The organism is Maritimibacter sp. HL-12 (genome assembly GCF_900177545.1).
In the GTDB taxonomy this organism is placed as follows: Bacteria; Pseudomonadota; Alphaproteobacteria; order Rhodobacterales; family Rhodobacteraceae; genus Sinisalibacter.
In genome coordinates, this window is the sequence record NZ_FXBQ01000001.1 from 3,046,394 (window position 1) to 3,102,697 (window position 56,304).

The window sequence follows — 56,304 nt, forward strand, 5'->3', positions numbered from 1 at the left end:
GCGAGTCGAGGTCGGTCTCTTGCGGAATGCGTTGAATGGCGCGCGTGAAGTCTGCAACTTTCTTGTCCTTGTCTTCACGCAGGCCGGCCAGAAAAAGGTCGCGCGTCAGCACGAAGCCTTTCACGTCATCGATGTTCTTGCCGATGACGATGAATCGAGACACCGGATAGGTTTTTCTGGCCGTCACGACAGCCCCAACGGTTTCATCGGCACCCAGATGTTCGATCACCGTGCGCGGCGTCATGATCTCGGCGGCGGCGATTTCCGACAAGCGAAACAGGTTTTTCACAACCCGCGATTCATCCTCCGCGACCACCCCGAGACGCTGGCCCGCGGTCGTCAACGCCGTGATCTCCTGGCGCGATACTTCTGCGTGACGCTTCCCGCCCGTCAGCATCCGCGTGATCGCCTGGCTCATCCAGACCAGCGGCAACTGGATGACGATCAACCAGGGCAGCACCCGAACCGCGAAGGGGGCCAGCCCGCGCCAGTAGGTGGCCCCGAGGGTTTTGGGAATGATTTCGGAGAAAACGAGGATGCCGAACGTCAAGACGGCGGAGAATATGCCGACGCCGGTATCGTTGAAAACCACCGCCGCCTGCGCGCCTGCGCCGGTGGCCCCGACGGTGTGCGCGATCGTGTTGAGCGACAGGATCGCCGCGAGCGGGCGTTCGACGTCAGCCCGCAACGCCCGCAACTTCGCCGCAATGCGCGGCTGCTTGTCCTCGACGGCTTCCACGTAGGATGGCGTGACGGAGAGCAGCACCGCTTCGAGGATCGAGCAAAGAAACGACACGGCGATTGCAGCCAGTACGAAGATAATCAGTAACGTCATCGAAGTGTTTTCCATCCTCTCGATCAATCAGGGAACTCAGTAGCGCATCTTGCCCGCGGTTCCAAGGACCGCAAAGGGCGGGCTACGGCCGATCACACCTGTGAAATCCGAGCTTGGCTTGTGTCCGGCCCGCCGCCGTCCGCACGGACCGAGGTGACATTGCCCACCACGCAAGGCGAGCCTGCGTCACTCCATCGGTTCCAGCCGCGTGACCCCCACCGCGGCGGCCCGCGCCAGGGCCGGGTCGAGGCTCATCGGGACGTATTCGCCGCGCCGCCAGAGTGCGCCGAGGTCGTCGTAATGGCGTGACAGGAAGTGGCCCGACTGGCCGGTGGAGGTGACGAACAGCGAGGAATCCGGGTCGGCAAAATCGTAGACGCCGCGGTAGCCCGGCCCGTGGATGTTGAGGAACGGGTTGGCGCCGCGCCCCGAGGTGAGGCCGCGGTTGAGGGTATTGTCGCCGCCGGAGGTGGATTGGCGGATGTTCACGAACCAGCGCAGCACCGGCACCTCGCCGAGCACCGCGTGGTCGTGCGTGGCCTGGTGCAGATCGCCCCAGCGCAGCGCCTCGATCTCGCCGCCCACCGCCTCGCCGATCCAGATCAGCGCCTCGTCGAGCGCCTGCCGCGAGATCTCGGTGCAGGTTTCGACCGGCGCCGATTGCACCACGTCGCACCAGCGCGACGCGCCGTCGATGTCGCGGAACACCCGCTCGATGAACACCGGGTCAACATGGGTGAAGGCGCTGGCGAGGGGGCCCAGTTCATCGCGGATCAGCCGGTCCTGAAGCGCGCGCATCCATGCCATGTAGATCAGCGGCTCGGGCAGGTGCTCGTTCATCTCGCCGTTCCAGTCGGCGAGCAGATCGAGCGCGCGTTGCCGCCGGCGTTCCGGAGTGCCGTCCGGGGCGGGCTCGCCGGTGAACCACAGATCGGCCCCGACCAGCGGCAGCAGATTGCGCGCGGTGATCGACACCGGGTCGAGCTGGGCCTCGATGAAGCTCTCGCGGGTATGCACCTCGCGCGCCTGCATCAGCCTTTGCCAGCGTTGCACCCGCTGGGTATCGCCCCAGTCGCGGCTGACGTGCAGCGGGAAGGGCCGTTCAAGCAGCTTGTTGTTGGTGTTGCCGACGATGCCGCCCGAGGGGGCGACGAACTCGGGGTTGGCGGCATAGGATTCGGTGCCGCGCCAGCGGTTCTGCGTCTCCCAGCCGGGGCTGGGCATCCGCCCCTCGGTGGCGTGATCGGCATCGCGCCGCGGCATTCGGCCGAAGGTTTTCATCGCGATCCGCTCGGCGTCGACCATGGTGACGTTCTGCGACGGCGCGACGAAGTCCGCCCCCGCCGCCAGTCCCTCCTCCACCGAGCGCGCGCGCATCAGCTTCAGCCCCGCGCCCATCGACCGGTCGCGCGCGGTGAGCAGCGTCCAGCCGAGGCTGGTCACGTGCCCCGGCGGGGTGATCGTCGACAGCGCGTAGTGCTGGCCGGGCAGCACCGGGCCGTTTTCCGTCCATTGCATGTTGATCGTGACCGGGGGCTGGTCTTTCACCCGGATGATCGAGGCGCGGCTCTCCATCGGCTTGAAGCCCTCGGGGGTGAGCACCTCGCCGGGATCGTCGGGGTTGAGCTTCTCGATGAACACGTCCTGATCGTCGAGATAGGACGAGGTCAGGCCCCAGCCGAAACCCGCACCGCGCCCCACCAGCATCACCGGCATGCCGGGGATGGTGCCGCCGATCACCCCGCCGGTCTGCAGCTCGAGCCGGGCGAGATACCAGACCGAGGGCGCGGAGAAGCCGAGGTGCGGGTCGTTGGCGAGGAGCGCACCCCCCGCCGCCGCGCGCGAGGCGGCGGCGGCCCAGGCATTGGAGGCCCCGCCGAAGCCGACGGGTGCGACCGGTGAGAACGGATCGGGCTCGGGCAGCGCGGCGAGCCTGGCAAACCGGTCGGCGGGGTGATCGAACAACCCGGCGTAATCCGGCAGCGCCGCGGTGCCCGAGCCCGGCGCATCGGGCAGGATATCGGCCAGCCGCTCCGGGCCGACTTCGAGGGCCACCCGTGCGCGCAGCACCTCCGATTGCAGATGGCTGCCCATCTGCACCCCCATCAGCTTCATCACCGCGATGCTGTCGGCCGCCACCCAGGGGCTGACCTCGTTGGAAAACATGAACAATTCCGGCGCGCCGCGGCCAAGCGCCTCGGCGTTCACCTGGTCGAGCCAGGCGTTCACGCCGCGCGCGTAGGCGCGCAGCATCGCGGTTGTCTCGGCGTCCTGCATCGTCGCGGCCTGCTGTGCCAGCGGGTAGATATCGAGCCTCCGCATCAACTCGTCGGTGCGCAGCGTGCGTTCGCCGAACACCTCCGAAAGCCGCCCCTGCGCGGTGCGTCTCAGCATGATCATCTGCCACAGCCGGTCCTGCGCATGGGCGTAGCCAAGGCCGAAGAACACGTCGTCGTCACTCTCGCCAAACACATGCGGCACGTTGGCGTGATCGCGCACGATCTCGACCGGGGCGGAAATGCCGCGCGCGGCCCGGGTGGCGTCATACTCGGGCAGCGACCGCGAGGCGAGGTAGTAGACGAAGGCGAGCGCCAGCGCCGCGAGGATCAGCACCGCCGCGACAACCCGAACCGTCCACCTAAAAAGCGCCGCCATGGTCGCCCCTTGTTGACCCGCCCCAAGGCCCCGTCAATAAAGGCAAGCGAGAAGGCATGCAATCGACGGAGCGGCGATATGGCGAAATGCGCATTTCTGGGCCTCGGGGTAATGGGATACCCGATGGCGGGGCACCTCGCGGCCAAGGGCCACGAGGTGGTTGTCTACAACCGGACCGCCGCGAAGGCCGTGGCCTGGGTGGCCGAGCATGGCGGGGCGATGGCCGAAACCCCGCGCGCGGCGGCGGCGGGCGCGGAGTTCGTGATGGCATGTGTCGGCAACGACGAGGATCTGCGCAGCATCTGTCTCGGGGATGCCGGCGCTTTCGCAGGGATGGCGAAGGGCGCGGTTTTTGTCGATCACACCACGGTGTCGGCGCAGGTCACGCGCGCGTTGCACGCGCTCGCCGCCCAGGCCGGGGCGCAGTTTGTCGATGCGCCGGTCTCGGGCGGGCAGGCGGGGGCCGAGAACGGCGTGCTCTCGATCATGTGCGGCGGCGAGGCCTCGGCCTACGGTGCAGCGGAGCCGGTGATGGCGGCTTACGGGCGCACGATCCGGCGGCTTGGCGAGAGCGGCGCGGGGCAACTGGCCAAGATGGTCAACCAGATCTGCATCGCGGGGCTCGTGCAGGGGCTTTCCGAGGGGCTGCATTTTGCCGAGAAGGCCGGGCTCGACATCCGCGAGGTGGTCGAGGTGATCAGCCAGGGCGCGGCGGGAAGCTGGCAGATGGCGAACCGCGCCGAAACCATGGCCGACGACCGCTTCGATTTCGGTTTTGCGGTCGACTGGATGCGCAAGGATCTGGGGATCTGCCTCGCCGCCGCCGACGAGACCGGGGCGAGCCTGCCGGTGACGGCGCTGGTCGATCAGTTCTACAAGGATGTGCAGGCGATGGGGGGCGGGCGTTGGGACACCTCGTCGCTGATCAAACGGTTGCGCGCGCTCGGCTGAAAGCGGTTCGGCGGCCGCTTGCCGGTCGCCCCCTGCGCGCTGCATGCCGGGACGCAAAACGCTGGACGACCGCGCCCGCGTTGCGCAAGATCGCACCATGTTGAAGCGTCTCGCCTTGCTGATCGCCCTCGTCGCCGCACCGCCCGCGCTGGCGCAGGGCATGGCGTTTCCGGTGCATGGCAACTGGTGCGGGCCGAACCATGGCGCGGGCCCGGTGCTCGACCTGCTCGATGCTGCCTGCATGCGCCACGACATGTGCGTCGTGCAGGCCGGCCCGCTCGATTGCGGGTGCGACCTGGCTTTCATGGGCGAGTTGCGCGCCCAGGGCTGGCCAAACCTGGTGCTCGCGGCCAAGGCCCGCGCGGTTTACGAGATCATCGCGCTGGCGCCCTGCACCGACCCCGACGGGCACCGTCTCAAGGTCAACCTCGCCGCTTCGGACTGGGCGCGCGACGTGGCACTCGGGGTCGAACCGCCCTGGGCGGTGCTCGACCGGCTCGGAGGATTGTTCGTCGAAGGCATGGCGCGGGGCCACTGACGCGCGGCCCCGGGCGTCGCGCTCAGGGAATGATCCGGGTGTATTTCGAGCCTTCGAGGCTCGCGCCGAGGATCAGCCCGGCCTGTCCGAACACCAGCGCCACGACGGGGCTCGTGGTGGTGATCGAATCGGCCGAGATCCGGCCGCCCTCGTTGGCGACGGCATATTTGAGATCGGCCCCCGCGACCCAGCCCGAGGCGGTGCGGAAATCGGCCAGCGCGTCGTCGGTCATGAAGAACAGGACGTGGGCATATTGCTGCGCGCCGATCTGAAGGCCGAAGCTGGCCTTGGTGTGGGCGTAGTAATCCACCGCCGCCCCGCCGACCATCAGCGCGCCGCGCCCGTAGGAGCCGCCAACGCCAAACCCGGCCTCGGTGACCAGCGGCATGACCAGCATGCCCACCGCGTTCTCTTCGAGCCGCCGACTGTCGGGCAGATCGCTGTACATCTGTTGGAGAGTCGCCTCCACCCGGGCGTCGATCCGGGCCGGGCCTTCCGAACCCATGCCGTTGCCGCACCCCGCGAGCGCAAGCCCGCCGCCGCCGATGGCGACCATGAAACCGCGTCGGGAATATCTGCTCATGTTGCCCAGCCTTATCCATGCCATGTGCCACGCCCGGATCTCGTCGCCCGGGTTGCCGCGCATGATACGCGAGGCGGGCACGGCTGTCACGTGCAACGGCGCGATGGGCGAAAAGCTGCGCGTGGGCGATGATGCCATGATTTCTGTGCAGCCGCGCACCATGGCCCTTCGATTACACCGAATTCCGCGCCGCCGCGCATAACGCTAGGGTTTGCCGCGTCTTGATAGGAGAAACCGAATGACCAACATCTATCCGCTCGCCGCCCCGCTTGGCCGGGTGCTGCTCGCGCTCATCTTCATCGTCTCGGGGCTGCAAAAGCTGGGCGACCCGGCCGGAACCGCGGCCCATATCGCCTCGGGCGGGTTGCCCGGGATACTGGTCTGGCCGACCATCCTCGTTGAGGTCGTCGGCGGGGTCTTGCTCGCCGTGGGCTACCAGACCCGGCTCGCCGCACTGGCCCTTGCGGGGTTCACCTTGCTGGCGGGCGTGCTCTATCACCTTGTTCCGGCCGGTGCTGCCGAGGGCATGGCAGCCCAGATGCAGATCATCAGTTTCATGAAGAACCTCTCGATCACCGGCGGGCTGCTCTTCGTCTTCGCACTGGGGGCGGGGGCTTGGTCTGTCGATGCCAAGGGGCAGGCAGCACCCGCTGCGGCCTGAGCATCCGCCAATCGTTGCCGATGGGCCCTGCCAGATGGCGGGGCCCTTTGCCTCAGCGGTTCAGCAGCCGGGCGGCGCGCGGGGCGAAATAGGTCAGAATCCCGTCCAGCCCGGCGCGCTTGAAGCCTGCGAGGCTTTCCATCATCACCCGTTCGCCATCGAGCCAGCCATTTTCGCTGGCCGCCATCAGCATCGCGTATTCGCCCGACACCTGGTAGGCGAAGGTGGGCACGCGGAACGTGTCTTTCACCGCGCGCGCGATATCGAGGTAGGGCATCCCCGGCTTGACCATCACCATGTCGGCCCCTTCCATCAGGTCGCGCTCGACCAGCCGGAGCGCCTCGTTGGCGTTGCCCGGATCCATCTGGTAGGTTTTCTTGTCGCCCTTGAGGGCCCCGGAGGCACCCACCGCGTCGCGGAACGGCCCGTAGAAGGCGGAGGCGTATTTCGCGGCGTAGGACATGATCGTGACGTTGGGGTGGCCGTTTTCCTCCAGCGCGGCGCGGATCGCGCCGATCCGGCCGTCCATCATGTCGGAGGGCCCGAGGATATCGGCGCCGGCCTCGGCCTGCGCCAGCGCCATGCGCGCCAGCGCCTCGACGGTTTCATCGTTGACGATCTCTCCGGCGCGCACGATCCCGTCGTGGCCATTGGCGTTGTAGGGGTCGAGCGCCACATCGGTCATCACCGCGATCTCGGGCACCGCGTCCTTGATCGCGCGGGTGGCGCGGTTGGAGAGGTTGTCGCGGTCCCAGGCGTTTTCGCAGGCTTCGGTTTTCAGCGAAGGGTCGACGTAGGGAAACAGGCAGATCGCCGGGATGCCGAGATCGCGCGCCTCGCGGGCGGCGGCCACCACCCGGTCGATGGTCCTCCGCTCGACCCCGGGCATCGAGGGCACCGGGTGTGTCTCGTTGTTGCCTTCCATCACGAACACCGGCCAGATCAGGTCGGTCACCGAGAGCTGGGTTTCACGCACCAGCCCGCGCAACGCCTCGGTGCGGCGGATGCGGCGCAGCCGGGTGGCGGGGAAGGGGGCAAGGGTGCGGCTCATCTCGATCTCCGTGGCAATTGCGTTCCCCATCTGCCACGCCGGGGCCTCCGGCTCAAGGCTTCCCGCTCGGGGCTGGTGCTTGCGGCGGCGGGGCGTTAAGAGGGTCCGATCAAGAGGGGCAGCAGGCAGGCGGCACGGTGGACTGGTATTCGGCGGTCTTCGAACTCATCGACATGCGATCCTTTTCCAACCTGTGGTACTGGATCGCGCTGGCCGTGGTCTGGTCGACAACCTCGCATTGGGTGATCGGTGTTCCGTGGGACATGGTGCAGCGCGCCGCCCGCCACGGCGGCGACGCCGAGCGCGACCTCGAAGACATGGTGCGGATCAACGTCAACCGGCTGTTCTATATCGCCAACATCTCGGGGCTCTGGCTGGTGATGCTGGCCGCGGGCCTGCTCACCTCGCTGGCGCTGCTCGGCTTTTGGTATTGGATCGAGTTCGCCCAGGCGGTGTTTCTTCTCGCCGGGCCGCTGACGATCGTGGGGGCGCTCTCGCTGCGCAGCGCCCGGCTGATCCGGGCGGGCGAGCTCACCGGCGCGCCCTTGCGCAAGCGGATGCACCGCCACCGCGTGCAAACCCAGTTCGTCGGCATGTTCTCGGTTTTCATCACCGCGATGTGGGGCATGTATCAGAACATGTCGCTCGGGGTTCTGGGCGGCTGAAACGCGGCATCCGCGATCACCGGTTGATCCCGCCTCCGCCGCGGAGTAACAGCCCCAAGCCATGACCGATCCACGCCCCCTCACGCTCTCGGGCGCGCCCGAGGGATACGACGCCCGGCTGATTGCCCGCGAACTGGAAAACTCCGGTGGACCGCTCGTGCATGTCGCCCGCGATGCGGGGCGGATGGCCGAGATGGCGGCGGCGCTTGATTTCTTCGCGCCGGATGTGCCGCGCATCACCCTCCCGGCGTGGGATTGCCTGCCCTATGACCGGGTGTCGCCCAACCCCGACGTTTCGGCCACCCGGATGGCCACGCTCGCGGCCCTCGCCCACGGCATGCCGACGCAACGCTTCATCCTGCTCACCACCCTGGCGGCCGCAACCCAGCGTGTGCCGGCGCGCGAGGTGCTGCGCGAGGCGAGCTTCACCGCGCGGGTCGATGCCCGGATCGACGAGGGCGCGCTGAAAGCCTTTCTCGTGCGCATGGGGTTTTCGCAGGCCCCCACGGTGATGGAGCCCGGCGATTTTGCGGTGCGCGGCGGGATCATCGACATCTACCCGCCGGGCGAGGCCGGGCCGGTGCGGCTCGATCTGTTCGGCGATGTGCTCGACGGGGCGCGCCGCTTCGATCCGGTGACCCAGCGGACCACGGAAAACCTCAGCGTGGTCGAGTTGGCCCCGGTTTCGGAGGTGATCCTCGACGAGGCGGCGATCACCCGGTTCCGGCAGAATTACCGCATCGAGTTCGGCGCGGGCACGGCGGACGATCCGCTCTATGAGGCGGTGAGCGCGGGCCGCAAGCATCAGGGCGCGGAGCACTGGCTGCCGTTCTTCCACGAGCGGCTTGAAACCCTGTTCGACTACCTGCCCGACGCCAGCGTGATGCTCGACGACCAGTTCACGCCGGCGCGGCTGGCGCGCTGGGACAGCATCGCCGACCAGTATGACACGCGGCGCGAGGCGATGACCGCCAAGGGCCGGGTAGATACCGTCTACAAGCCCTGTCCGCCGGGGCTGCTCTACCTCGATGACGCAGGCTGGCAAGCGGCCACGACCAACCACCGGGTGATCGAGTTTGCCCAGTTGCCGCGTCCGACCGGGCCGGGGGTGCTCGACGGCGGCGGGCGGATCGGGCGCAACTTCGCGCCGGAACGGCAACAGGAAAAGATTAATCTTTTCGGTGCATTGGCCGATCATATTCGGGCAAAACGTGAAACCGGCGCGGTGGTTGTCGCCTCCTATTCGGAGGGCGCGCGTGACCGCCTCAAGGGCCTGCTCGCCGACGAGGGGCTGACCGCCACCGCCGAGATCGCCGACTGGCGCGACGTGCCCGAGAGCCACGGCGGGGTCTATCTCGCGGTCTGGCCGCTGGAACACGGCTTCGAGGCTGCAGGGCTCACGGTGGTGTCGGAACAGGACGTTCTGGGGGACCGGCTGATCCGCGCGCCGCAAAAGCGGCGGCGGCGGGCGGAGAACTTTCTCACCGAGGCGAATGCCCTCAGCGCGGGCGACCTCGTGGTGCATGTCGATCACGGCGTCGGGCGCTACACCGGGCTTGAGACGATCACGGCGGCGGGCGCACCGCACGAATGCCTGGCGCTCGAATACGCCGGTGGCGACCGCTTGTATCTTCCCGTCGAAAACATTGAACTCCTGAGCAAGTTCGGCCACGAGGAAGGGCTGCTCGACAAGCTCGGCGGCGGCGCATGGCAGGCCAAGAAAGCCCGGCTCAAGGAGCGCATCCGGCAGGTTGCCGACAAGCTGATCCGGCTCGCCGCCGAACGCGCGCTGCGCAAGGCGCCGGTGCTGGAGGCCCCGCACCACGCCTGGGAGGAGTTTGCCGCGCGCTTCCCTTACCAGGAAACCGACGACCAGCTTTCGGCGATTTCGGAGGTGATCGAGGACATCGCCTCCGGTCAGCCGATGGACCGGCTGATTTGTGGCGATGTCGGCTTCGGCAAGACCGAAGTGGCGATGCGCGCGGCCTTCGTGGCGGCGATGAGCGGCATGCAGGTGGCGGTGATCGCCCCCACGACGCTGCTCGCGCGCCAGCACTACAAGAGCTTTGCCGAGCGGTTCCGGGGCTTTCCGATCAGCGTCGGGCAACTGAGCCGCTTCGTTGGGCTGCGCGAGAGCGAGCGCACCCGCAAGGGCGTCGCCGACGGCACCATGGATATCGTCGTCGGCACCCACGCGCTGCTCGCCAAGTCGGTGCGGTTCCAGAACCTCGGGCTGCTCGTGATCGACGAGGAACAGCGCTTCGGCGTCGGCCACAAGGAGCGGCTGAAGGAAATGCGCTCCGACGTGCACGTGCTCACCCTCACCGCCACACCGATTCCGCGCACGCTGCAAATGAGCCTTTCGGGCGTGCGCGATCTTTCGATCATCGGCACGCCGCCGGTCGACCGGCTGGCGATCCGCACCTATGTGTCGGAATTCGACAGCGTGACGATCCGCGAAGCCTTGCTGCGCGAGCATTACCGCGGCGGGCAGAGTTTCTTCGTGGTGCCGCGGATCAAGGACCTGCCCGAGGTCGAGGATTTCCTGCAAAGCCAGGTGCCCGAGGTGAGCTACGTGGTGGCGCATGGCCAGATGGCGGCGGGCGAACTCGACGACCGGATGAACGCCTTCTACGACGGCAAGTTCGATGTGCTGCTGGCCACCACCATCGTCGAGTCCGGCCTCGATATTCCCACCGCGAACACCATGGTGATCTGGCGGGCCGACATGTTCGGGCTGGCCCAGCTCTACCAGATCCGTGGCCGGGTCGGGCGCGCCAAGACCCGCGCCTACGCCTATCTCACCACCAAGCCGCGCACCCCGCTCACGCCGGGCGCGGAGAAGCGGCTGAAGGTGCTGGGCAGCCTCGACAGCCTCGGCGCGGGCTTCATGCTGGCGAGCCAGGATCTTGATCTGCGCGGCGCGGGCAACCTCATCGGTGAGGAACAATCGGGCCAGATGCGCGAGGTCGGCTACGAGCTTTACCAGCAGATGCTGGAGGAAGCGATCGCCAAGATCCGCTCCGGCGAGCTCGAAGGGCTGACCGAACCCGACGAGCAATGGGCGCCGCAGATCAACCTTGGCGTGCCGGTGCTGATCCCGGCCGATTACGTGCCCGACCTCGACGTGCGGCTGGGGCTCTACCGCCGCCTCTCCGGGCTGGCCACCAAGGTCGAGCTCGAAGGCTTCGCCGCCGAGTTGATCGACCGGTTCGGCAAATTGCCGCGCGAGGTCAACACGCTTCTGCTGATCGTGCGGATCAAGGCGATGTGCAAACGCGCCGGGATCGCCCGCCTCGACGGCGGGCCGAAAGGGGCGACGATCCAGTTCCACAACGACAAGTTCGCCAACCCGGCCGGGCTGGTGGCATACCTCAACGACCAGAAGGGTCTGGCGAAGGTGCGCGACAACAAGATCGTGATCCGCCGCGACTGGGCGAAGGATGCCGACAAGATCAAGGGCGCCTTCGCGATCGCCCGCGACCTCGCCGAGAAGGCCGGCACGGTGAAGCGCAAGGCCTGAGGGCGGCGCGGTTGGCGCGACGGCGCACACCCGCACCCGCCCGGCCCTGCGTCAATGTGCCGGGATTGATCGCAGGGAGCGGCGGCTTAACTGCGGGCGACGTCATCAGCCCGGAGAGACCCATGCGCCAGATCCTGATCCTTCTCACCGCGATGGGCCTCGGCCTCGGCGCCGGGGCGCTCACCGGGGGCTTCGGGTTCTCGTCGCTCGTCTGCATCGTCGCCGGCGTCTTTCTCGTCACGCCCTCGCTGTTTCGTCTCGACAGCGCGATGCTGCACCCCGGTCGCGCCGACGCGCGCCCGGTGGCGCTCAATCTCGGGCTGAACTTCGTTCTTCTCGCGGGCGCGGCGCTTCTGATCGGCTGGCTCAGCCGCGATCTCGGCATCGCCGCCGGGCTGTTCCTGCTGGCGCTTCTGCCGGGCGGCGGCATGGTGATGGCCTGGATCCGGTCCTCCGGCGCAGATGTGCGGCTGGGCTTCCTGCTCTCGGTCGTGAACCTTGCGCTGATCCTGCCGGTGACGCTGGTTTTCGACGCTTTCCCAATCCTTGCCGCACCGTTCTTCCCGCCGGTCGAGACCGCGGGGATGGCCGGGGGCGGTGCGCGCATTCCGCCGTTTGCGCCGTTCATGGTGCTGATCGTGTTGCCGTTCCTGATCAGCCGCTGGGCGCGCGACGATGCCCCCCGCCTCGTTGCTTTCGCCGAGCGCCACGCCCAGGCGATCTCGCAGATCACCATGGCCGGGATCGTCTTCTACCTGTTCTCTCTGGAAAGCGCGCAGGCGCTGTTTCGCCTCGATCCGCTCACGCTGGCCAGGGGCCTTGCCGCGACGCTCGCCTTCTACGCCGTCGCCATCACGCTGGCCACCGCCCTGACTCCGCACACGCCGCAAGGCCGCGCCGTCTACTGGCATATGGTCACCCGTTACATCACGCTCGCGCTGATCCTCGCCACCTTCACGCTCGACCGTTTCGGCCCGAGCTTTCTGGTGCCGATCATGCTGGCCTACGGGGTGCAGCTTGTCGCCGCCGGGGTGCTCAAGACCCGGATGCTGGCGCGCGCGGCGGGTTAGCCGCGCACCCGGTCGCGGTCGCCCCGGATCAGCCACAGCGCCAGCGCCGAGCAGATCACCACGCCCGCGAGCAACGGCCCCGGCGTGCCGTCGAACGCGAGCCCCACCGGGGCCGCGATCGCCACCGCGAGGATCGACGACAACGCCCCGATCACCGCGCTGGCGGTGCCGGCGATATGGCCGAGCGGCTCCATCGCCAGCGCCGTGATATTGCCGAAGGTCAGCCCGTTCATGAAAAAGAAGGTCACCGACCAGGCGATGAAGATCGCCAGTTGCCAGCCCTGCGGCAGCGCCCCGATTGCCCCGCTCAGCCAGAGTGCGGCCAGCACCCCGGCGATCAGCACCTGGCTGGAAAACGCCGCCGAGGCCAGTGGTCGCATGCCCAGCCGCATCACCATCCGCGCGTTGAGAAAGCCCGACAGCCCCGAGATCAGCGCCACCCCGGCGAAGTAGTAGACGAACCGATCACCGGCACCGAGCGCCTCGACATAAACCTGCTGGGCCGAGGAGATATAGGCCATGAGCTGGCCGAAACCGAGGCTCGCCACCAGCAGGTAGCGCAGCGCCACCGGCGTCGCCAGCACCTCGCGCATCGCCACCAGCACGCGGCCGAGGCGGAAGGCGCGTCGGTTCTCGGGGTCGAGGGTTTCGGGCTGGCGCATCAGGAACCACGCCAGAACCAACGCCCCGAGCCAGCCGTAACTCGCGAACAATCCGCGCCAGCCGACGAAGCCGATGATCTGCTGGCCTGCCAGCGGTGCCACGGCGGGCACGATGACGAAGAAGGAAAACACGATCGAGCCGACCCGCGCCTGCGCCCGGCCGGAAAACAGATCGCGCATCACCGCCTGGCTCACGATCCGGCTCGCCGCGGCTCCGGTGCCCTGCAGTACCCGGAACGCCAGAAGTGTTTCCAGCGAGTCCGCCGCGCGCGCCCCGAGCGCCCCCGCGATGAACAACCCGACCCCGAGCATCAGTGCCCGGCGCCGCCCGAAACTGTCGGAGAACGGCCCGATGAAGAGCTGCCCGAGCCCGGTGCCGAGCACGAAGGCGGTGATCACCAACTGCGCCCGCGACGGATCTTGCGGGATGAATTCGGTGGCGATCCGGGGCAGGGCGGGCAGGATCGAGTCGATCGCGAAGGCCATCATCGACATCAGCGCGGCCAGCAGCAGCACAAGCTCGGCAAAGGGCAAGGGGCGCGTGGGCGCGGGAAACCGGGGCATGGGAGATCCTTTCGCCGGAACTCCATGCCGCAAGTTGCCGGGAATGGCCAGAGCCCCCGCTCAGTCGGTGGGGCCGGTCTCCGGCGGAGCGGTGCCGTTGCCCGGCCCGGCCAGGATCTCGTCGATCACGTCGAGCCACAGGTCGGTTGGCTGCGCGCCGGGCACCACGTGGCGGCCGCCCACGACGAATGTTGGCACCGCGCGCACGCCCTTGGCGCGGGCATCGGCGTCGCGGGCGCGGATGTCGTCGGCGTCAGCCCCGGAGGCCAGCAGGCGCTCGACCATGGCCCGCTCCATACCCATCGCCTCGGCGACTTCGATCAGGACCTCATGCGCCCCGATATCGCGCCCCTCGACGAAATAGGCCCGGAACAGCGCCGAAACCACCGCCGTCTGCCGCCCTTCCAGACCGGCCCAGTGGATCAGCCGGTGGGCGTCGAGCGTGTTCGGGGTGCGCTTGATGGCCTCGAAGTCGATCGCGAGCCCGGCGCGCGCGGCCTCCTCGACCACCGGCATATAGGCCTGCACCGCCCCGTCCTTGCCGCCGAACTTGGCTTCGAGGTAGGCGCGCCGGTCCATCCCGCCGGGGGGCATGCCGGGGTTCAGCATGAACGGGTGCCATTCCACCTCGAACGGGTGCAGGGGCCGGGCTTCGAGCGCGCGGTCGAGCCGGGCCTTGCCAATGTAGCACCACGGGCAGATCGGATCGGAGAAGATGAAGAGCTTGACCATGGCTGCCTGCCTAGCCGGGAAAAGCCGCGAGGAAAAGCCGGGTCCTGCGGCTCTCATGGCGTTGTGAACGAGGCTGGCCCGGCCTCAAATGACTTTGCCGCGTGCGGGCCGGTGTTTGCCGGATCGCGCGGGCCACAGGTTTCGCCCTTGCCCCTGCGCCCCCGTGCGGGCTATCAATCCCGCGTTGCAAGCTGGCTTGGGTGGAAGGGCAGTTCATGATGCGTCGCGTTGTTGTTACCGGTCTGGGAATGGTGTCGCCGTTGGCTTGCGGCGTGGAAGAGACATGGGCGCGCCTGCTTGCCGGTCAGTCGGGCGCGGGCCCGATCACCCGCTTCGATGCATCGCGCGTCGTCACCACCTATGCCTGCGAAGTGCCGCTTGGCGACGGGTCCGACGGCACCTTCAACGCCGACGACTGGATGGACCCGAAAGACCGCCGCAAGGTTGACGACTTCATCCTTTACGGCATCGCCGCCGCCGACCAGGCGGTGCGCGACGCGGGCTGGACCCCGCAAGACGAGGAAAGCCGCCAGCGCACCGGGGTGATGATCGGCTCGGGCATCGGCGGGCTGAACTCGATTGCCGAAACCGCGCTGCTCATTCACGAGAAAGGGCCGCGCCGGGTGTCGCCGTTCTTCATTCCCGGCGCCTTGATCAACCTCGTTTCGGGCCAGGTCTCGATCCGCTACGGCTTCAAGGGGCCGAACCACGCGGTGGTGACGGCCTGTTCCTCCGGCGCGCATGCCATCGGCGATGCCGCCCGGCTGATCGCTTTCGACGACGCCGACGTGATGCTCGCGGGTGGTGCGGAAGCCGCGATCGGCGAGATCGGCATCGCCGGCTTCAACGCCGCGCGCGCGCTCTCCAGCAAGCGCGCCGACGCCCCTGAGACCGCCTCGCGGCCCTATGACGTCGACCGCGACGGCTTCGTGATGGGCGAGGGCGCGGGCATCGTGGTGCTCGAGGAATACGAACACGCCAAGGCGCGCGGCGCGAAGATCTACGCCGAGATCCTCGGCTACGGGCTCTCGGGCGATGCCTATCACATCACCGCGCCTTCCGAAGACGGCGAGGGCGGCGAACGCGCGATGCGCGCGGCGCTCAAGCGCGCAGGGCTCGAGCCCTCGGCGGTGGATTACATCAACGCCCACGGCACCTCGACGATGGCCGACGTGATCGAGCTGGCCGCCGTCGAGCGGATGCTGGGGGATCATGCGAAACATGCCACGATGTCCTCGACCAAATCGTCGATTGGCCACCTGCTCGGGGCTGCCGGTGCGGTTGAGGCGATCTTCTCGATCCTCGCGATCCGCGACCAGGTAGCGCCGCCGACGATCAACCTCGACAATCCGGCGGTGACGCCGAAGCTTTCGCTCGCCGCGAACGCGAAGGAAGAGCGCGAGATCAACGTCGCGATGTCGAACTCCTTCGGGTTCGGGGGCACCAACGCCTCGCTGGTGATCGGAAGGGTGCGCGACTGATGTGGCGAAACATCGCTTCCACGTCGCTGTCGCTCTTTGTACTGGCGCTCATCGTGCTCGGTGGGCTGATTGCATGGGGTCAGCGTCAGTATGTCGAGCCGGGGCCGCTTGAGGTGGCGATCTGCCTGCGCGTCGAGCCCGGGGCCAACTTCGCCCGGGTGTCGGACAACCTCGCCGAAGAGGGCGCAGTGTCTTCCGCCGCGATCTTCCGCATGGGCGCGGATTATTCCGGCAAGGCGCAGGCGCTGAAGGCGGGCAGTTTTCTCGTGCCGGAGAACGCCTCGATGGCCGAGATCGTCGATATCGTCACCCGCGGCGGGGCCTCGAGCTGCGGCACCGAGATTGTCTATCGCATCGGCGTGTTGGCCAGCGCGGTGCAGGTGCGCGAGCTTGATCCGGCGACCGAGCGCTTCGTCACCCGTGCCGAGTTCACCCCCGATGCCGAGGAGATTCCGGCCGATTACCTGCGTCTGCGCGAGCAGGCCGATACCCGCTTCCGGATCGCGGTGGCCGAGGGGGCAACCTCGTGGCAGGTTGTCGAGGCGCTGAAGGCCGCCGAGTTTCTTGCCGGCAGCGTCGACGACGTGCCGCCCGAGGGATTGCTCGCGCCCGACAGCTACGAGGTGCGCCCGGGCGAGGACCGCGCCGAGGTGATTGCCCGGATGCAGAGCGCCCAGGAAGTGCGGCTCGCCGATGCCTGGGCCAACCGCGCCGACGGGTTGCCCTATGGCACGCCGGAGGAGGCCCTGATCATGGCCTCGATCGTCGAGAAGGAAACCGGCCTTGCCGACGAGCGGCGCACCGTGGCGAGCGTTTTCGTCAACCGGCTGCGGGCCGGCATGCGGCTGCAGACCGACCCGACGGTGATCTATGGCATCACCCGGGGGCAGGGTGCTCTGGGCCGGGGCCTGCGGCAATCGGAACTGCGCTCGGAGACGCCGTACAACACCTACGTGGTCGACGGGCTTCCGCCGACGCCGATCGCCAATCCCGGCCTCGCCTCGATCGAAGCGGCGCTCGACCCGGCAGACACGGATTTCATCTTCTTCGTTGCCGATGGCACCGGTGGCCACGCCTTCGCGGAGACGCTGGCGGAGCACAACCGCAACGTTGCGCGCTGGCGCGAGATCGAGGCCGAGCGGGCGCGTGAGTAGGCCCTGCCGCGCGCCTTCGGGCCGGTGAAGCGGGCCCCGCGCGTGCCATGCGTTCCGCCGCCCGCTCTGGCACCTGCCGGGCCTCCGCGAGCCCGGCCTTGCCAATGAACGGCCATTCGGCGCGGCATTCCACGCGATTTGATCACGCAAGGCCTTGCCGATACCTGAAATGGGGGTGAAACAGGGGGCCATGAACCGGATATCCTCTACCTACCGGCGTCGCCTTGCGGTGTTGCTGACCATCGTGCTCGGTGTTGCGATCGTGTGGATCACGCTCACGCCGCAATCCTTGCCGGAGTCCGGTGCGATCCCGCTTGACAAGATCGCCCACCTGGTCGCCTTCACCGCCTTGATCCTGCCAACGGCATGGCTCTATCCGCGCGCTCTGTTCGTGACGCTGCCGCTGGCGGTGTTGCTCGGGGCGGCCATCGAACTGTTGCAGCCGCTTGTTGGCCGAGGGCGGGAGTTTGCGGATTTCCTGATGGATATCATTGGCCTGGGATCGGGGATCGTGTTGGGGGCGGGATTGCGGCGGCTGAAAATAACGTCGGCCTGACGCCTGCCCGCGAAGAGCAACGCCCGGATCGGGCCATGATCGGAGAGCGGGGGCGGCTCGACCGGTCCTGGCCCCTGATCGCGGTGGAGGACCTGCCGGGCCGTCAGTCCGAATAGTAGCGGTTTGCGTGGTGGCCATAGGCACCGCCCGCTTCGGCGAGGCCGTATCGTTTCATCCCCTTGGGATCGACGATATTGAGGATCGCCCCGGTGATGGACAGGCCCGCAAGGCTGAATTGACGGTTGGCTTCGCGGACCTGGGCGCGCGAGGTTGCATCCCATTTCACGGTGAAGAGGATGGCATCGGCCATTCGTGCGATGATCCGGCCGTCCGGCACCAGCAGGACCGGGGGCGTGTCGATGATGACGAAGTCATAGCGTTGCCGAACATCGGTGACGAACTGCGCGAACCGGTCGGAAGAAAAGATGTCCGCGGCGTTTGCGCTGCTTTCCTCGCCTTGCAGAACATCGATGCCGATGGGCGCGATATGCTCGACGGCCTCTTCGAATCGCGCCGCCCCGGAGAGAACCGAAAGCAGGCCGGTGGTGTTTTCAAAGCTGAAATAGTCGCGAAACACCCGGCGGCGGATATCGCCTTCGATCAGCAGCACCTTCTTGCGCAGCCCCGACAGGTTGTGGGCCAGCGCGATCGCGGTTGTCGTCTTGCCCTCACCGGACAGCGAGGAGGTGGAAACAATGATCTGCGGCGGTCGATCGAGATTGGACAGAAGCACCGACGTGCGCAGGTTGCGCACCGATTCGGCGGCGGCCGAAGTTGGATTTTTCACAAGGTAGTCAACGATGTCACGTCGTTTCCGGGCGGTGACGAGCGGAATCTGCCCGATCACCTGAAGACCGGTTTCGCGCTCGATTTCCTCCCCGGTGCGAAAGCCGGTGCGCAGGTTTTCGCGGGCCACGAAACCGGCCCCGCCAAGGATCAGGCCAAGCAAGGCGGCGAGGCCGACGATGCGCGATGCAACCGGCTCCGAAGGCGTGTCGGGGCGGACCGCGTAGGACAACACCCGGCTGTCGGGTTGCTGGATCCCCTGTTGCACCGTTGTCTCCTGCAACCGGACGAGGAAATGCTGGTAGATTGCGCGCAGGGCCTCGGCTTCGCGTTCAAGCTGCTCCAGCGCCACCAGATCCCCCGATTGCCGGGCATAGCTCGTTTCGAGCGTGGCAAGGGCGCCTTCGAGGAGCGCGATCTGGGAGTCGCTGCGCGCCAGTTCGGCTCCGAGCCCGCCAGTGGTTGATTGCGCACCCCGATCAAGCGGTGCCCCCGCCGACAGATCGCCACCGCGCGCCTCCCCGGGTTGTGCCGCCGGCATGTTCGGCTCAGCCGAAACCCGGTTGGCCAGGCCATCGCGACGCGCCTGCAGATCGGCCAACCTGGCCCGGGTTTCCTTGATTTGCCGGTTCAGGATTTCCAGCGCCTGCGGCGAGATCAGTTCCGCCTGTGCGGCATACCGGGCGATATCGGCTTCGGCGGACTGCAGCTCGGTCTTGAGCGACGCAACCCGTTCCGACAGCCACTCCGTGCCCGATGCCAGCGCCTCGGCCTTGGTTTGCGACTGGTTGCGGATATAGATGTCGGCCAACCCGTTGGCCAATCCCGCCGCTATTTCGGGCGATCGGCTGGTTGCGGTGATCGAGAAAACATAGCTTGCGCGCAGGTTGGTGATCGAGATCGCCTCGGTTGCGCGGTCGATCGTGGCATCGCGCCCGCGCAAGGCGGCTTCGCCGGAAGGCTCTGCCGCGAGGACGGGGTTGAACTCGGGATCGGCGGCGAGATCGAGCTCATCGACGAGCTGCCCGATCAACAGCCGCGAGCGCAGAACCTCCGCCTCGGTGTTGATCGTTGCCTGATCCCCGGTCAGCCCGGATACGGCAGCCTGAAAGTCGATCATCGGTGCCTGCCGGTGATCGAGCGCGATGGTTGCCCGCGCGGTGTATTTCGGAACCGCGATCAGGTTGACATAGCTCCAGGCCAGCCCCCCGAAGGCGATCGCCGCGAGCAGTATCCAGACCTTGCCGCGCCACAGCAGCCGGGCCAGCGTGACCGGATCGAATGTGGCATGCGGGGCGGGCGCGGCCTCGGAATGGATGTGCCCGGTGCCATCGAGGAAGGGGCGCAATTGCTCGTGTTTCATGGCTCGTCCTTTTCGCCGCCGGTGCGTGAAGCGGTGGGCACCGGTGTCCGGTTGCCCGGGTCGCCATGACTTTCCCAGCGAAAGGTGAAGTTTTGCTTAGCCCCGGCCCGAAAAAAAGGCCCGGGCCGCCGCGTCATGGGCCGGGCCGGGGCCGACAAGGCGCGCCCGACACCGCGCCCGAGGTCGGTCTGGCCGCGGTCTCTGGACGGCCCCGGCGGGGCGCACTAATGTGGCGCGCAGCGGGCGGAAGACAGAGGCAGAGCGCGATGCGGATCACGATCGTTACGGCCGTCTTCAATGCGCAAGCGACCGTGGCCGACGCGATCGGCAGCGTTGCCGCACAAAGCCATCCCGATCTTGAGCACCTTGTCATCGACGGTGGCTCCACCGATGGCACCCTCGACGCGATCCGGTCGTGCGATTGCGACCGGCTCGCCCTGGTCAGTGAGCCGGATGACGGCATCTACGACGCTTTGAACAAAGGGATTTCCCGGGCCACCGGGGAGGTGGTGGGATTGGTTCACGCCGACGATTTTCTGGCGCACCGGGACGTGATCAAACAGGTTGCAGAGGCGTTTTCCGACCCCGAGGTCGATGCGGTCTATGGCGATCTCGATTATGTCGCCGCCAGCGACAGCGCCCGGATCATCCGGCACTGGAAGGCCGGTGCCTTTCGCCCCGCGCGGCTGAAATGGGGCTGGATGCCGCCACACCCGACCTTGTTCCTCCGGCGTCGGGTTTTCGAGGCGCACGGCCTCTACGATACCGGTTTCCGGATTGCCGCCGATTATGATGCCGTCCTGCGCTATTTCGGAACCGGCACTCTCTGCGCGGTCTACCTGCCCGAGGTGCTCGTCAAGATGCGGGTCGGCGGTGAAAGCAACCGCAGCCTTGAGCGGATCTGGACCAAGAGCAGGGAAGACTATGCCGCGATCAGGCGGAACCGGGTTGGCGGCGTGCCAACGCTGATTGCGAAAAACCTCTCCAAGCTGCCGCAGTTCTTCCTGCGGTCCTGAGGCGCGGCACCGGGGCGGGCCCTGCCTTCAGAGCCGGCGCACATCGTCTTGCGGCACCGAAACCCGGGTGGCTTGCCCCATCAGGTCGATCAGCAGCCAGACCCGGCGATCGGGTTCGATGGTTTCAACCTTGGCGACGAACTCGGCAAAAGGCCCCTTGGTGAGCCGGACTTCCTGCCCTTCGACGAGGTCTTCCAGCGGCACCACCACGCCTTCCGCGTCGCACCGGGCCCGCAGGTTTTCGACCAATGCATCCGGCACCGTCGCGGGGGCCCCGCCGAGGTTCACCAGCCGGGTGATCCCCAAGGTGGAATTCACGCTGCGCCAGCCCGATTGAACCGGGTCGAAGGCAATGAAGATATAGCCGGGAAACAGCGGCGCATGGCTCTCGATGAACCGGCCAGACTGGCGGCGGGTGACGCGGGTCATCGGCAGAAACACCTCGAAGCCTTGCCGCAGGAGGTTGCGCTCGGCGATCCGGTGACTGTTGGGCTTGATCTGGGCAAGGTACCAGCCCCGGCCATTTGATGCGGATGTCATGCGGGTCCTCTTCGCGGCTTGCCGCCACTAAGACCCGGGCACGGCGCGTTTGCAAGGGTGACCGGCTGCCCGCGCGGATCATCGGCAACAAGCCGACGCTGTTGCACCGGGGCCGCGTTTCCCGGATCGCCATGAACCCGATTTTAACGGCCCCCGGCGTATTTGATTCGACATGGAAAGTCGTGCCTTTCAATCGTGCCCGGGGCCTCGGTCCTCGTGCGGTAGCTTGCCCGGATGACGCCGGGTCGTGAGCCTTTCCGCGGCAACGGCCCGCCGGTGGCGCAGCCGATGGCAACGCGCGGCGGGGAACCGCGGGCATGGCCCCACGGCGGCGTCTCGGGCGATCCGCACCGGCCGGCCCCGCCCGGCGTCCGCACCGCAGCGCGCCTGCCGCAAGCGCCCGGGTCCTTGCCGCGCGGGCCCATCTTGCTCACTCTCCTCGTGCTCACGATCGCGATGCTCGGCGCAAGCATCCTGGCCTCCGTGCCGCTTACGAGCGCCGGTGTGCACCTGCTCAACACCGCTATTCCTGCCGCCATCGCGCTGGGCTTCTCCGGCATGGCGCTGTGGTTGGTGACGGCATCGCCGGCCCTGATCTGGACCCCGGCGGTGATGTTCTTCGCCCATCTCGCGGTTTTCCGGGGCCTCGGCCCGCTGGTCTACGTGATGGGCACCGAGGCGACCCGGGCGAAGGTTTTCAGCGGTGTCTGGGGGCTCTCGCCGGAAGAACTGCTGGCAACCCACGTGCTCAACCTGGTTGGGGCGGTTGCGGTTGTTGCCGGCATTGCGCTGGTGGCCTTGCGGGTGCCCCGGGCGACCCGAAGCGCTCAGTTTGGCGCGCGCGACGTCGGTGTGCCCGCGGCGGCGGTCACGCTGTTGCTGACCGGGGCGCTGGTGCGCTACGGCGTCGTGATCCCGGTGACCTTCGGGGTTACGGAAAACCACCTGCCGGGATCCGTGCTCAAGCTGCGCTACCTCCTCGATCTCGGGTTTGCCCTGCTCGCCTACCTTGCGGCAACGCGGCGGGGAACGTGGGTGCTCGTGTTCTGGGTTCTGTTTCCGCTCCACCTCTTCACCCTTGTCCTCGAGTTCAAGAAGTCGGCGGTGGTGATCGGCCTGATGCTGCCGGTGCTCGGGGCCTACCTCGCCAACGGAAAGCTCCGGCCGCTGGTGCTGCGCACCCTCGCGATCGGGTGCCTGATCGTGATGTTCCATCCGACGGTCAAGTCGGCCCGGGCCGAGATGACCTTGCTCTCGGGCGACGCATTCGGTGCCACCTTCTCGCAACGCGTCGAGATCCTGCAGGGTCTGGCCTTCGGCGGGCCAGGGTCTGCAACCGAGGTCATGTCGGCAAAACCCGAGCAGGTTGGCTGGATAAGGCTCTCATATGCGGCGCAACAGGCCATCGCCATGGGCTGGTACGACGCGGGCGCTCCGCAAGACACGGTGTCGGACGCGTGGAAGGTGTTCGTGCCGCGGATGTTCTGGCCCGACAAACCCACCTTTTCCGAATTGGGGCGCAACTTCTACATCGCCGTGACCGGCGGCGACGGGGCCTTGTTCGGCCTCACGGTGTTTGCCGACGGCTACCTCAATCACGGCTGGGGTGGCGTACTCGCCATCGGTCTGTTGACCGGGGTTTTCTTCGGGCTGACATCGCATTTTGCCCTCCGGGTGGTGAACCGGCGCGATTTTGCCCTGCTGCCCGCCGTGTTTTTTGCCATGGACATGGCCTTGCGGGAAATGAACAGCTGGATCCTCACCGGGATCGTCGGGCAGATCCCGTTTTTCCTCGCCTATGTCGGGCTGGTCAGCCTGAGCCGGTTCGCAGGCCGTGCGAGGCAGGCGGGATGACCATGCGCCTGCCCAGACTGTTCCTTGTCGGCGCACCGAAATGCGGCACCACGTCGCTGGCGGCCTGGCTCGGGGCACATCCGGGCGTCTTCATGTCGACGCCGAAAGAGCCCGGCTTTTTTGCCCCGGACGTCGCCTCTTCGCGCCGGGCGCACAGGCTGCACGATTACGGCGCGCTGTTTCGCAGGGCCGGGGAGACGCAGGTTCTGGCCGAGGCGTCAACGAGTTACCTCCGGTCCCGGATCGCGGTTGCCCGGATTCTCACGGCCGTTCCGGGGGCCCGTTTCGTCGTCTGCCTGCGCAACCCGATCGACATGGCACCGTCGGTGCATGGCCAGTTGCTACGCACCGGCCGCGAGCCGATCGCCGACTTCGAAACCGCGTGGCACACGCAGGCCGCGCGCAAACGCGCGCCAACGCCCCGACGCGACGATCACAACCCCGCCGATCTCCAATATGCCGAGATGTGTCGCCTCGGGGCGCAGGTCGAGGCATTTCTGGCCGTCGCGCCGCGGACCCGGGTCCGGTTCGTTTTCCTCGACGACCTCAAGGCAGATCCGGCGGCAATCTACCGCGAAACCCTGGCCTTCGCGGGCTTGCCCGACGACGGGCGGCGCGACTTTCCGGTTTTCAACGCCCGCCGTACGCCGCGATCTCCGCGCTTTGCGCAGGCCAGCCACCGCGCGTCCGCCACCTTGCGGTTGCTGGGCATCGGGGCCGGCACGGGTCTCGGCACGATGCTCAACCGTTGGAATGAAACGCCCGTGGACCCGGCTGCAGCCGCCCCCGGTCCGGGTCTCGCCCGGCTGCTGCGGGATACCTTTCACGACGACATCCTGCGCCTCGCCCGCGCCACCGGGCGCAATCTTGACCACTGGCTCGAGGAGCATCCTGCGACATGACCGCAACCCGGCACAGCCAAGGCCGTTCCCCGAAGGTCTTGCAGATCATGCGGCCCGATCGTGGCGCCTACAGCATCGAGCGGGTCTTTGGCGATATCCGCGCGGCGATGGGCGACGATCTCGATGTGACGGCATGGGTCTGCCCGCATCCGTCGCGCGGGGTTCTGCCCCGGCTGCGCGGTGCGCTCTCCGCCGCCGGCCAGAGCGCCGACGTGTTTCACGTAACCGGCGATGCCCATTACCTCGCGCTGTTCCTGCCGCGCGCCCGCACGGTCCTGACCGTGCATGACTGCGAGTTCGTCCGGCGGGCCCGCGGCCTCAAGCGCGCCTTGCTGTGGCTGTTCTGGCTTCGCCTCCCGGTTGCCCGAGCGGCCCGGGTTCTGGTGCCGTCGCAAGCGGCGCGGCGCGACCTGAGCGCGCTGGTCGGGATCGGGCCCGATACCATCGAGGTGGTCGAAAACCCGGTCTCAACGGGGTTTCAACCGCAGCCCGAAGCGCGCCACCCGGGCCGGTTTCGGATCCTCCAGGTCGGCACCAAGGCCAACAAGAACGTCGAGCGGCTTGCTGCCGCCCTGTCGGGGCTCGATGTCGAGCTGCATATCGTCGGGCGTCCGACGCCGGCGCAGGTTGCCGCCCTGCGTGCGGCCGGCGTGGCGTTCACCTGGCGCGAGGGATTGAGCGACGAGGCGATCCGCGCCGCCTACCGCGACTGTGACGCGCTTGCCTTCTGTTCCTTGTCGGAAGGCTTCGGTCTGCCGATCCTCGAAGCGCAAACCGTCGGGCGTCCGGTGGTGACGAGCAATCGCGCCCCGATGACGGAGGTTGCCGGCGGTGCCGCCGTCTTCGTCGATCCGGAAGATGTTGGTTCGATCCGCGAGGCTTTCCGGCGGTTGATCGACGAGCCGGCATTGCGCCGCGCCCTGGTGGCCAGCGGAGTCGACAATGCCGGGCGCTATCATCCGGGCATCGCCGCCGCCGCCCATGAAAAGGTCTACCGCGCGCTCGCGGGTTTCGCGCAGGCCGGACAATGATGGGGTGGGCCGATCTCTGGCGCCGCCGCCTGTCGGACCTGGTCGAACGCGTTCCAAGGCTCTATCGGCTCATCCTGATCGCGCGTCATCGCAATTCTCCGTTTCTGCGACGGATCGTGTCGCCGGGCCACGATCTGGTGATCGAGGGGTTTCCGCGCAGTGCCAACAGCTTCGCGGTCAGCGCCTTCATGTTCGCCAATGGCTGGCGCGATCCGCGGATCGCCACCCATGCCCACAGCCCGGCGCAGGTGCACCTCGCCGCGCGCTGGGGCGTGCCGACGATCCTCCTGATCCGCCGCCCCGAAGCGGCAATCATCGGCTGGATGGCCTATGCCAGCCAGCGCGGGCCGCGCGCGGGGCAGGGCATGAGCCCGGCGCTCAAGCTCGCCTGGGTGCGGGCGCAAACCCTGAGATACGCACGGTTTTATGAACGCACGACGCCGCTTGGCCAGCATTTCGTGCTGGCAACCTTCGAGGAGGTCACGCGCGATCTCGGCGTGGTCATCGCGCGATTGAACGCCAAGTTCGGCTGCGATTTCGCGCCGTTCCGCCACACCCCTCAAACCCAGGCGCGGGTCTTCGCATTCGGACGGCGCCACTTGTCGCCCGACCCTGCGCGCGATGCCCTGAAGGCCGAGTTCGCCGCGCTCTACCATGCGCGCGGCAACGAAGCCCCGCGGCGACGGGCCGAGGCGGCCTACCGCGCGGCGCTGGTCAACGCATGCCCGCGCGCCGGTGCGGGGGCGACGACCGGTCAACACGGCGATGCGCGTCGGCGCGACCTGCCGGCCGGCGGGCGGCAGGGCATCGGCCCGGTCGAAAGGATCTGACGCCATGCCGTTTCCCCCCGATCACGGAGCGCCACCCATTCCCATCCCAAGTATTGCGGGCCGGATCATCGAGGCGGCATCGTGTTCCTCCGTGGGCAGGTCTGCCTCCGCGCGCCGGGGCAGGGTCCGCCGCGCCGTGCACCGCGCGCAGCGGCAGCCGACCAACCCGCGCGCGCGCCGTTACCCTGTTGGCCCCTGCAAGGGTCCATTCTTGGCCCATCGCCCGACCTTGGGGGAGGTCCGGCGGCTCGGCCTCTTGCCGGAGCGACCGGTCGTCATGCTGGCGGTTTTCCGCGGCGTCCGCACCCCCCTTGCGCGCGCATTGGCGGCCCGGGCCGAGATCGCGCCGCGGGATCGCGCCCGCCGCGCCCGGCACCGGCCCGCGGCCGGTTTCGATCTCGGTCGCGACGACCGCAGCGCGGGGGACGCGGCGCTGCGATTGAAACGGTTGCGCGCGGAGTGCGAACACCTCAGAGCCCGGATCGGGGCGGCGCTCGCGGCCATGCCCCGGACAGGATGTTGGCCAAATCCGGCGCTTGACTGCGTCGGCCTGCGGGCGCTGTCCGCGCGGCGGGGGGGCAGGCGGCTTTCAACCGCCGGTTTTGAAGCCGCCGGCGATGTGCCCGGACCGGGGGCCGCATGATCGGCGCACGGCCAGACCGGATCGGCGTGGCGGCGGCATCCGTCCTGCGGGCGCGCCTCGTGCGGGCGCTGGGATTGCGCGTCGCGCTCATGGCCGTCAGTTTTTCCAGCGCGATCCTGCTCACCCGCGTGCTTGGGCCGCAGGAATACGGCGTCTACGTCTTCGCGATGGCGGTGATGACGGTTTTTGCCCTGCCCGGGCAGGCCGGCCTGCCGACGTTCATGGTCCGCAAGCTGGCCTTTCTCGGCGTCGACAACGATTGGGGCCGGGTGTTGGGATTGGTTTCGCGCGTGCGGTGGCTGATCCTCGGCTACAGCCTCGTTGCGGCGATCGGCCTCTACCTTGTTGCACAGCTTGCATTCGGTGGCGGTCTCGACGATGCGCGCGGCCGCGCGCTCCTGTGGTCGGCGATGCTGTTGCCCGGCGTGATCCTCGTAACCGTCACCGGCGCCAGCCTGCGCGGCCTCGATCACCTCGCGCTGGGCCAGACGGTCGAAACCCTGTTGCGCCCGGCCGGATTCCTCGTTGTCGTGGCACTCGTGCTGGTCTGCGCCGTCAATCTGGATGCGGGCCGGGCCATCGCCCTGCACGGGCTCGCAGCCTGGATCGCGGCGCTTGCGGCCCTCGCGCTTCATCGCCACGCCCTGACCCCGGCGCGTGGCATCGCACCCCGGCGATACGGCAACGCCGAGGTCTTGCGCGATCTCGCCCCCTTTACCCTGGTTGCAGGGGTCCAACTCGTCATTGCCCAGACCGACGTGGTGATGATCGGGGTGATGCGACCTTCCGAGGAAGCCGGCCATTACCAGGTCGCGTTGCAATGGGCCAACCTCGTGCTGATCGCCCAGCAGGCGGTCTTGATGGTCGCGGGGCCAACCATTGCCCGCGCCTACCGCCGAGGCGATCTGGCCGATGTGCAGGCAACCCTGACCTATTCGGCCCGCCTCGTCTTTGCCACTGCCTTGCCGATTGCCGCGGTGCTGTTGCTGTTCGGCCCGCAGATCATCGCGGCCACCTTCGGAACCGCCTATGCGCCTGCCTTCGCCGCGCTCTGGGTGCTGGCGCTGGGCCAGCTTGTATACGCGAGCTTCGGCGCGATCGTGGCGCTGGCAAAGATGGTGGGCATGGAACGGCGGCTGCTCGGCCTCGTGTCCGTCGCCGCGCTGATCAACCTCGGACTGAACCTGGTGCTGATCCCGGCGCATGGCATCTTCGGGGCAGCAGTGGCCGGGATCATCGCCGATTTTTCGTGGAAAAGCATTCTCGTTGTCTCGATCTGGCGCAAGCTGGGCCTGGCGTCCTTTCCCGTCGGGGCAGGGCACGCCGCCGCCCTGCGGGCCAGCACCATTCCGGGGGGCGGTTGATGGCGCGTATCCTCCATGTGCTGCCCGCGTTTCTGCCCGCAACCCTCTGGGGAGGCCCGGTTTTCTCCACCGCCGCGATGTGCCGGGCGGGGGCAGGACCGGGTCGGCACAGGGTGCGGGTTCTGACCACGGACGCGCAATCCCCGGTGTCGCGATCGCGGCTGGATCTGTCGGAGAACCCGGCGCGGTTCGATCCCGGCTTCGAGGTTCACTATGCCCGTCGCGCGTTCGGGCGCAGCGGGTCGTGGGAAATGCTCGCGCGGCTCCCGGCCATGGTCGCCGAGGCCGATCTGGTGCATCTGTCGATGAGCTATTCCTTCCCGACCTTGCCGACGATCCTTGCTTGCCGTCTTCTGCGCAAACCGCTGGTCTGGTCGCCCCGGGGGGCGATCCAGGCCACCGAGGAATGGCCCGATGCGCCGCGCAAGGGTGTGAAACGGGCTTTCGAACGCCTCGCCCGATGGATGCTTCCGCGCGATACGGTGCTGCATGTCACCTCGCAGGCGGAAGCCCGCGCGACGGCGCGGCGCATGCCGGGTGTGGCGATCCGCACGATCCCCAATTGCGTGCCGCTGCCGTCCCGCCCGGTTGCCCGACGCTTTCGGCCGGCCGGGCAGTTGCGGTTGGTTCATCTCGGCCGCCTGCACCCGAAGAAGGGCCTCGAGACCCTGATCGAGGCGCTCGCCTGCTTGCCGGACCATATCACGCTGACGGTCGCGGGCGGCGGCGCGCCTGGGTATGAAACCGCCCTCGCCAACCGCGTCCGCGCGCTGGGCCTCGCGCACCGGGTGGCGTTTCTCGGCCATGTCGAGGGTGCCGCCAAGCGCCAGGCGCTGGCGGCGGCGGATGCCTTCGTATCGCCAACCCTGTCGGAGAATTTCGGCATCGCGATTGCCGAGGCGCTGGCGTCTGGATTGCCGGTTGTCACGACAAGGGCTGCGCCCTGGGCCGAGATCGAACGGTATCGGTGCGGGCTGTGGATCGAACCCGGTCAGGCCCCGCTTGCCGCCGCCTTGCGCGCGTTGGATGCGTGCAGCGGCGATGAGCTGGCCGCGTGGGGGCTTCGCGGGCAACGGCTTGTTTCGGAACAGTTTTCCGAGGCTGTTGTCGGGGCGCGACTGGTTGCGCTCTATGCCGAATGCCTCGGCGACGGCTCGATCTCCGGGAGCGCCGAGACGCCCGGGGACCGCGATCGGCGGGGCCGGAACTCCGACGAGACCCGTGAGGTGGCATGGCACACCCGAGGATAACCGTCGCCATGCTCGGCGCCCGGATGCACTACGCGGTGCCGCGTATTCTGCATCAGGCCGGGATGTTGCATGCCCTGGTCACGGACGCCTATCTCGGCGATGGCGCTCTGCGCCGGGGGCTTGCCCGCCTGGCTGGGTTGCCGGGCATGGGCGCGCGGTTGCGACCGGCGCTGGGCCGCTACCACCCGGACCTGAGCGGCGCAACCATCGTGCAAGCGCCCGGCACCGCGCTCATCGTCCATGCACGGCGAAAGCGCGCCCGCGACAAGGCGGATTGGCGCGCGGCAAAGCACCTGGGCGCACGCCAACTTGCCGCTTTGATCGAGCGCGATCCGCCCCGCGAAGGGGGGGGGTCCTCGCCTTTCACGAGGCCGCGCTCGAATGTTTTGAACGCGCCAGCGCCCGTGGCAACGGCCGCATCCTCGAACAAAGCGTGCTTGCCCGCCCGGTGGCGGCGCGGCTTCTGGCAGGTGAGATCGCCGAATGGGCGCATTGGTATCGGCCAACCGGGTTGCCGATCATCGACCTTGCCTCCTTCGCGCGATCGCAGCGCGAGTGGGAATTGGCAGACCTGATCCTTGCCGGGTCCGATTTCGTTGGCCAATCGCTGGTTGCCTGCGGGGTTTCGCCGTCCCGGATCGCCGTGATCCCCTACGGGATCGACATTCCAGCCTGCCCCGCGCGCATGCCGGATTATGCTGGCGATCGCCCGTTGCGGCTGCTGTTTGCCGGCGCGAGCGATCTGCGCAAGGGCATTCATCACCTCTTGCGCGCGGTCGATCGGCTTGGCCCGCGCGCGGTCGAGCTGCGGGTGGCAGGAGGGGTTGGCCTCAAGCCGGAGATCGTGACGCGGTATGCCGCCACGGCGCGATTTCTCGGTCAGGTTCCGAGGCAGGATATGGCGCGGCACTTCGACTGGGCCGATGCCTTCGTCCTGCCGTCGCTGGTCGAAGGCTCCGCGACCGTGACCTACGAAGCCCTCGCCCGAAGGCTCCCCGTGGTGGCGACGCCGAATGCCGGGTCGATTGTAACCGACGATGTCGAAGGCCGGATCGTCGCGCCGGCCTCGGCGGCGGCGTTGGTGGAGGCACTGTCGGCCTATGTCGATGACCCGGCGCTGCTGCGCCGCCACGCGGCCGGGGCACGCGCGGCGCGGGAAAGGGCATCCTTCGCGCGCTACGCCCGCGATCTGACCGAAACGCTTTGCGCCCGGAGTCCGCTGCGATGAGCGTTTGGACCAGACCGGGACCGGGGGGCGAAGCGGTGCCTGGCCGCGACATCGTCGTGCTCGCGCTGCGGCGTTCCGGCACCACCGCGCTTTGGCGGCTGCTCAGGCAGGACCCGCGCCATGTTTGCTATGACGAACCGTTCAACCCCTTGCTGCGCCGGTTGCCGGCCAACAATGCCAAGCGCACGTGGGACGAGTTCATCGCCCTGCAAGCGCACGATCCCGCAACATGGGCGGCGCGCTTCGCGCCGGTGGATCGCGCCGGGGAGTTTTTCGAGGCGATGACCCCGGCGCAGGCGGATTATCTCGCATTTCTCTCGGAACGGGGGCCGGTGGTGATCGACGAAACCCGGGCGTTCGGCAAGCTCGAGGGGATCTGCGCGGTGCTTGACCGGCCGGTGGTCATCCACCTCCATCGTCACCCGGTGGCGTTTGCCTCGTCTCACATGATCGCCTCGCAAAACCCGGGGTTCATGCGCCGCCACCTCCACCGGCTCGGCTTTTTCCGGCGCTGGTTTCGCTATGACAGCTGGGGGATGGAAGCGCATTGGCGCCCGCCGCTGCGGGCACGCACCGAAGCGTGGCTGCGCGCCGAGGCTGTCGTGCCGCCCGCGCCGCGCGCGCCCGCCATCCACAAGCTGCTGGCGATCTGGCTTGCAAGCTATCGGCAGTTGGAGCGTGACGGGCGGCACCATGCCGGCGAGCGCTTCCTCTCGCTGTCTTTCGAGGCATTCTGCCGGTCGCCCGCGCCGTGGCTGGCGGCGATCTACCGGTTGGCCGGGCGGGCACCGCATGGCGTGGATTGCAGCGCTCTGCACCCCGCTTCGCCCGGCTACCGGCCCGGCGATCCACGCTGGCAGGCGGCGGCCAGGGCGGTGGGTTTCACGCCCGACGAATTGGCGCGGTTCTTCGCGCCCGGCGCGCCGCCGGCAACCGTGCCGCCCGGCCAGGCCGCGACCGCGGCCGCATTTCCCTCCTCGCAAAACGAAAGGACAGCATCATGACCGCCATTCTCGGGCTCAATGCCTTTCACCCCGATGCTTCGGCCTGCCTTGTTGTCGATGGAAAGCTTGTCGGCGCGGTGGCGGAGGAACGGCTTGGCGCGCGGCGCAAACACACGATGGAGTTTCCCCAGAACGCGATCCGCTGGGTGTTGCAGGATGCGGGTTTGCGGCTGCGCGATGTCACTCATGTCGCCATCGCGCGAAATCCCGGCGCGAACCTTGCTGCCAAGACCGCGCACCTCCTGCGCAACCCGTCACTTGCGCTCGGGGCCGCCGCGCGCCACCTGACCCGAAAGAAGTCCATGCAGGCCTCGCTCGGAAATCTCGCCGAAATCTGCGGCGAAGATCCGCAAAAGGTTCGATACAAGCTGCACGCGGTCGAGCATCACCTGGCGCATATTGCCAGCGCCTACTACCTGTCGCCGTTCGAGGCGCTCACCGCCGGGTTTTCCTATGATGGCTCGGGCGATTTTGCCAGTGCGATGGCGGCGCGCTGCGAGGGGCCGCGGATCGACGTGCTCAAACGACGCCGGCTGCCCGACAGTCTTGGCCATTTCTACACCGCGATGTGCCAGTTCATCGGCTTCGACCGCTTCGGCGAGGAATACAAGGTCATGGGCCTCGCGCCCTATGGCGAAGACCGCTTCGACGCGGCACTTTCAAGGCTTCTCGGGCTGGATGCGACTCGCTGGTTCCGTCTGAACCCGGCCTATTTCGACATCGCGCGCGGGTTTCGCGACGCGCGTTTCGAGGTGGGCGGCGAGATGCGTCTGGGACGGATCTATTCCGACAAGCTGGTCGACCTGCTTGGGTCCCCACGCACCCGGTCCCAGCCGATTGGCCAGCGCGAAATGGATATCGCGCGCTCGACGCAGACGCGTTTCGAGGCGGCGGCAACGCAGGTCTTGCGCGATATCGGCACCCGGGTGCCCTTGACCCGCCTCGCGATGGCAGGGGGAAGTGCTCTGAACGGGGTGATGAACGCGCGCATCCTGCGCGATTTCCCTGTCGACCAGATGTATCTTCAGGCAGCCGCCTCCGACGATGGCACCGCCATCGGGGCCGCCTATCATTGCTGGCACATGGGGATGGGGCGCGAGGCGCGGTTCGAGATGACCCACGCCTTCTGGGGCCCCGAATATCCAGACTGGCGCATCCGCCAGGCGATCGAGGCGGCGGGGCTGAGGTATCATACCTGCCGCAGCGAGGCCGAGCTGGTTGCGCTCGCCGCCGATTACATCGCCGAGGGGGCCGTGGTGGGGTGGTACCAGGGGCGCGCGGAATGGGGGCCGCGCGCGCTCGGCAACCGCTCGATCCTGGCCAACCCGGCGATCGCCGACATGAAGGCCACCATCAACCGCAAGATCAAGAAGCGTGAATCGTTCCGGCCCTTCGCGCCCTCGGTGCTGCGCGAGGAGGTGGGCCGGTTCTTCGAACAGGACATCGAAAGCCCGTTCATGATGCACGTGGTGAAATTCAAGCCGAAATGGCGCAAGCGCTTCCCCGCGGTCACCCATGTCGATGGCACCGGGCGGTTGCAAAGCGTCGATGCCGCGAACAACCCGCTCTACTACAAGCTGATCAGCGCCATCAAGGCGCGCACGGGGTATGGCATCGTGCTCAACACCAGCTTCAACGAGAACGAGCCGATCGTCGATACCCCCGAACAGGCGATCTCGGTCTACGCCCGCACCGAGATGGATGTTCTGGTGCTCGGTAACCATGTGTTGGTGAAACCCGAATATGGTGGTCGGCGGTAGTCGTCGGGTTGCGTAACGGCAATTGCGACGGCACGACACAACTCATGCGGGAGGCCCCAACCGTTGACGAAACGCGCGCTCATCACCGGGATCACCGGGCAAGACGGGTCGTATCTGGCCGAATTCCTTCTTGAAAAGGGTTACGAGGTGCACGGGATCATGCGCCGCGCCTCGTCGTTCAACAGCCAGCGGATCGACCATATCTACCAGCACCCGCAGGCCCAAAACCCAGCTCTCATCCTGCATTACGGCGATCTTGGCGACACCTCGAACCTCACCCGCATCCTGCGCGAGGTGGCACCGGACGAGGTTTATAACCTCGGCGCCCAGAGCCATGTCGCGGTGAGCTTCGAGGCACCGGAATACACCGCCGATGTCGATGCCCTCGGCACCCTGCGGCTGCTGGAGGCGATCCGCATTCTCGGCCTCGAATACAAGACACGGTTCTACCAGGCGTCGAGTTCGGAGTTGTATGGTCTGGTGCAAGCGAGCCCGCAAACAGAGCAAACGCCGTTTCACCCGCGCAGCCCCTACGGCGTCGCGAAGCTCTATGCCTACTGGATCACCGTGAACTACCGCGAGGCTTACGGGATGTATGCCTGCAACGGCATCCTGTTCAACCACGAGAGCCCGCGGCGGGGCGAAACCTTCGTCACCCGCAAGATAACCCGCGGGCTGGCCAACATCGCGCAAGGGCTGGAGGATTGCCTCTACATGGGCAACATCGACGCGCGGCGCGACTGGGGGCACGCGAAGGATTACGTGCGGATGCAATGGTTGATGTTGCAGCAGAAAAACCCGGAGGACTACGTGATCGCCACCGGCACGCAGCATTCGGTGCGCGATTTCATCACCTGGTCGGCGGCGGAACTGGGGATCACGCTGCGTTTCGACGGAGCCGGGTTGCAGGAGCGCGGCATTGTCGAAGCGGTCGCGGGCGACGCGGCACCGGCGGTTCGTCCGGGACAGACGATCATCCGCATCGACCCGCGCTATTTCCGCCCCGCTGAAGTTGAAACGCTGCTCGGGGACGCCGGCAAGGCACGCCGGAAGCTCGGCTGGGAGCCGCGAATCTCGGCGCGCGACCTCTGCGCCGAAATGGTTGCGGCAGATCTCGAAGTGGCGCGGCAAACGGCCCTGTTGAAATCCCATGGCTTCGAACAGCCGATTGCCTGCAGACAATGAGACCGCGATGAAGACCTTCGTTTCCGGGCATGCCGGTCTGGTTGGCAGCGCGCTCCTGCGCAAGCTCCGTGCCCGCGGGCAACCATGTGTCACACGTAGCCGGGCCGCGCTCGATCTGACCGACCAGGCCGCCGTGCGCGCCTTTTTCCGGGCGGAACAGCCCGACCTCGTCATCCATGCGGCGGCCAAGGTTGGCGGCATCGGTGCCAACGCGGCCTTTCCGGCGGATTTCATCCACCAGAACCTCGCGATGGCGGTGAACGTCGTGCACGAGGCGCATGCCGCAGGGGTCAGGCGGCTGATGTTTCTCGGCTCGTCCTGCATCTACCCGCGACTCGCCCGCCAGCCGGTCCCGGAAGAGGATCTGCTTTCCGGCCCGCTTGAACCCACAAACGCGCCCTACGCGGTGGCCAAAATCGCCGGGCTCACGATGTGCGAGAGCTACAACCGCCAGCACGCAACCGCCTTTCGCACCGTCATGCCCACCAACCTCTACGGCCCGGGCGACACCTTCGATACCGAAGCCGGCCACGTCGTGCCGGCCCTGATCCGCCGGTTCCACGACGCGGTGCGCGCGGGTGCCCGCGAGGTGGTGGTCTGGGGCTCCGGTGCGCCGCTGCGGGAGTTTCTGCATGTCGACGACATGGCCGACGCCACGCTGTTCCTGCTTGATCTCGACGACGAGACCTATGCGCGCGCCCGCGCACCCGGGGCCAGCCATTTCAATATCGGCTCGGGGGAAGAAGTCTCGATCGGCGCATTGGCGCAGCTTGTCGCGAAGGTGACGGGGTTTTCGGGCCGGATCGTTTTCGATCGCACCCGCCCCGATGGCACCCCCCGCAAACGGCTCGATACCCGCCGGTTGTCCGGCCTCGGCTGGCGGCCCTCGATCCCGCTGGAAGCGGGCATTGCCCAGACCTACGCCTGGTTCCTGGCACAGGGCCGGGGTGAGGCCGGTTCGGAGGAGAACCCTGGGCCGATCAACGATGCCTGCGCCCGGTTCTAGCCGCGCCGCCGCCGCCTGCGCCCGCCGCCGGACTCGCCGCCGCCGGTGAACGCCGGCTCGGGCAAGGGCACCGCCGCGCGCAGCAGCGGGAAGGGGTCGGTGGCGTTCGGCATCGCCGTGGCGGCGACGAAATGCTCCTGGAAGCGCGGCTCCACCGCGGTTTCGATCTTCTCGATCTCGCGGACCACGGCCTCGATCTCGGCCCGCGCGCCGACATTGAGCAGCGCGATCCGCGCACCGGTGCCGGCGGCGTTGCCGGCCGAGGTCACCTTGTCGAGCGGCACATCGGGGATCATCCCGAGCACCATCGCGTGCTTGGCCGAGATATGCGCGCCGAAGGCACCGGCGAGCACCACGCGATCAACCTTGTCGACGTCGCGCTTGTCCATCAAGAGCCGCGCGCCGGCGTAGAGCGCGGCCTTGGCCATCTGGATCGCGCGGATGTCGTGGTTGGTGACGGTGATGCGTGGGTGGGTCTCGTCGCCGTTCCAGAGCACGTAAGCCTGGGTGCGGCCGTCGGCGATGCAGCGGGTCGTGCCGGTTTCCTCCGCCGTGCCAATCAGCCCCTTGGCATCGACGATCCCGGCCATGCGCATCTCGGCCATCACCTCGATGATGCCCGAGCCGCAGATGCCGGTGAGCCCGGTGCCCGCGATCGCCTCGGCAAAGGCCGGATCATCCGACCACAGATCGCTGCCGATCACCCGGAACCGCGGCTCCTTCGTCACCGGGTCGATCTCGACCCGCTCGATCGCGCCCGGTGCCGCGCGCTGGCCCGCGCTGATCTGCGCCCCCTCGAAGGCCGGGCCGGTGGGCGAGGAACAGGCCTGCACGCCCGTGCGGTCCCCGAGCAGGATCTCGGCGTTGGTCCCAACATCGACCACCAGCACGAGATCGTCCGACTTGTGCGGCTGCTCCGAGAGCGCCACGGCGGCGGCATCGGCCCCGACATGCCCCGCGATCAGCGGCAGCACGTAGGCCCGCGCCCCGGGCGCGAGATCGAGCCCGAGATCGGCGGCGCGCAAGGATTGCGCCGCGCCGGTGGCGAGCGCGAAAGGCGCTTGGCCCAGTTCGTAAGGATCGAGCCCGAGGAACAGGTGATGCATCACCGGGTTCATCACGAAGGCGCTGTCGAGCAGGGTGTCGCGGCCGATCCCGGCTTCCTCGATCAGCGCGTCGATCAGCGCGTTCAGCCCCTCGCGCACGGCATTGGTGAGTTCATCCGCGCCGCCGGGGTTCATCATCGCGTGGCTGACCCGGCTCATCACGTCTTCGCCAAAGCGGATCTGCGGGTTCATCAGGCCCGACGAGGCCAGCACCTCGCCGCTGGCCAGATCGGTCAGGTGCCCTGCGATGGTGGTGGAGCCGATATCGACGGCGATCCCGTGCGCCTTGTCATGAAACTCCGGCCAGAGCGCGATCACCTGCGGCGGGCCGTGGCGATGCACCGCGGCGGTGACCGCCCATTTGCCCGCCCGCAGCGTCTTTTGCAGGGCCGGGAGCAGGTGACGGTCGAAGCCGAGCGTCTCCAGCCCCATCTCGGACTTGAGCGCTGAAAGCAGGCGTTCGAGATCGCCTTCGGGGGCGTGCATGTCGGGCTCGGGCACCTCGACGTAATGCAGCCGGATCGCCGGATCGAGCACGATGTCGCGGGCCTCGGCGCGCTTGCGCACGACCTGTTTGTGGACCTGGCTCTCGGGCGGCACGTCGATCACCACGTCGGCCACGATCTGGGCCTGGCAGCCGAGGCGGCGGCCCGGTTTCAGCCCGCGCACACGGTCATAGCGTTCCTCGACGGCGTTGACCGGGCTGAGCGCATCCTCGGCCACGGTGATGCCATGCTTGGCATGCGACCCGTAGGACGGCGTGACCTGGCATTTCGAGCAGATCCCGCGCCCGCCGCAGACCGAATCGAGGTCAACCCCCAACTGCCGCGCGGCGGTGAGCACCGGCGTGCCCGCGGCAACGCGGCCGCGTTTGCCCGAGGGCATGAAGATCACCAGGGGGTCGGTATCGGCCATGGGCATGTCTCCTTGCCCGCCTTTGTAGCGGGCGGGGGCAGAGAGGCAAGCGCCCGGGGGCGACATGGCGCGGCGCGGTCTCGACATTGCGCGCGCCCTGACGACTTCGTGATCCTTTCAGCCCGGCGGCGACTGGCCCCAGGGATAGGGCCGCAGGAAGGTGGCAAACCCGTTCGCCAGGTCGATCACCACGCCGGCGGGCGAGATCTCCACCAGTTCGCCCAACGCGATGCGGTCTCCGAGCGTGCCGGTGATGATATCGCCGTCCGACATCCGGATGATCGCGCGCATCGCGTCGTCCGGCCCGGCAACCCCGAGCAGCGCCACCTCATCGAGCGGAATAACCCCGCGCCGGGTGGCGTTTTCGGCAACAAATGCGTTGGGTGCGCCGCCATGAGCCGCAGTTTCCATGCCTGATCCTTCCAAGTCCTTCTGGAACCCGGGAAGCATGGCACGGGGAGGGTTAAGGCGGGTTTAAGCATCGAGCAGCGCGGCGAAGTCGGCCCCGGCGGCGGCGTGGATCTCGGCAAGCCGTGCCGGCGAGATCCCCTCGCGCTGCGCCGCGTAGAGCGCATTGCCCGGGTGCGGTTGCAGGCGCGCAAGCTCGCCCGGCGGGCCGGGCACAAGGTTGCAGGCCACCGGCTCACCGGGCGCGAAGCCCGGCAGCGCATTCGCGGCCCAGGCGAAACAGCCGGCGAAGGGCCTGCCATCCGCCCGCGCCGAAAGCCAGCCCTGCCAGCTTTCCTCGCTCACGCTGGCCCATGTCTCGAAGCCGAAGACGGTGCGCGCGCCGGTGATCGGCAGCAGCAGGAGCGCGCGCAGGAAGCGGTGGCCCTGCATCGTGCAATAGGTCGGCGAAAGCCGGTCATCGCCAACCTCCAGAGCCTTTTCTCCCTTCGGCAACGGCCCGTGCGGCCAGCCATCGGGGGCGTCGAAGGGCAGGGTGATGAGCCCGCCGCGCGCCGCGAGCTTCTGCCAGCGCGGATCGTCCTGCAGGTCGGTGTCGGTCATTCGGCGGCCTTTACCGCGAACCCCTTGGCGATCATGTCGGAGGGGGCGACGGGGTATTCGCCGGAGAAACAGGCGTCGCAGTATTGCGGCTGGTTCTGATTGCGGCCCTTCGCCTCGCCGACGGCGCGGTAGAGCCCGTCGAGCGAGATGAACCTGAGACTGTCGACATCGAGATGGGCGCACATCTCGTCCTCGCTCATGGTGGCGGCGAGAAGCTTGCCGCGTTCGGGGGTGTCGACGCCGTAGAAACAGGGCCACGCGGTGGGCGGCGACGCGATGCGGAAATGCACTTCCCTGGCACCGGCGTCGAGGATCATCTCGCGGATCTTCTGGCTGGTGGTGCCGCGCACCACGCTGTCGTCGACGAGGATCACCCGCTTGCCCTCGATCAGCGCGCGGTTGACGTTGAGCTTGAGCCGCACGCCCATGTTGCGGATCTGCTCGGTGGGCTCGATGAAGGTGCGGCCCATGTACTGGTTGCGGGTGATGCCGAGGCCGAAGGGAATGCCGCTTTCGGCGGCATAGCCGATCGCGGCGGGGGTGCCGCTGTCGGGCACCGGGCAGACCAGATCGGCGTCCACCGGGGCCTCGCGCGCCAGTTCCACACCGATCTGGCGGCGGGTTTCATAAACCGAGCGGCCGCCGAGGATCGAATCGGGGCGCGAGAAATAGACGTGTTCGAAGATGCAGAAGCGCGGTTTCAGCCGCTCGAAGGGGTGGTAGCTCTGAACCCCCCCGTCGGCGGAGATCACCACCATTTCGCCAGGCTCGACCTCGCGCACGAATTCCGCGCCGATGATGTCGAGCGCGCAGGTCTCCGACGACAGCACCCAGCCATCGCCGACGCGCCCCAGAACCAGTGGCCGCACCCCGAGCGCATCGCGCACCCCGATCAGCTTGGTGCGGGTCATCGCGACGACGGAAAACGCGCCCTCGATCCGGCGCAGCGCGTCTTTCATCCGCTCGGGGATGTTCTTCTGGATCGAGCGCGCCATCAGGTGGATGATGCATTCGCTGTCGGAGGAGGACTGGAAGATCGACCCGCGTTCGATCAGCTCGCGGCGGATCGCCTCGGCGTTGGTGATGTTGCCGTTATGTGCGATCGCGGCCCCGCCCATGGCGAACTCGCCGAAGAACGGCTGCACGTCGCGAATCGCCGTGGCCCCCTTGGAGCCGGCGGTGGAATAGCGCACGTGGCCGATGCCGATGGTGCCGGGCAGGGTTTCCATCAGGCTGGCGCGGGTGAAGTTGTCGCGCACCAGCCCGAAGCGGTGTGCCGACTGGAAGCCGGATTCCGGTGCGAAGGTGATGATCCCGCCCGCTTCCTGCCCGCGATGTTGCAGCGCATGCATGCCGAGGGCGACGAAATTGGCGGCATCCGTCACGCCAACCACGCCGAAGACACCGCATTCCTCCCTGAGCTTGTCGTCGTCGAAAGGATGGGCGGGCGGCAAAGCGGCGCAGGAAGTCATGGCGGCTCCGAATCCTGTGATCGCGGGTTGCCCTCTCATAAGGCGTCGTTGCCGGAGTGTCACGCACCCGCGGTGCCGCCGTAACAGTTTTATGACTCTCGCACCACCCGTTCGGTCGGTCTGCGCGCGATGATGAACACCGCGTCGCGCGGGCCGGGTTGCCAGCGCTCCTCGATCTCGAAGCCGCGCGCGGCGATGGCCGCGGCAAGCTCGTCGGGGCTGAAGCTGCTGAGCCGGGGTGCGAGACCGAGCCTTGCCAGCAGAGGCAGAACCATCCGCAGCGGCAGCGACATCGTTGCCATGCAGGCGGTGGAGGAGACGAAGATCCCGCCCGGCCGGGTCAGCGCCCAGGCCCTGTCGAGCGCGCCGCGCCAATCCGGGATCAGGTGCAGAAGCGACAGCATCAGCACCGCGTCCCAGGGCCGCGAGGTGTCGATCTCGTCGAGCGCCGCGCAGTCGAAAACCACGTTCTCCACAGCCTCGCGCGCAGCCCTTTCGCGGCCATGCGCCAGCATCTTTTCGGAGAAATCGACGGCGCGCACCCGTTTGACGTGGGGCGCATGCGCAATCGCGGTAGTGCCTGTGCCACAGCCGATTTCGAGCAATTCCCAGTCGGGTTGGAGCCGCGCCCGGGTTTGCGCCAGCTTGCGGGCATAGCTCGCCTCGTCGGCCGGAGGCTGGCGCGCGTATCTTGCGGAAATACGGTCCCAGAACCGGGCGGGATTGGTCATCACACTCTCCGCCCGAAAGCCTGCGCAGCCGATGCCTTCAGGTCAAGATCAGTTGTCGGGGCCGGAAGCCGTGCAGGACGATACCAGCGTCTCGTAGCGTTCCACGATCCAGCCCGGCGCATCGTCGGGGATCTGTTCATCGATCTTGCCGGAGGTGCGGGCAAACACCTTGGCGGTGCGCGAATCGTCGACCATGGCGATGCTCTCGGTCACGATGACCCGGTCGTAGATCACCAGCGCGATGGCCACCAGCAGCAGGCCGCGCAGCACGCCGAAGACGAAGCCGAGAGCCTGGTCGACGCCGCCGAGCGCCGAGCGCTGGATTGCCGAGGAAAACAGCGGTGTGAAGATCGACACCACCACCAGCGCGAGCGCCAGAACGCCGGCGAAGGCGGCGATCACCGACAACTCGCAGCTATCGGCGATGAAATCGCGCAACACCGGGATTTCGCGGATCAGCGGCACTGCCCGGGGAGCGAACATGTAGGCCACAACCGCCGCGATTACCCAGCCCGCGATCGACATCCCTTCCCGAACGAAGCCCCGCGAGTAGGCCAGGATGGCCGAGACCAGGATGACCAGCGCGACGATCCCGTCGACAATCGTGAAACCGTCCATGTGTTCGCTTCCCTACTCAGGCGCTCACCCCGCGCCGAAAACCTCGCCGACGAAGCTCACCAGATCGTCCATCGTGCGGACACGCATCCCCGAGCCTTCCCCAAATTTCGAGCCTGCCGGGGCAATAGCCGTTGTGAAACCAAGTTTTTGCGCTTCTTTCAACCTGTTTTCCGCCTGCGACACCGGGCGAAGCGCCCCGGAGAGCGAGATTTCACCGAAAACCACGGTTTCGGGCGGCACGCCGACGTCTTCGCGGGCAGAAAGAAGCGCCGCGGCCACCGCGAGATCGGCGGCCGGTTCGGATATCTTCATGCCTCCCGCGACGTTGAGGTAGACATCGAGCCCGGCGAAGGGGATGCCCACCCGCGCCTCCAGCACCGCGAGGATCATCGCCAGCCGTCCGGCGTCCCAGCCCAGCACCGAGCGGCGCGGCTGGGCCAGCGGCGAGGGGGCCACGAGGGCCTGCAGCTCCACCAGCACCGGGCGGGTGCCCTCGATCCCGGCAAAGACCACTGAGCCGGGGGCGGGTTTTTCGCGTTCCGACAGGAACAGCGCGGAAGGATTGGCCACTTCCGCCAGCCCGCCGCCGGTCATCTCGAAAACGCCGATCTCGTCGGCCGGGCCGAAGCGGTTCTTGACCGCGCGCAGGATGCGGAACTGGTGGCCGCGCTCGCCCTCGAAATAGAGCACGGTATCGACCATGTGCTCGACCACGCGCGGGCCTGCGATCTGGCCGTCCTTGGTGACGTGGCCGACCAGCACCACCGACACGCCGTGGCGCTTGGCGAAACTGGTCAACTCATGCGAAGCGGCGCGCACCTGCGCCACCGAGCCGGGCGCGCTCTCGACGTTGTCGGCCCACATCGTCTGGATCGAATCGATCACCGCGAGGTCGGGTTTCTCGGCCTCAAGCGTGGTCAGGATATCGCGCAGGTTGGTTTCGGCGGCGAGCCGCACGGGGGCGTCGGTGAGGCCCAGCCGGGCCGCCCGCATGCGCACCTGCGCGCTTGCTTCCTCGCCGGAAACATAGATGCATTTCAATCCCTTGCGGGCGAAACTTGCCGCGGCTTGCAAGAGCAGGGTGGATTTGCCGATGCCCGGATCGCCGCCCACGAGGATGGCGCTTGCGGGCACCAGCCCGCCGCCCAGCACCCGGTCGAACTCCTCGACCCCCGAGCGCGCGCGCGGCGGCGGCGCTTCCTCGGTGGCGAGGTCGGTCAGCATCACCGGCGTGCCGCGCCGACCGCCCAGCGTTTTCGACGCGGGGCCCGCCGAGAGCGGCTTTTCCTCGACAATGCTGTTCCACGCGCCGCAAGCCTCGCAGCGGCCCGACCACTTGGTATGCGAAGCCCCGCAGGCCTGGCAGGTGAAGGAGGGTGCCTTGGCCATCAGCTCATGCCTCGCGCGCTTGTGGCCGCCGCCGCCTCGTGGTGGCCCAGGCCAGTATGATCGAGGCCAGCACGCAGGCGGTGAACAGATAGAGCCCCCAGCCGGTTTCGACCCGGGCAAAACCGGCCCCCTTCAGCACCACGATGTAGAGCGCGATCAGGAACACGTCGGCCATTGCCAGCCGGCCGAGGTGTTCCAGCACCGGCAGCACCCGCCGCCGCATCAGCCCGAACTGGATCAGGGCAAGGCCGATCACCTTGAGCATCGGTGCGAAGATCGCGAAGAAGGTCACCAGAAGCGCCAGCGCCACGTCGGTTTCCCACAGCGCCTGCAGCCCCGAGATCACGCTGATTTCCTCCAGCCCGAAGAACGGCAGGTCGATCCCGGCGCGCAGCAACGGTGCGAACCACGAGACCGGAAAGAGCACGACGAGCGCGAGGTTGAAAAGCCGGAGCCAGTTCATGCCCCCCGGTTAGCGCATCGCGGTGCCGCGGGCGAGGGGAATTGCCGGCCTTGTGCCTCACTCGCGCCCCCGCGCATAGCGCCGGGCGTAGCGGGGGCCGAGCTGGGTGAGCACCTCGTAGCCGATCGTGCCCGCCGCCTCGGCGATGTCGTCCACCCCCTGGTGGCGGCCGAGCATGGTGAGAAACTTCGGGTCCGCGTTCAGGTGGCTGACCTCGACGCCGATCAGGTCCATCGACACCCGGCCGAGGATCGGGCAGGGGGTGTCTTCGTGAAACAGCACCCCGTGATTGGACAGGTGCCGCGACAGACCGTCGGCATAGCCGCCCGACACCGTCGCCACGCGGGTTGGCCGCTCGGCCACGAAGGTGTTGCCGTAGCCGATGCTTTCGCCGGCCGCGATCTCGCGCACCTGGATCACCGGCAACTCCAACTCCACCACCGCGCGCGCCTCCTCGAACGGCAAGCCGCCATAGAGCCCGACACCGGGCCGGGTGAGATCGAAGTGGTATTCCGGGCCGAGCTGGATGCCGCCGGTCGCCGCCAGCGAGCGCGGCACGTCGCAGCCTTCGGTGACCTCGATGAAGGCGTCGAGTTGGCGGCGGTTCATCTCGTGGTCGGGCTCGTCGGCGCAGGCGAGGTGGCTCATCAGGAGCCGCGGGCCAAGGCTCAGAACCAGATCGCGCACCGCCACCCACTCCGCGGGTTCCATCCCGAGCCGGTTCATGCCGGTATCGAGCTGAACCCCGAACGGATGGCCCGGCAGCGCCTCGAAATGCCGGGTCATCTGCTCGATCGAATTGAGCATCGGCACCAGCCCGAGATCGTGGATCATGTCGGTATCGCCCGGCATGTGGCCGGAAAAGACGCCGATCTCCGGCCCCGGTCCGAGCGCCTCGCGCAGCGCCCAGCCCTCTTCCGCCACCGCCACGAAGAAGCGCCGCGCCCCGGCGGCGGCCAGCGCGCGCGCCACCTTGCCCGCGCCCAGCCCGTAGCCATCGGCCTTCACCACCGCGGCGGTCTGAACCTCGGGGGCAGACATCGCGTCGAGCGCACGCCAGTTGGCGGCGATCGCGTCGAGATCAATCGTCAAACGTCCAGTGCTCATGGGGCCCGGTTTCCGGCAGGTGCGCGCGCAGGTCAAGGGGGAAACCGGGGCGGCGCAGGATCATGACCGAAATACCCAGTCGGTTGCGCCGGTGTGCAAACCGGCTGCCCGCCTCAGCCCGCGACCTCGGTTTCGATCCGGCTTGCGCGGTGCAGCGTGAGGTGGACCGGGCAGCGGTCGGCGATCTCGAGCAGCCGGCTGCGCTGGTCGTCGTCAAGATCGCCTTCGAGGGTGATCCGCCGGGTGAAGATATCCACCTTGAGCGGTCGGCCGCGGTCGTCCTTCGCGCCGTCTTCGTCCGGTTCCTTGCGGTGGGTGACATCGACGCTGATGCCGCTCACCGGCCATTTCTTTACCCGCGCATACATCCGCATCGTCATCGAGGTGCAGGTGCCGAGCGCGGCCTTGAGCAGCGCGTAGGGGTTCGGCCCCTTGTTGGCACCGCCCACGTCTTCCGGCTCGTCGCCGATGAAGCCGTGCCACGGCCCGTTCGCGACCGATTGGGTGAAGCCCTCCGGGTCAATCTCGCGCACCCGCACGGTGCCCTCGGGGGCGGGCTTTGCCGGTGCGGGCATCGCGCTTGTCGCCGGGGCGGCGAGATCGAGCCCGAGGTAGCGCCCGGACCAGGCGGCGATCACCGTGGCGGCGTACTCGGCATCTTCTGCCCGGCTGATCATGTGGTCGGCGTCGCCCAGCGTGATGAAGCTCTTGGGGTGGCGCGCCGCCTTGAAGATCTCGGCGGCATTGTCGATCCCCACCACCATGTCGCGCGGGGCGTGCATCACCAGCAGCGCGGCCCCCAGATCGTGGATTGCGGCATTGAGATCCTGGCTCTGAATGTCGTCGAGGAAGTCCTTGGAGATGTTGAACTTGCGCCCGCCAAGATCAACCTCCGCGACGCCGTTTTCCTCGATCTCCTCGAGCCGGCAGGCGAAATTGCGGGCCACATGGTCGGGGGCGGCGGGGCTGCCCAGCGTCACCACCGCCCTGACCCCGTCGAGCCGGGCCGCGGCCTTGAGCACCGCGGTGCCGCCGAGCGAATGCCCGATCATCAGGCTTGGTGCCAGGTCACGCTCGGCCAGCGCCGCCGCCGCCGCTTCGAGATCGGAGATGTTCGAGGCGAACGTGGTTTCGCCGAACGCGCCCTCGCTGTCACCGAGCCCGGTGAAATCGAAACGCAGCACGGCGATGCCGGCCTCGGCCAGCCGCGCGGCGATCCGCCGGGCAGGCAGGATGTTCTTGGTGCAGGTGAAGCAATGGGCAAAGATCGCCGTGGCGCGCACCGCGCCTTCGGGCAGATCGAGCCGCCCGGCCAGCGTGCCGCCATCGTGGCCGGGAAACGTGAAGGGCTCGGTTTTCATGTCGGGTCAATCCTTTGGGGTCGAGTGCAAGGTGGGCGGCATCGCGGACGGAAACAAGACCTGTCGACCGCGCCCGCGGCAAGGCGGGTGATTGTCGCAACGGGGCTTGCGGCGCTCAGGAACCGGGGTCATCTTCGCCCGATGACCACGCGCTCGCAAATCCAGGTTCCCCTCGGGGCACCGCTGCACCAACACCTCCCGCTCAGGCCATGGGCCGAGGAAAAGACCCGCCGCCTGCCGGGGCTGAACCCGGTGGCACCCGGCGACTGGCTGCGCGTCGACGAGGTGTTTGCCGCGCAGATGCGCCTGCGTGACGCGCTGATCGCCAACCGGCGCGCGGCGGTGCTGGCGCTTGACGAGGCCGCGCGCCCGGCGGCGGAGGAGCTGCTGGGCGCGGTGCTCGCGGAGGTCGCGGCCAAGCCCGGCTACGTGATCGGGGCACAGAGCGTGGTCCGGCCCGATGGCGTGGAGGTGCCGCTTGACCGCACCGATCCGCTCGCCACCGCCGGGCGGTTGGTGCAGGAAGATCTCGTGCTCCTCGAAAAGCCGGACGCGGGCGACGAGCACCTGCTCACCGGCGCGGTGCTCTGTTTTCCGGCAAGCTGGACCTTGGAGCAGAAATTCCTGCGCCCGCTCACCACGATCCACGTGCCGGTGCCGGATTACGACGGCAATATCGCGCGCCGGGTGCAACGGTTGTTCGACGGGTTGCAGCCGGATCGGCCGATCTGGCGGGCGAATTATCTCGTCTACGGCGACCCGGCCCTGCACCAGCCGCGCCGCGAGGGCGAGGCGCGCAAGCTCGCGCCGGAGGGGCCGCGGTTTCTGCGGATGGAGCGGCAGGTGCTCAAGCGGCTGGAGCGCAGCCGCGCGGTGGTGTTTTCGATCCACAGCTATGTTCTGGAGATGGATGCGCTCGCGCCGGAGGATCGCGCGGCGCTCGCCGGGCTTTCGGCGGTCGGCTGAGGCCCCGGCCCGGTCGGCCGGGGCAATCAGCTCAGGTAAGACAGCAATGTCTGCCCGACGCCGCTTTGCGAAATGCCCATCACCGAGCCGGTGATCGCGGTGGTGCGGGCGGAGAAGCCGAGGCTTTCGCGCCCGAGCACCGCCAGGGTGAGCAGCGCTGCGCCCACCGGCAGGGCGAAGACCAGCATCGCCGCGTTGAGCGAGTTGACCGCCGCGCGGTGCACGATCGGCTGCGCCTCCGGGTCGGGGTCCCACAGCGTGTTTTCTTCGGTCGCGGGCTTGGCCCCTGGTTCCACGTAAGGGGTGATATCAATCACCTCGGCGTTTTCGCGCTGCGGTTCAGGCTCGCCGTTCCAGGCCTTTCGGGCCATCTCCCACATCAACTCTTCGGTCTGCGAATCGTGCGGCGCGGCAAGGTTGCGCGCGCGCGGCGTGGCGATGTCGTCGACCAGCTTGTCGTGGGCATCGGCGTCGAAGGCACCGGGGTATTCGCGCACGATCAGCCGCTCGGGCGCGCCATGCGCGGTGATCCGGTCCGCCAGCCCCTGGCATATCGCCGCGCGGTCCTCGAAATTCGGTCCGGCGGGCGCGCCTTCGGGGCCGGGTCCGACCGAGACCACGATACATTCGGCAAAGCGCGGGGCCGCGCCGGACTCGTCGCAGGTTTCGGCCAGCCTGGTCGAGGCCAGGCAGATCCGCATCGTCGCGAGGTCGTAGACGACGAAATCGTCATACGCCGCCTCGATATCGAGCTGTCCCTCGGGATTGGCCCAGAGCGCCCGCCCCAGTTCATGCGAGAGGGCCGGGAAGTCTATTTTACTGTCTTCTGCGTAACACAACGCGGCAATCGTACTGTTGGCGATCCCGTTCATTTCCGGTCCTCCTGCCATCAGGTCAACCGCAGGTAATCCCAAGAATTCGTCTACAATTTGAAATTTTCAGGGTTATTGATCCACCCGGGTCCAACGTTGGACACCATTTGGGCGCAAATCACGCCCCCAAGGGCGGGATTGTTTCCGTCGCACCGAAAACGAGGTGCCGGGCAGAAGAAAGGGGCACCCCTCGGGCGCCCCTTCCGGTCGGTCTGTCGCCGCGATCAGCAGCTGTAATACATCAGGTATTCCACCGGGTGCGGGGTGTGCTCGTAGGCATAGACCTCTTCCCACTTCAGATCGAGATAGCCCTGGATCTGGTCCTTGGTGAACACGTCGCCCGCAAGCAGGAAATCGTGGTCGTTTTCCAGCGCCGTGAGGGCCTCGCGCAGCGAGCCGCAGACGGTCTCGATGTCATGCAGCTCTTCCGGCGGCAGATCGTAGAGGTTCTTGTCCTGCGCCGGGCCCGGGTCGATCTTGTTCCTGATCCCGTCGAGGCCAGCCATCAGCAGCGCCGCGAAGGCGAGGTAGGGGTTGGCGGCGGGATCGGGGAAGCGGGCCTCGACGCGCTTGGCCTTCGGGCTCTCGGTCCACGGGATACGCACGCAGCCCGAGCGGTTGCGGGCCGAGTAGGCGCGCAGCACCGGGGCCTCGAAACCGGGCACGAGGCGCTTGTAGGAGTTGGTCGCCGGGTTGGTGAAGGCGTTGAGCGTTTTCGCGTGCTTGAGGATGCCGCCGATGAACCACAGGGCTTCCTGGCTCAGATCGGCATACTTGTCGCCGGCGAAGAGCGGCTTGCCGTCTTTCCAGATCGACATGTTGACGTGCATCCCCGAGCCGTTGTCGCCCTTCATCGGCTTGGGCATGAAGGTGGCCGTCTTGCCGTAGGCGGCGGCGACGTTGTGGATGACGTACTTGTATTTCTGAAGCTCGTCGGCCTGGGTGGTGAGGCTGTCGAAGATCAGGCCAAGCTCGTGCTGGGCGCTCGCCACCTCGTGGTGGTGCTTGTCGACCTTCATGCCGATCTGCTTCATCGTCGAGAGCATTTCGGAGCGGATGTCCTGGGCGTCGTCGATCGGGTTGACCGGGAAGTAGCCGCCCTTGTGCTGGGCGCGGTGGCCCATGTTGCCCATCTCGTATTCGGTATCGGTGTTCCAGGCGGCATCGACCGCGTCGAGCTGGAACGACACCTTGTGCGGCGTCACCGAGTAGCGCACGTCGTCGAACAGGAAGAACTCGGCTTCCGGCCCGAAATAGGCGGCATCGCCGATCCCGGTCGACTTGAGATAGGCCTCGGCCTTCTGCGCGGTGCCGCGCGGATCGCGCTCGTAGGGTTCGCCGGTGTCGGGCTCGACGATCGAGCAATGCAGGCACAGCGTCTTCTCGGCATAGAACGGGTCGATATAGGCCGAGGCCGGATCGGGCATCAGTTTCATGTCGGAAGCCTCGATCGACTTCCAGCCGGCAATCGAGGAGCCGTCGAACATGAAGCCCTCTTCGAGGAAATCCTCGTCGACGAGATCGGCGACCACGGTCACGTGCTGAAGCTTGCCCTTCGGGTCGGTGAAGCGGATATCGACGTAGGCGACGTCTTCTTCCGACATCAGCTTGAGAACGTCAGCGTTGTTCATTTGACATTTTCCCTTGGTTTCAGTGTTTGGGGTTTGGCGCTCACGGGGCCGGTCAGACGGCGTCGAGGCCGGTTTCTCCAGTGCGGATTCGGATCGCCTGTTCCACCGGGGTGACGAAGATCTTGCCGTCGCCGATCTTGTCGGTCTTGGCGGCGGCGATGATCGCCTCGATCGCGGCATCGACCTGGTCGGCCGGCAGCACCACCTCGATTTTCACTTTCGGCAGGAAGTCGACCACGTATTCGGCACCGCGGTACAGCTCGGTATGGCCCTTCTGCCGACCGAAGCCCTTGACTTCGATGACCGACAGCCCCTGCACACCAATCTCCTGCAACGCGTCTTTCACCTCGTCGAGCTTGAACGGCTTGATGATGGCTTCAATCTTTTTCATGGTCTTTCCCCCGTGGGTTCAGGTTCGCCGCCCAGTGACCACTTTCACAGGGCGGCCTCAATTGGATAGGGTCGTGGTAGACTGGTGCGGCGCAGGATTCCAGCGAAGTTGCATAAATTTTGTGCAAAGAGCCGCCAAACCGGGCGGAAAATGAAGAATAGGAGGGCCAAGCATGGCCATTCTGCTGACATCTGCCCAAATGCGCGCCATCGAGGGCGCGGCGATCGCCTCCGGTGCGGTCAGCGGGCTCGAGTTGATGGAGCGCGCCGGCGCGGGCGTGCTGGAGGCGCTTGTCGCGCACTGGCCGGACTGCGCGACGCGGCCCGGGCTGGCGGTGGTGCTTTGCGGCCCCGGTAACAATGGCGGCGATGGCTTTGTCATCGCCCGGCTGCTCGCAAAGGCGGGCTGGGAGGTGCGCCTCGGTCTGCTCGGAAGGCCCGACCGGCTGCCGCCCGACGCCCGCACCAATCACGACCTGTGGGCCGCTCTCGGTGCGGTGCAGAGCCTCGACGACGCGCTCGCCGCCCTCGGCAAGGCCGATCTGGCGGTGGATGCGCTGTTCGGCACCGGGCTTGCCCGCCCGCTCGAAGGCACGGCGGCGCGGGCGGCCAATGCGTTGGCGGAAATGGCCTGGGGCGGCGGCCGGGTGCTGGCGGTCGATGCGCCATCGGGTTTGTGCATGGATTCGGGCCGCCCGCTGGTGCCGCCCGAGGGCGATGGCGTGGCGGCCGCCACCCTGACGGTGAGCTTCCACGCGCTGAAAGCCGGGCATGTGCTCGCCGAAGGGCCCGAAAGGTGTGGCCGGGCCGTTGTCGCCGATATCGGCCTCACCGCGTCGCAGCATCGCGCCGCGCTCGGGGTGGACGGGGTGCAGACGCTTGCCGCCATTGTGGAACCGCCCGATGCCGGGCGGCTCGACAAGGCGGCACACCCGGGCGCGCACAAATACGGACACGGCCACGCACTGGTGCTCGCGGGGGGTGCGGGCAAGGGCGGCGCGGCGCGGCTCGCCGCGCGCGCAGCACTCCGGGTGGGCGCGGGGCTGGTGACACTCGGGGTGCCGTGGGAAGCGATGGCCGAGAACGCCGCCCAGCTCACCGCGATCATGCTGGCCGGGGTCGACGATGCCGCCGCACTCGAACACCTGCTCGACGACGACCGGCTGAACGCGCTTGCGCTTGGGCCGGGACTGGGACGCGGGCGTGCGCGCCTGCTGGTGCCGGTCGCGCTCGCCGCGCAGCGCCCCGTCGTGCTCGATGCCGATGCGCTCACCGCCTTCGCCGATGATCCCGCCGCATTGTTCGCCATATTGCATGGCAAGGCGGTGCTCACGCCCCACGCCGGAGAATTCGCCCGGCTGTTTCCCGACATCGCTGCGGGGCTGCATGGTCCGGCGCGGCACGGCCCGGCCCCGTCGCGGCTCGATGCGGCCCGCGCGGCCGCGGCGATCTCGAACGCGGTGGTGCTGCTCAAGGGGCCCGACACGGTGATCGCCACGCCCGAAGGGCGCGTGGCGGTGAATGTCGCGGCCTATGATCGCGCCGCGCCATGGCTGGCAACGGCGGGGGCAGGCGACGTGCTGACCGGGCTGATCGCCGGGCTGATGGCGCGCGGCTTCTCCGCCTTCGCCGCCGCCAAGGCCGGTGCCTGGCTGCATACCGAGGCGGCGCGCGCCTTCGGGCCGGGGTTGATTGCCGAGGACTTGCCGGAGGTTCTGCCCGCGGTGTTGCGTGGCCTCATCGCGTCCGGCATCGCGCCGGAGCCGGGCGCGGCAGGCGTGGTTTGGCCCCCATAACGACTTGACTTCCACCGCTTTCCCGAGGATAAGCCGGGCTTCCGGACCGGGAGGGCCCCGTCCGGAGGTTGAAACCACGCCCCCGAGGGGCGCGCAGTTCGAGGCGGCGAAAGCCATGACGCCGGCAGGGCCGGGGCCGAAGGACGCGGAAGAAATGAAGGAATGCCAGATGTTTGCGGTCCTCAAGACCGGTGGCAAGCAATACAAGGTCCAGGCCGGCGACGTGCTGCGCGTGGAAAAGCTTGCGGCCAATGCCGGCGACAAGGTTCAGTTCAACGAGATTCTCATGGTCGGCGCGACGGTGGGCTCCCCCCTCGTGGAGGGCGCGGGCGTCCAGGCCGAGGTGATCGACCAGATCAAGGGCGAAAAGCTCATCCATTTCGTCAAGCGCCGCCGTAAGCACGGCTCCAAGCGCACCAAGGGCCACCGCCAGCAGCTTACGCTTCTGCGGGTGACCGACGTGCTCGAGAAGGGCGCCGACAAATCGGGTGTGATGGCTGCCGTGGGCGCCGGTTCGGTGTCGGGCTTCGCCTACGCCGCTGCCGCCGCAAAACCGGCGAAGAAGGCCGCACCGAAGGCCGAGAAGAAGGCCGCGCCGAAAGCCGAGAAGGCTGCGCCGAAAGCCGAGAAGAAGGCCGAGAAGAAGGCTGCGGCCAAGGCCGATGCGCCCGCCGCCGGTGCCGACGATCTCAAGCAGCTTTCGGGTGTTGGCCCGGCGCTGGAGAAGAAACTGCTCGAGGCCGGCGTGACCTCGTTCGCGCAGATCGCTGCGTGGACCGAGGCCGACATCGCGGAATTCGACGAGAAACTGAGCTTCAAGGGCCGGATCGAGCGTGAAGGCTGGGTCGAACAGGCCAAGAAGCTGGCGAAGTAAGGAGAGAGCGAGATGGCACACAAGAAAGCAGGCGGCAGCTCCCGCAACGGGCGCGACTCTGCCGGTCGCCGCCTCGGCGTCAAGAAGTTCGGCGGCCAGGCCGTGATCCCGGGCAACATCATCATCCGTCAGCGCGGCACCAAGATGTGGCCGGGCGAGGGTGTCGGCATGGGCAAGGATCACACCATCTTCGCGACCGTCGAGGGCAAGGTGTCGTTCAGCAAGGGCCTCAAGGGCCGCACCTTCATTTCGGTGATGCCGGTACCGGAGGCCGCCGAGTAAGCCGAACCCGAAGCAGCAAGCACATTCAGGGGGGATCGGCGAAGAACCGGTCCCCCTTTTTCGTATTCAGCACGGGCAAGGGGATCAACGTTGCGAGAGGAGGCGGCCTGCGGGCCGGCGCAACGCCCATATACCCGCAAAGGCATGTCATGGGAGGGAAGGCGGATGATGCAGGAAACCATTTCGGATCAATCGGTGATCGAGGCCGAGCGCTTCAAGCTGCGGCCACCGCGTCGCGGCGATATCGGGTTGCTCACGCTCTATGCCGGCGACCGGCGCGTGGCCGAGGGCGCGCGCTCGATCCCGCACCCGATGCCGCCGGGCGCGGTCGAGGGCTATGTCGCCCGTGCCCATGCCCCGGACCGGGTCGAGGATGTCTGGGTGATGGACGGCGGCGAGAAGGGCCACGAGGTGCTCGGCGTGATCAGCCTCACCCGGATGGACCGGGGACAGGCGCAACTGGGTTACTGGGTGGCACCGGCATTCTGGAACACCGGCATCGCCTCGGAAGCGGTGCGCGCGCTGGTCGAGGCCAATCCGCTTGGCAACGAGACCCTGTTTGCCGAAGTGTTCCAGGACAACCCGGCGTCGGCGCGCGTGCTCACCAATGCAAAGTTCGATTACATCGGCGACGCCGAGGCACATTCGCTGGCGCGTGGCACCAACGTGCCGACATGGACCTACCTGCGCAAGATGGGCTGACCGCCGCCGCCGGGGCCGGTTTGCGCGGCGCAAACCGCCACGGAATGCGCGGCGCATTCCGTGGCGAAATCCGCCGCGGATTTCGCGCGCCCCTTGAGGCCCGTGCGGTTTCCCACTATCGCAAGAGCCAGTTGAAAAGGCGGCACCCATGAAGTTCCTCGATTTCGCCAAGGTCTACATCCGCTCGGGCTCGGGCGGGAATGGCTGCATCTCGTTTCGGCGCGAGAAGTTCATCGAATACGGCGGGCCCGATGGCGGCGACGGCGGGCGTGGCGGCGACGTGGTGGTGGAAGCTGTCGACGGGCTGAACACGCTGATCGATTTCCGCTACCAGCAGCATTTCTTCGCCGAGAACGGCCGCCCGGGGCAGGGCAGCCAGCGCACCGGGCGCTCGGGCGACGATATCGTGCTGCGGGTGCCGGTGGGCACCGAGGTGCTCGACGAGGACGAGGAAACCGTGATCGCCGATCTCACCGAGGTCGGGCAGCGCATCGTGCTGGCCAAGGGTGGCAACGGCGGTTTCGGCAACCTGCATTTCAAGACCGCCACCAACCAGGCCCCGCGCCGCGCCAACCCCGGCCTTGCCGGTATCGAGCGCACGATCTGGCTGCGGCTCAAGCTGATCGCCGACGTCGGTCTTCTGGGCCTGCCGAACGCGGGCAAATCGACCTTTCTCGCCGCCACCTCGAACGCCCGGCCGAAGATCGCGGATTACCCGTTCACCACGCTGGTGCCCAACCTCGGCGTCGTCGGGGTGGATGGCGTCGAGTTCGTGGTTGCCGATATTCCCGGGCTGATCGAGGGCGCACACGAGGGCCGGGGGCTGGGCGACCAGTTTCTTGGCCATGTCGAGCGCTGCGCGGTGCTCCTGCACCTCGTCGACGGCACCGCCGAGGACGTGGTGGCGGATTACACGACGATCATTCACGAACTCGAAGCCTATGGCGGTGCGCTGGCCGACAAGCCCCGGGTGACGGTACTCAACAAGGCCGATGCCCTGCTCGACGAGGAAATCGAGGAGAAGCGCGCGGCGCTTTCACAAGCCTGCGGCGGCACGGTCATGGTGATGTCGGGGGTCTCGCGCGCCGGGGTGACGGAGGTTCTGCGCAGCCTGCGGGCGCGGATCGACGCGGGCCGGCTGCGGAGCAAGCAGGCCGAGGGCGAAGAGGACGCGTCGTGGCAGCCCTGACCCAGGCGCACAGGATCGTCGTCAAGATCGGCTCGGCCCTGCTCGTCGATGCCGCCACCGGGACCTTGCGCGCGGACTGGCTCGCCGGGCTGGCCGAAGACGTGGCGACGCTGAAGGCGGGCGGCGCGGACGTGGTGCTGGTCTCCTCGGGGTCGATCGCGCTCGGGCGCGGGGTGCTCGGCCTGCCCCGGGGCGGGTTGCCGCTCGAACAGAGCCAGGCCGCGGCAGCGGTGGGCCAGATCCGGCTCGCGCGCGCCTACGAGGAGGCGCTGGCGCCGCTCGGGATCACCGCGGCCCAGGTGCTGGTGACGCTGGAAGACAGCGCCGACCGCCGGCGCTATCTCAACACCAGGGCGACGATGGAAACCCTGCTCGGCTTCGGGATCGTGCCGATCGTCAACGAGAACGACACCGTGGCGACCGACGAGATCCGCTTTGGCGACAACGACCGGCTGGCGGCGCAGGTCGCGGTGACGATCGGTGCCGACCTCGCGGTGCTGCTCTCCGATGTCGATGGGTTCTATTCCGCCAACCCGCAGACAGACCCGACCGCGCGGCGCTACGAGGTGGTGGACGAGATCACCCCCGAGCTCGAGGCCCGGGCCGGCGACGGGGTGAGCGGAATCTCCAAGGGCGGGATGAAAACCAAGGTGATGGCGGCGAAAACCACCACCGCGGCAGGCTGCGCACTGATCATCGCCGAGGGCGCGCGGAGCCGCCCGCTGCAGGCGCTGGACGCCGGCGCGCCGCATACCCTGTTCAAGGCCCGGCTGACGCCGGCCTCGGCCCGCAAGCACTGGATCGCGTCGATGAAGCCGCGCGGCGCGGTGCAGATCGACGCCGGTGCCGCGCGGGCCCTGGCGCGCGGCACCTCGCTTCTGCCGGCGGGCGTGGTCGAGGTCGACGGGGCCTTCGGGCGCGGCGACCCGGTCGATATCCTCGGCCCCGACGGCAGCCGCCTGGGCGCGGGTCTCGTGCGGTATACAGCCGGGGAGGCGCGGGCGCTGATCGGCAAACGGTCGGACCAGATCGAGGCGGTGCTGGGCTACCCGGGAAGGGCGGCGCTCGTGCACCGCGACGACATGGCGCTCTGAGAGCCGGCGGGATGAAGCGGAGCGCCTTCGGCGCGCTCGATTGTTGGATTGGGGGTTCCACCCCCAAACCCCCGAGGTATTTTCGGACCCAAGAAGACGGGACGATGTGAAAGGACAGGGCGATGGACAAGGGCCAGGACATTCACGCGATGATGCGCGAGATCGGGGTGCGGGCGAAAGCGGCGGCCGGGGCGCTGGCCTTTGCCACGTCCGAGGCCAAGGCCGCGGCGCTGGAGGCGGCGGCCGATGCGGTCTGGGCGCGGCGGGGTGAGATCATCGAAGCCAATGGGCGCGATCTGGAGTTCGGCCGCGAGAAGGGGCTGAGCCCGGCGATGATCGACCGGCTGATGCTCGACGAGGACCGGATCGCCGGGATCGTCGAGGGGTTGCGCGCGGTGGCGGGCTTTCCCGACCCGGTCGGGCAGGTGATGGCGGAATGGGACCGGCCTTCGGGTTTGCACATCAAGCGGGTGCGCACCCCGCTCGGGGTGATCGGGGTGATCTACGAGAGCCGGCCGAACGTGACCGCCGACGCCGGCGCGCTCACGCTCAAGGCGGGCAACGCGGTGATCCTGCGCGGCGGCTCGGAGAGCTTCCATTCGAGCCGGGCGATCCATGCCTGCCTCGTCGAGGGGTTGCGGGCGGCGGGGCTGCCCGAGGACGCGATCCAGCTCGTGCCGACGCGCGACCGGGCAGCGGTGAGCGCGCTTCTGCAGATGGTGGACTTCGTCGACGTGATCGTGCCGCGCGGCGGCAAGGGGTTGGTGGGCCTCGTCCAGCGCGAGGCGCGGGTGCCGGTCTTTGCCCATCTCGAGGGCATCGTGCATGTCTATATCGACAAGGCGGCCGACCCGGCGAAGACCCTGGCGGTGGTGATGAACGCCAAGACCCG

General features: G+C 67.8%; 50 protein-coding genes (2 of these 50 only partly in view). 29 read left to right on the top strand and 21 right to left on the bottom strand.

Annotated features, from left to right (window positions below; all coding sequences use genetic code 11):
- Both B9Y97_RS15070 and B9Y97_RS15075 read right to left on the bottom strand, forming a co-directional pair.
- Nucleotides 1–835: the 5' portion of a CNNM domain-containing protein gene (locus tag B9Y97_RS15070; protein WP_085528292.1), read on the bottom strand. Its footprint begins 212 nt before the window's first position; 835 of the gene's 1,047 nt are visible here — the first part of the coding sequence; it begins with the start codon at nt 833–835; its stop codon lies off the left edge, out of view.
- Nucleotides 836–1,021: 186 nt separating this feature from the next.
- Nucleotides 1,022–3,490, bottom strand: a complete 2,469-nt coding sequence (locus tag B9Y97_RS15075; RefSeq protein ID WP_085527518.1) for a penicillin acylase family protein — start codon at nt 3,488–3,490, stop codon at nt 1,022–1,024.
- Between the two features lie 78 nt (nt 3,491–3,568).
- Between B9Y97_RS15075 and B9Y97_RS15080 the strand changes: the two genes are divergently transcribed.
- Together B9Y97_RS15080 and B9Y97_RS15085 are read left to right on the top strand one after the other, a co-directional pair.
- Nucleotides 3,569–4,441 (top strand): NAD(P)-dependent oxidoreductase, encoded by an 873-nt coding sequence (locus B9Y97_RS15080; RefSeq protein ID WP_085527519.1) that lies wholly within the window; start codon nt 3,569–3,571, stop codon nt 4,439–4,441.
- Between the two features lie 43 nt (nt 4,442–4,484).
- Nucleotides 4,485–4,979: a hypothetical protein gene (locus B9Y97_RS15085; RefSeq protein WP_085527520.1), complete on the top strand. Its 495-nt coding sequence runs from the start codon at nt 4,485–4,487 to the stop codon at nt 4,977–4,979.
- A 22-nt stretch (nt 4,980–5,001) separates the two neighbouring features.
- Here the strand turns inward: B9Y97_RS15085 and B9Y97_RS15090 are convergent, their stop codons facing one another.
- The gene (locus B9Y97_RS15090) at nt 5,002–5,562 is read right to left on the bottom strand and encodes a lipid-binding SYLF domain-containing protein (protein WP_085528293.1); all 561 of its coding nucleotides are present in this window, start codon (nt 5,560–5,562) and stop codon (nt 5,002–5,004) included.
- A gap of 211 nt (nt 5,563–5,773) precedes the next feature.
- On the opposite strand from B9Y97_RS15090, the gene B9Y97_RS15095 reads away from it, so the two are divergent.
- Nucleotides 5,774–6,223 carry a DoxX family protein gene (locus B9Y97_RS15095; RefSeq protein ID WP_303393977.1) on the top strand — a complete coding sequence of 150 codons (450 nt, stop codon included), beginning with the start codon at nt 5,774–5,776 and terminating at the stop codon, nt 6,221–6,223.
- Between the two features lie 52 nt (nt 6,224–6,275).
- Here B9Y97_RS15095 and hemB read toward each other — a convergent pair whose 3' ends face one another.
- Nucleotides 6,276–7,274, bottom strand: coding sequence for a porphobilinogen synthase (gene hemB, locus B9Y97_RS15100; RefSeq protein WP_085528294.1), 999 nt, complete (start codon nt 7,272–7,274; stop codon nt 6,276–6,278).
- A gap of 137 nt (nt 7,275–7,411) precedes the next feature.
- Here hemB and B9Y97_RS15105 point away from each other — a divergent pair, with 137 nt between their 5' ends.
- From B9Y97_RS15105 to B9Y97_RS15115, 3 genes are all read left to right on the top strand, one after another.
- A complete protein-coding gene (locus tag B9Y97_RS15105; RefSeq protein ID WP_085527522.1) occupies nt 7,412–7,939 on the top strand; it encodes a component of SufBCD complex in 528 nt (175 codons plus the stop codon).
- Nucleotides 7,940–8,000: 61 nt separating this feature from the next.
- A complete protein-coding gene (gene mfd, locus B9Y97_RS15110; RefSeq protein ID WP_085527523.1) occupies nt 8,001–11,462 on the top strand; it encodes a transcription-repair coupling factor in 3,462 nt (1,153 codons plus the stop codon).
- Nucleotides 11,463–11,584: 122 nt separating this feature from the next.
- On the top strand, nt 11,585–12,532 hold the full coding sequence (locus B9Y97_RS15115; RefSeq protein ID WP_085527524.1) for a hypothetical protein: 948 nt from the start codon (nt 11,585–11,587) through the stop codon (nt 12,530–12,532).
- Here the strand turns inward: B9Y97_RS15115 and B9Y97_RS15120 are convergent.
- Together B9Y97_RS15120 and B9Y97_RS15125 are read right to left on the bottom strand one after the other, a co-directional pair.
- On the bottom strand, nt 12,529–13,758 hold the full coding sequence (locus B9Y97_RS15120) for a multidrug effflux MFS transporter (protein ID WP_085527525.1): 1,230 nt from the start codon (nt 13,756–13,758) through the stop codon (nt 12,529–12,531). The two genes, B9Y97_RS15115 and B9Y97_RS15120, sit on opposite strands and share 4 nt — an antisense overlap.
- 60 nt (nt 13,759–13,818) lie before the next feature.
- On the bottom strand, nt 13,819–14,490 hold the full coding sequence (locus B9Y97_RS15125) for a DsbA family oxidoreductase (protein ID WP_085527526.1): 672 nt from the start codon (nt 14,488–14,490) through the stop codon (nt 13,819–13,821).
- A 218-nt stretch (nt 14,491–14,708) separates the two neighbouring features.
- Between B9Y97_RS15125 and fabF the strand changes: the two genes are divergently transcribed.
- From fabF to B9Y97_RS15140, 3 genes are all read left to right on the top strand, one after another.
- Nucleotides 14,709–15,971 (top strand): beta-ketoacyl-ACP synthase II, encoded by a 1,263-nt coding sequence (gene fabF / locus B9Y97_RS15130; RefSeq protein WP_085528295.1) that lies wholly within the window; start codon nt 14,709–14,711, stop codon nt 15,969–15,971.
- Nucleotides 15,971–17,125, top strand: coding sequence for an endolytic transglycosylase MltG (gene mltG, locus B9Y97_RS15135; protein WP_085527527.1), 1,155 nt, complete (start codon nt 15,971–15,973; stop codon nt 17,123–17,125). Before fabF ends, mltG begins: the two co-directional genes overlap by 1 nt.
- Nucleotides 17,126–17,354: 229 nt before the next feature.
- Nucleotides 17,355–17,681 (top strand): VanZ family protein, encoded by a 327-nt coding sequence (locus B9Y97_RS15140; protein ID WP_217809466.1) that lies wholly within the window; start codon nt 17,355–17,357, stop codon nt 17,679–17,681.
- Between the two features lie 103 nt (nt 17,682–17,784).
- Here the strand turns inward: B9Y97_RS15140 and B9Y97_RS15145 are convergent, their stop codons facing one another.
- Nucleotides 17,785–19,830, bottom strand: coding sequence for a GumC family protein (locus B9Y97_RS15145; RefSeq protein WP_085527529.1), 2,046 nt, complete (start codon nt 19,828–19,830; stop codon nt 17,785–17,787).
- A gap of 266 nt (nt 19,831–20,096) precedes the next feature.
- Between B9Y97_RS15145 and B9Y97_RS15150 the strand changes: the two genes are divergently transcribed.
- Nucleotides 20,097–20,846, top strand: coding sequence for a glycosyltransferase family 2 protein (locus tag B9Y97_RS15150; protein WP_085527530.1), 750 nt, complete (start codon nt 20,097–20,099; stop codon nt 20,844–20,846).
- A 27-nt stretch (nt 20,847–20,873) separates the two neighbouring features.
- Here the strand turns inward: B9Y97_RS15150 and B9Y97_RS15155 are convergent, their stop codons facing one another.
- On the bottom strand, nt 20,874–21,386 hold the full coding sequence (locus tag B9Y97_RS15155; protein WP_085527531.1) for a transcription termination/antitermination protein NusG: 513 nt from the start codon (nt 21,384–21,386) through the stop codon (nt 20,874–20,876).
- A 426-nt stretch (nt 21,387–21,812) separates the two neighbouring features.
- Here B9Y97_RS15155 and B9Y97_RS15160 point away from each other — a divergent pair, with 426 nt between their 5' ends.
- The 11 genes from B9Y97_RS15160 (at nt 21,813) to B9Y97_RS15215 (ending at nt 35,443) form a co-directional block, all read left to right on the top strand.
- Nucleotides 21,813–23,240: a hypothetical protein gene (locus B9Y97_RS15160; protein WP_139828339.1), complete on the top strand. Its 1,428-nt coding sequence runs from the start codon at nt 21,813–21,815 to the stop codon at nt 23,238–23,240.
- 2 nt (nt 23,241–23,242) lie between these two features.
- A complete protein-coding gene (locus tag B9Y97_RS15165) occupies nt 23,243–24,142 on the top strand; it encodes a sulfotransferase family protein (protein ID WP_139828340.1) in 900 nt (299 codons plus the stop codon).
- Nucleotides 24,139–25,173: a glycosyltransferase family 4 protein gene (locus tag B9Y97_RS15170; RefSeq protein WP_085527534.1), complete on the top strand. Its 1,035-nt coding sequence runs from the start codon at nt 24,139–24,141 to the stop codon at nt 25,171–25,173. The genes B9Y97_RS15165 and B9Y97_RS15170 overlap by 4 nt, the downstream gene beginning before the upstream one ends.
- Complete coding sequence (locus tag B9Y97_RS15175) at nt 25,170–26,003, top strand: hypothetical protein (RefSeq protein WP_139828341.1); 834 nt, start codon at nt 25,170–25,172, stop codon at nt 26,001–26,003. Before B9Y97_RS15170 ends, B9Y97_RS15175 begins: the two co-directional genes overlap by 4 nt.
- A 639-nt stretch (nt 26,004–26,642) precedes the next feature.
- A complete protein-coding gene (locus B9Y97_RS15185; protein ID WP_085527537.1) occupies nt 26,643–28,010 on the top strand; it encodes an oligosaccharide flippase family protein in 1,368 nt (455 codons plus the stop codon).
- On the top strand, nt 28,010–29,260 hold the full coding sequence (locus B9Y97_RS15190; protein WP_085527538.1) for a glycosyltransferase: 1,251 nt from the start codon (nt 28,010–28,012) through the stop codon (nt 29,258–29,260). The genes B9Y97_RS15185 and B9Y97_RS15190 overlap by 1 nt, the downstream gene beginning before the upstream one ends.
- 448 nt (nt 29,261–29,708) lie before the next feature.
- On the top strand, nt 29,709–30,488 hold the full coding sequence (locus B9Y97_RS18195; RefSeq protein WP_176224389.1) for a glycosyltransferase family 4 protein: 780 nt from the start codon (nt 29,709–29,711) through the stop codon (nt 30,486–30,488).
- The gene (locus B9Y97_RS15200) at nt 30,485–31,492 is read left to right on the top strand and encodes a sulfotransferase (protein ID WP_085527540.1); all 1,008 of its coding nucleotides are present in this window, start codon (nt 30,485–30,487) and stop codon (nt 31,490–31,492) included. The genes B9Y97_RS18195 and B9Y97_RS15200 overlap by 4 nt, the downstream gene beginning before the upstream one ends.
- A complete protein-coding gene (locus B9Y97_RS15205) occupies nt 31,489–33,252 on the top strand; it encodes a carbamoyltransferase family protein (protein ID WP_085527541.1) in 1,764 nt (587 codons plus the stop codon). Before B9Y97_RS15200 ends, B9Y97_RS15205 begins: the two co-directional genes overlap by 4 nt.
- A gap of 63 nt (nt 33,253–33,315) precedes the next feature.
- Entirely contained in the window at nt 33,316–34,437 is a 1,122-nt protein-coding gene (gene gmd / locus B9Y97_RS15210; protein ID WP_085527542.1) for a GDP-mannose 4,6-dehydratase, read from the top strand.
- A gap of 7 nt (nt 34,438–34,444) precedes the next feature.
- On the top strand, nt 34,445–35,443 hold the full coding sequence (locus B9Y97_RS15215; RefSeq protein ID WP_085527543.1) for a GDP-L-fucose synthase family protein: 999 nt from the start codon (nt 34,445–34,447) through the stop codon (nt 35,441–35,443).
- Here B9Y97_RS15215 and B9Y97_RS15220 read toward each other — a convergent pair.
- The 10 genes from B9Y97_RS15220 to B9Y97_RS15265 all read right to left on the bottom strand — a co-directional run bounded on the left by B9Y97_RS15220 (nt 35,440) and on the right by B9Y97_RS15265 (nt 45,616).
- Nucleotides 35,440–37,464, bottom strand: coding sequence for an ASKHA domain-containing protein (locus B9Y97_RS15220; protein WP_085527544.1), 2,025 nt, complete (start codon nt 37,462–37,464; stop codon nt 35,440–35,442). The two genes, B9Y97_RS15215 and B9Y97_RS15220, sit on opposite strands and share 4 nt — an antisense overlap.
- Nucleotides 37,465–37,581: 117 nt before the next feature.
- Nucleotides 37,582–37,875, bottom strand: coding sequence for a hypothetical protein (locus B9Y97_RS15225; RefSeq protein ID WP_085527545.1), 294 nt, complete (start codon nt 37,873–37,875; stop codon nt 37,582–37,584).
- 63 nt (nt 37,876–37,938) lie between these two features.
- Entirely contained in the window at nt 37,939–38,475 is a 537-nt protein-coding gene (locus tag B9Y97_RS15230; RefSeq protein WP_085527546.1) for a DUF2199 domain-containing protein, read from the bottom strand.
- The gene (gene purF / locus B9Y97_RS15235) at nt 38,472–39,947 is read right to left on the bottom strand and encodes an amidophosphoribosyltransferase (protein WP_139828342.1); all 1,476 of its coding nucleotides are present in this window, start codon (nt 39,945–39,947) and stop codon (nt 38,472–38,474) included. The genes B9Y97_RS15230 and purF overlap by 4 nt, the downstream gene beginning before the upstream one ends.
- Nucleotides 39,948–40,036: 89 nt before the next feature.
- Nucleotides 40,037–40,678, bottom strand: coding sequence for a class I SAM-dependent methyltransferase (locus B9Y97_RS15240; protein ID WP_085527547.1), 642 nt, complete (start codon nt 40,676–40,678; stop codon nt 40,037–40,039).
- Between the two features lie 48 nt (nt 40,679–40,726).
- Nucleotides 40,727–41,296 (bottom strand): CvpA family protein, encoded by a 570-nt coding sequence (locus B9Y97_RS15245; RefSeq protein ID WP_085527548.1) that lies wholly within the window; start codon nt 41,294–41,296, stop codon nt 40,727–40,729.
- A 24-nt stretch (nt 41,297–41,320) separates the two neighbouring features.
- Entirely contained in the window at nt 41,321–42,685 is a 1,365-nt protein-coding gene (radA, locus tag B9Y97_RS15250) for a DNA repair protein RadA (protein WP_085527549.1), read from the bottom strand.
- A gap of 4 nt (nt 42,686–42,689) precedes the next feature.
- The gene (locus B9Y97_RS15255; protein ID WP_085527550.1) at nt 42,690–43,148 is read right to left on the bottom strand and encodes a paraquat-inducible protein A; all 459 of its coding nucleotides are present in this window, start codon (nt 43,146–43,148) and stop codon (nt 42,690–42,692) included.
- A 57-nt stretch (nt 43,149–43,205) separates the two neighbouring features.
- Nucleotides 43,206–44,255: an alanine racemase gene (gene alr / locus B9Y97_RS15260; RefSeq protein ID WP_085527551.1), complete on the bottom strand. Its 1,050-nt coding sequence runs from the start codon at nt 44,253–44,255 to the stop codon at nt 43,206–43,208.
- Nucleotides 44,256–44,368: 113 nt separating this feature from the next.
- Entirely contained in the window at nt 44,369–45,616 is a 1,248-nt protein-coding gene (locus B9Y97_RS15265; protein WP_085527552.1) for a bifunctional alpha/beta hydrolase/OsmC family protein, read from the bottom strand.
- A gap of 141 nt (nt 45,617–45,757) precedes the next feature.
- On the opposite strand from B9Y97_RS15265, the gene B9Y97_RS15270 reads away from it, so the two are divergent.
- Nucleotides 45,758–46,582: a heme-dependent oxidative N-demethylase family protein gene (locus tag B9Y97_RS15270; RefSeq protein WP_085527553.1), complete on the top strand. Its 825-nt coding sequence runs from the start codon at nt 45,758–45,760 to the stop codon at nt 46,580–46,582.
- A gap of 26 nt (nt 46,583–46,608) precedes the next feature.
- On the opposite strand, the gene B9Y97_RS15275 is transcribed toward B9Y97_RS15270, so the two are convergent.
- The 3 genes from B9Y97_RS15275 to B9Y97_RS15285 all read right to left on the bottom strand — a co-directional run bounded on the left by B9Y97_RS15275 (nt 46,609) and on the right by B9Y97_RS15285 (nt 49,476).
- The gene (locus B9Y97_RS15275) at nt 46,609–47,454 is read right to left on the bottom strand and encodes a hypothetical protein (RefSeq protein ID WP_085527554.1); all 846 of its coding nucleotides are present in this window, start codon (nt 47,452–47,454) and stop codon (nt 46,609–46,611) included.
- Between the two features lie 224 nt (nt 47,455–47,678).
- Nucleotides 47,679–49,085 carry a type I glutamate--ammonia ligase gene (gene glnA, locus B9Y97_RS15280; RefSeq protein ID WP_085527555.1) on the bottom strand — a complete coding sequence of 469 codons (1,407 nt, stop codon included), beginning with the start codon at nt 49,083–49,085 and terminating at the stop codon, nt 47,679–47,681.
- A 52-nt stretch (nt 49,086–49,137) separates the two neighbouring features.
- Nucleotides 49,138–49,476 (bottom strand): P-II family nitrogen regulator, encoded by a 339-nt coding sequence (locus B9Y97_RS15285; protein WP_085527556.1) that lies wholly within the window; start codon nt 49,474–49,476, stop codon nt 49,138–49,140.
- Nucleotides 49,477–49,648: 172 nt separating this feature from the next.
- On the opposite strand from B9Y97_RS15285, the gene B9Y97_RS15290 reads away from it, so the two are divergent.
- The 7 genes from B9Y97_RS15290 to B9Y97_RS15320 form a co-directional block, all read left to right on the top strand.
- Nucleotides 49,649–51,271 (top strand): NAD(P)H-hydrate dehydratase, encoded by a 1,623-nt coding sequence (locus B9Y97_RS15290; RefSeq protein WP_085527557.1) that lies wholly within the window; start codon nt 49,649–49,651, stop codon nt 51,269–51,271.
- Nucleotides 51,272–51,440: 169 nt separating this feature from the next.
- The gene (locus tag B9Y97_RS15295) at nt 51,441–52,145 is read left to right on the top strand and encodes a 50S ribosomal protein L21 (RefSeq protein ID WP_085528297.1); all 705 of its coding nucleotides are present in this window, start codon (nt 51,441–51,443) and stop codon (nt 52,143–52,145) included.
- A gap of 12 nt (nt 52,146–52,157) precedes the next feature.
- Nucleotides 52,158–52,427: a 50S ribosomal protein L27 gene (gene rpmA, locus B9Y97_RS15300; RefSeq protein WP_085527558.1), complete on the top strand. Its 270-nt coding sequence runs from the start codon at nt 52,158–52,160 to the stop codon at nt 52,425–52,427.
- 165 nt (nt 52,428–52,592) lie between these two features.
- A complete protein-coding gene (locus B9Y97_RS15305; protein ID WP_085527559.1) occupies nt 52,593–53,129 on the top strand; it encodes a GNAT family N-acetyltransferase in 537 nt (178 codons plus the stop codon).
- Between the two features lie 148 nt (nt 53,130–53,277).
- Nucleotides 53,278–54,318, top strand: coding sequence for a GTPase ObgE (gene obgE / locus B9Y97_RS15310; RefSeq protein ID WP_085527560.1), 1,041 nt, complete (start codon nt 53,278–53,280; stop codon nt 54,316–54,318).
- The gene (proB, locus tag B9Y97_RS15315; RefSeq protein ID WP_085527561.1) at nt 54,306–55,412 is read left to right on the top strand and encodes a glutamate 5-kinase; all 1,107 of its coding nucleotides are present in this window, start codon (nt 54,306–54,308) and stop codon (nt 55,410–55,412) included. Before obgE ends, proB begins: the two co-directional genes overlap by 13 nt.
- A gap of 122 nt (nt 55,413–55,534) precedes the next feature.
- On the top strand, nt 55,535–56,304 hold the 5' portion of the coding sequence (locus tag B9Y97_RS15320) for a glutamate-5-semialdehyde dehydrogenase (RefSeq protein WP_085527562.1). 484 nt of this gene lie beyond the right edge of the window; only the first 770 of its 1,254 coding nucleotides appear in the window; the start codon lies at nt 55,535–55,537; the stop codon falls past the right edge of the window.

Excerpts from the sequence above, each read along its gene's own strand:
- B9Y97_RS15150 (WP_085527530.1), top strand. The coding sequence starts at position 20,097 with ATGCGGATCACGATCGTTACGGCCGTCTTCAATGCGCAAGCGACCGTG.
- B9Y97_RS15075 (WP_085527518.1), bottom strand. The coding sequence starts at position 3,490 with ATGGCGGCGCTTTTTAGGTGGACGGTTCGGGTTGTCGCGGCGGTGCTG.
- mfd (WP_085527523.1), top strand. The coding sequence starts at position 8,001 with ATGACCGATCCACGCCCCCTCACGCTCTCGGGCGCGCCCGAGGGATAC.
- B9Y97_RS15080 (WP_085527519.1), top strand. The coding sequence starts at position 3,569 with ATGGCGAAATGCGCATTTCTGGGCCTCGGGGTAATGGGATACCCGATG.
- B9Y97_RS15205 (WP_085527541.1), top strand. The coding sequence starts at position 31,489 with ATGACCGCCATTCTCGGGCTCAATGCCTTTCACCCCGATGCTTCGGCC.
- B9Y97_RS15215 (WP_085527543.1), top strand. The coding sequence starts at position 34,445 with ATGAAGACCTTCGTTTCCGGGCATGCCGGTCTGGTTGGCAGCGCGCTC.
- B9Y97_RS15290 (WP_085527557.1), top strand. The coding sequence starts at position 49,649 with ATGGCCATTCTGCTGACATCTGCCCAAATGCGCGCCATCGAGGGCGCG.
- B9Y97_RS15275 (WP_085527554.1), bottom strand. The coding sequence starts at position 47,454 with ATGAACGGGATCGCCAACAGTACGATTGCCGCGTTGTGTTACGCAGAA.
- glnA (WP_085527555.1), bottom strand. The coding sequence starts at position 49,085 with ATGAACAACGCTGACGTTCTCAAGCTGATGTCGGAAGAAGACGTCGCC.
- B9Y97_RS15285 (WP_085527556.1), bottom strand. The coding sequence starts at position 49,476 with ATGAAAAAGATTGAAGCCATCATCAAGCCGTTCAAGCTCGACGAGGTG.
- alr (WP_085527551.1), bottom strand. The coding sequence starts at position 44,255 with ATGAGCACTGGACGTTTGACGATTGATCTCGACGCGATCGCCGCCAAC.
- B9Y97_RS15265 (WP_085527552.1), bottom strand. The coding sequence starts at position 45,616 with ATGAAAACCGAGCCCTTCACGTTTCCCGGCCACGATGGCGGCACGCTG.
- B9Y97_RS15155 (WP_085527531.1), bottom strand. The coding sequence starts at position 21,386 with ATGACATCCGCATCAAATGGCCGGGGCTGGTACCTTGCCCAGATCAAG.
- B9Y97_RS15240 (WP_085527547.1), bottom strand. The coding sequence starts at position 40,678 with ATGACCAATCCCGCCCGGTTCTGGGACCGTATTTCCGCAAGATACGCG.
- B9Y97_RS15225 (WP_085527545.1), bottom strand. The coding sequence starts at position 37,875 with ATGGAAACTGCGGCTCATGGCGGCGCACCCAACGCATTTGTTGCCGAA.
- hemB (WP_085528294.1), bottom strand. The coding sequence starts at position 7,274 with ATGAGCCGCACCCTTGCCCCCTTCCCCGCCACCCGGCTGCGCCGCATC.
- B9Y97_RS15200 (WP_085527540.1), top strand. The coding sequence starts at position 30,485 with ATGAGCGTTTGGACCAGACCGGGACCGGGGGGCGAAGCGGTGCCTGGC.
- obgE (WP_085527560.1), top strand. The coding sequence starts at position 53,278 with ATGAAGTTCCTCGATTTCGCCAAGGTCTACATCCGCTCGGGCTCGGGC.
- B9Y97_RS15085 (WP_085527520.1), top strand. The coding sequence starts at position 4,485 with ATGCCGGGACGCAAAACGCTGGACGACCGCGCCCGCGTTGCGCAAGAT.
- B9Y97_RS15125 (WP_085527526.1), bottom strand. The coding sequence starts at position 14,490 with ATGGTCAAGCTCTTCATCTTCTCCGATCCGATCTGCCCGTGGTGCTAC.
- B9Y97_RS15120 (WP_085527525.1), bottom strand. The coding sequence starts at position 13,758 with ATGCCCCGGTTTCCCGCGCCCACGCGCCCCTTGCCCTTTGCCGAGCTT.
- B9Y97_RS15165 (WP_139828340.1), top strand. The coding sequence starts at position 23,243 with ATGCGCCTGCCCAGACTGTTCCTTGTCGGCGCACCGAAATGCGGCACC.
- B9Y97_RS15170 (WP_085527534.1), top strand. The coding sequence starts at position 24,139 with ATGACCGCAACCCGGCACAGCCAAGGCCGTTCCCCGAAGGTCTTGCAG.
- mltG (WP_085527527.1), top strand. The coding sequence starts at position 15,971 with ATGTGGCGAAACATCGCTTCCACGTCGCTGTCGCTCTTTGTACTGGCG.
- purF (WP_139828342.1), bottom strand. The coding sequence starts at position 39,947 with ATGACTTCCTGCGCCGCTTTGCCGCCCGCCCATCCTTTCGACGACGAC.
- B9Y97_RS15245 (WP_085527548.1), bottom strand. The coding sequence starts at position 41,296 with ATGGACGGTTTCACGATTGTCGACGGGATCGTCGCGCTGGTCATCCTG.
- B9Y97_RS15190 (WP_085527538.1), top strand. The coding sequence starts at position 28,010 with ATGGCGCGTATCCTCCATGTGCTGCCCGCGTTTCTGCCCGCAACCCTC.
- B9Y97_RS15270 (WP_085527553.1), top strand. The coding sequence starts at position 45,758 with ATGACCACGCGCTCGCAAATCCAGGTTCCCCTCGGGGCACCGCTGCAC.
- B9Y97_RS15185 (WP_085527537.1), top strand. The coding sequence starts at position 26,643 with ATGATCGGCGCACGGCCAGACCGGATCGGCGTGGCGGCGGCATCCGTC.
- rpmA (WP_085527558.1), top strand. The coding sequence starts at position 52,158 with ATGGCACACAAGAAAGCAGGCGGCAGCTCCCGCAACGGGCGCGACTCT.
- B9Y97_RS15090 (WP_085528293.1), bottom strand. The coding sequence starts at position 5,562 with ATGAGCAGATATTCCCGACGCGGTTTCATGGTCGCCATCGGCGGCGGC.
- fabF (WP_085528295.1), top strand. The coding sequence starts at position 14,709 with ATGCGTCGCGTTGTTGTTACCGGTCTGGGAATGGTGTCGCCGTTGGCT.
- B9Y97_RS15295 (WP_085528297.1), top strand. The coding sequence starts at position 51,441 with ATGTTTGCGGTCCTCAAGACCGGTGGCAAGCAATACAAGGTCCAGGCC.
- B9Y97_RS15115 (WP_085527524.1), top strand. The coding sequence starts at position 11,585 with ATGCGCCAGATCCTGATCCTTCTCACCGCGATGGGCCTCGGCCTCGGC.
- B9Y97_RS15220 (WP_085527544.1), bottom strand. The coding sequence starts at position 37,464 with ATGGCCGATACCGACCCCCTGGTGATCTTCATGCCCTCGGGCAAACGC.
- B9Y97_RS15305 (WP_085527559.1), top strand. The coding sequence starts at position 52,593 with ATGATGCAGGAAACCATTTCGGATCAATCGGTGATCGAGGCCGAGCGC.
- radA (WP_085527549.1), bottom strand. The coding sequence starts at position 42,685 with ATGGCCAAGGCACCCTCCTTCACCTGCCAGGCCTGCGGGGCTTCGCAT.
- B9Y97_RS15230 (WP_085527546.1), bottom strand. The coding sequence starts at position 38,475 with ATGACCGACACCGACCTGCAGGACGATCCGCGCTGGCAGAAGCTCGCG.
- B9Y97_RS15175 (WP_139828341.1), top strand. The coding sequence starts at position 25,170 with ATGATGGGGTGGGCCGATCTCTGGCGCCGCCGCCTGTCGGACCTGGTC.
- B9Y97_RS15255 (WP_085527550.1), bottom strand. The coding sequence starts at position 43,148 with ATGAACTGGCTCCGGCTTTTCAACCTCGCGCTCGTCGTGCTCTTTCCG.
- B9Y97_RS15145 (WP_085527529.1), bottom strand. The coding sequence starts at position 19,830 with ATGAAACACGAGCAATTGCGCCCCTTCCTCGATGGCACCGGGCACATC.